Raw genomic sequence first — 44,100 nt, forward strand, 5'->3', positions numbered from 1 at the left:
GCGCCGCAGGACCTTCCGCAGGGGTTGATAGAGCGCTTTATCCGGTCGCGTAGTGATCCTGTCGCCGGGCTGATCAGGTGTCTGCAGGCGCTTTTGGATCCCGTTTAATGGGGGAGGCGCCATCAAGGGGGGACGGGGGGGACGTTGTTTAATTGTTTAATCGATTGTCTCTCTGTTCCTCTTGCGACTCTCCGTTAAAAACCTTAACGCAGAGAAGCTGAGATGGAGTGCCGCAGAGAAAAACCTTTTTTTGACTGCCGCAATCAACATCTATCAAGGTCTGATCAATTCAAACACAGCCGGATATTCAAGCGGCAAAGGTTTTACCCTCAGATTTTCATCGATTTTCATCGCGGCTAAATGCCTTTAAATCAGGTTATTGCCTTTTCCCCAAGCTTTTCTTGGTGCACTTGGTGGCTGAGCCTGAATAACCCTGCAAAATAGATAAAATCTTTTCAACACGGCAAGGTCATCGGCAGAACCTCGTGACGTTGATTTCAGGTGTTGATCCCGCCGCGTGCGGTTTTAAGGTTCTTACCGCGACACAAGCTTGAATTTTTTTCTCTGGTGCATCTGGATTAAAAAAGCTTGTCGCTGCTCCCGTAAACTTGCTTGCGGTGGCCTATGCGCACAACCAGGATGATCAGCTCCTGATCTGGAATATCGCAAATGATACGATAATTACCAACTCGATAGCGCCACAATCCTTTCAGATTGGCTGAGAGGGGTTGGCCGAGGTCGCGGGGGTTGTCTAATTTTGCCACGCGCTGTTCAAGGTAACTGCGGGGTGGGACCTAGGGGACGTTGTTTATTTGTTGAATCAGCATTCCTCTCCTTCTCTTGCGACTAAATCGACACTCGGATAAAATTTAATCCGATCCTGAGACTAACAGACCGAAACCCTACTATCTAATCGATCCCCTAAAGGTGCCTTTAAATAACTTTTATTCTGCCTCTGAAAAATGCTATGCTTTCAACAAAGGAGGTGAAACCATGGCACATTCAATCTACTCAACCGTCACTGCGAGCATCACCGAGTTAAAGCGCAACCCAATGGGAACCGTCGCCGAAGGTGAAGGTTTCCCCGTTGCCATTCTTAACCGTAACGAGCCGGCCTTCTACTGCATTCCCGCTGCAACCTATGAAGCTATTCTTGATCGCCTTGAAGATGCGGAACTTAATGACATTGCAGATCAGCGAAAACATCAGGCTGAAATCAAGGTGACCGTGGATGAACTATGACCTGAGCTTCAAAGAAGAAGCTTTGCGTGAATGGCGAAAACTTGATCCGACGGTTCGCACCCAATTCAAAAAAAAGCTTATTGAACGCCTTGATTGTCCACGCATAGCTTCTTCGCAATTACTTGGCCATACCGACCGATACAAAATCAAACTGCGCAGCGCCGGTTTTCGCCTGGTCTACGAAGTACGTGATACCGAACTACTTGTCGTTGTCATAGCCGTGGGAAAACGTGACAGGAACCTGGTCTACAAAGCCGCAGAAAAGCGTTAATGCCAAGGAGCAGGGGCGGTTCACGAACCACCCCTAGGGTGGCCAAAGAGGGTCATTCTATATTGTTGAATCAACATTGGATTGTCTCTCTGTTCCTCTTGCGACTCTCCGTTAAAAACCTTATAACAGACGCTGAAAAAGAGAGTAGCGGAGCAAAACCTGTTTTTTCCGCATTCAACATCTATCAAGGTCTGGTCAATTCAAACACAACTGGACATTCTAGCGGTAAAGGTTTTTCCCTCAGATTAATATTGATTTCAGCTAATTTCATCGCGACAACAGGCCTTTAAATCAGATTGTTGCCTTTTCTACAAGCTTTTCTTGGTGGCTACGATGAATTTGTTATTTGCTTAATCGGGTGCTATAATTTTAAACAGATAAGTTTTTATAAGGGGATTGACCATGCCAACCATCAGCATGTTTTATGGAATACTAGTGTCTTTGTTTTATGAAGATAACAACCGACACCATACGCCCCATTTTCATGTTCGCTATCAGGGTTCAAAAGCATCTATCGCGATGGAAGACGGGCGAATCCTGGCCGGCACAATCCCAAAGAAGCAACTGAGGTTAATCCAGGCTTGGGTTGAGCTGCATCAAGATGAACTTTTTGCTAACTGGGAGCTGGTAACGAACGGTGAGGAGCCGTTCCGCATTGCCCCTCTGCAATAGGAGTCAGATGATGGATATTCTTCTCGATGTTGTACGTGTTAAGGCCAAACCTGGACATATCCTGGAGCTGGAATTTGAGAATGGCGAGATTCGTCGTTTTGATCTCACTCCCTATCTGGACAGAAAGCCTTTCAATCGGCTCAAAGATTGTTCCTCGTTTTTTGGAGCACATATTGAATATGGTACCGTGGTCTGGCCGGGGGAGATAGATATCGCCCCGGAAACACTATATGACCTTTCCGTTCCGATCAACGGCACGGAACATCTACGTACAACTCACGCAGAAAACGCCTGACCAGTCGGGGTCACCAAAGAGGGTACGTTGTTTAATTGTTGAATAAAAAAGCTTCAACGGAGAGACGTTGAGATGGAGAGGCGGAGAGAGAAACCTGTTGTTGTTTTTTGCCGCGATAAATATCTATCAAGGTCTGATCAATTCAAACACAAACAGAGATTCCAGCGGTAAGGTTTTGACTTCAGATTTTCATAGATTTTCATCGCGGCAAAAAGCTTTTAAATCAGGTTGTTGTCTTTTCCCCAAGCTTTTCTTGGTGCACTTGGTGGCTGAGCCTGAATAACCCTGCAAAATAGTTAAAATCTTTTCAACACGGCAAGGTCATCGGCAGAACCTCGTGAAGTTGATTTCAGGTGTTGATCCCGCCGCGTGCGGTTTTAAGGTTCTTACCGCGACACAAGCTTGAATTTTTTTCTCTGGTGCATCTGGATTAAAAAAGCTTGTCGCTGCTCCCGTAAACTTGCTTGCGGTGGCCTATGCGCACAACCAGGATGATCAGCTCCTGATCTGGAATATCGCAAATGATACGATAATTACCAACTCGATAGCGCCACAATCCTTTCAGATTGGCTGAGAGGGGTTGGCCGAGGTCGCGGGGGTTGTCTAATTTTGCCACGCGCTGTTCAAGGTAACTGCGGATATCACGACGGACTTGTGGATCAAGTTTTTTGACCTGCTTTTTGAGTGATTCAAGGTATTTAATTGTCCAGGCCATGCCAGAACTCGTCACTCTCTAATACGCAATCATTGCCGCTTTTAAGGTTTTCTATCGCCCTCTCACTCAGATAAATATCCTCAAGAGTGTCAAGGTGGACCTCAATAGCCTCACGGGCATAATAACTCTTGGTGCGACCTGTCGCCTTAGCTAAGGCCTCCAGTCGCTGTTCTGTCTCATCGGAAAGACGGATTCCCAACATGATCATGGCTCCCATATCTGATCTGTTTAACATGTTTACTGTGTTTAACATTGTAGAGTGCAAATTGACGTTAGTCAACCAGCAAACCAGGCTCTGGTTTTGTGTGGGGGGGGGGGCTGTTTAATTGTTGAATCAAAAAGCCTCAACGGAGAGACGCTGAGATGGAGAGCCGCTGAGAAAAACCTGTTTTTTGCCGCAATCAACATCTATCAAGGTCTGATCAATTCAAACACAGCCGGATATTCAAGCGGACACAAGGTGGGACATTCTCTTAATTATCTCAGTACAAACCTATCTCTTCTGATTCTCCAACAAATAATCTACAACCTTGTCGATGGCGATAATTTCTGTACGAAGCCGTCAGCATTCATCCAAATCAAGGGCAAAAGCCAAAGCCTGTGACACTTCCTGCATTTTGCTGCTGGTGAGCGCTGTGACCACTGTTCCCAATCGCGATTTCTGAACGGTCTGGAGATGATCACAGTTGACGGCACACCGTTGCGGCATGCCTTCTTCAGGGGTCAAAACAACTTCTGAAGGGATATCTCTGATTCTGGTAGTGACTGGTGCGATCGTGATGTCGCTTAAGTATTGAATTATGGAATCACGCGTTAACACGAGTACCGGCCGTTTTTTGTCAGGCTGATTAAATTTGTACCAGCGAACTTCTCCGCGTTTCATTCATCGCCCCATTGTTGCTCATTTTCCCAGTCCCCGAATTCTTCTCTGGCGACGGGATGGCGCAGATACCCCTCACGTTGTTGCTGCTCGCGTTGCTGGACATAATAACGCTCGACCGCGTCTTTAAGGGCATGACGGGCGAATGCCGATCTGCTGGTGTTCAGCTTGGTTGATACCAGGTCAACCGCTTCGAGCAGATCTTCGTCCAATGTCATCTGAACGGTTTTCATGATGGCCTCCATGTGGATAATTATAGCTATATTAATCCACATTAGACCTGTCAGTCAATTATACGACGGTGACAGTCCCATCCAATTAACCATATTAAGCCACCAAGGCTCCAAGTCCTCCAAGAAAATCCTATAACAAAAGCTTAGCTTCTCTTGGTCTTCTTGGTGCCTTGGTGGCAATGATTATGGCGATTGAAGGGCATTCTGTGCTTACACTACCTGCTCCATCCCCCAGATGCCGCATGGGCAGATACCGGCGCAGATGCCGCAGCCGATGCAGTACTGACTATCCGACACATACTCAAACTTGCCGCTTTCATCTTCGACCCGGCGGATCGCCCCTTCCGGGCACGCCTCCAGGCACATGGTGCAGTCGCGACAACTGCCGCAGGACATACAACGTGAGCGTTCACCGGCGGCGCCGGCTTTAAAACGGCCGCGATTCTGGGGTCGATAGAGCTCTTTGCTCATACACTCGACCGCAATGGCCGGCGCTTTCTTTTTGGCGACCGGCGTCTCGCCACGCAACCAGGTATCGATATAATCAGCCGCATCACGTCCTTGGCCGATAGCGTGGGTCAACAGGCCGGGCTTGACCGTATCACCGATGGCAAACACCCCCGGGGCCTTGACCAGTTGACCACAATCATCAACCAGTGCCATCCCGCGTTCATCGAGCCAGTCCCGCGAGAGATAGCTTAAGTCGGGGCGCTCGCCGATGGCGATGATGACCATATCGGCAGCAATCAGTCTGCCATCCTTGGTGTGCACCCCCTGTTCATCGATTTTTGCAGTGAATACCGGCCACTCGATGGTGCCACCAAGCGTTTCAAAGTGATCGATCTCTTTTTTATAAGCTGCGGGGCGCTGGATATCGATGGCGGTGACTTTTTTCGCGCCCATGGCATAGGCCCCGAGTCCCGTATCCATGCCGGCATTACCGGCACCGATCACCACCACCCGTTCGCCGACCGCCGGGTTTTCACCACGATTGATGGCTTTGAGAAAATCGAGCCCCTTGACCAGCCGCTCATGACCGGGGAAGGGAATAACCACAGGATTGTGAGCACCGCTGGCGATAACGATGGCATCGTGTTCCTGCTGCAACTGCGCAAAGATGGGGGCATCAACACTGCTGCCGGTATGGATGCTGATGCCGAGCTGCTTGATCCTCGCAATTTCGAGATGCAATGAGGTTTCCGGCATGCGTTCTTTGGGGATGACCTGCCGCAGCTTGCCACCGACCTCGTCATCGGCTTCAAAAACCGTTGCTTGGTGACCCTTAAGGCGCAGCTGCCAGGCGGCGGAAAGTCCGCCGGGGCCACCACCGATAATGGCGACTTTCTTACCCGTATCAGGCGCCGGTTCGGGTGATTGGGCCTCAAGGGATAGGCGCCCGAGGTGCGGCATGGCGACGGCATGGTCGATGAGCTGACGGGTGCAGGCATCCATACAGGGGTTGGGACACACCTCGCCGCAGACACTGCCGGGGAAGGGGGAATACTGGAGCACCAGTTCGATCGCCTCCTTGTGGTTACCCTGACGCAGCAGGGCAATGCGATCCTGGGTCGGGATCGACGAGGGGCAGGCCGATTCGCAGGGAGCGCAGAAGGCTTTATTGCGCCAGTGGGGGATCTTCAGACGGTCGTCACCGGCATTAACCAGCCCGGATATCTGATCATAGTCATCGGTCAACAGCCCGCCGAAAATCCCGCCATCGGGCACCCACTTATTAAGCCGGAACTCGCGCATGCTCGGCCGCATGCTGTGGTAACGCTGGCGTTCCTCGTAGGTCTTGGCGGTAATCTTCTGCCACTGGGAAAAATCGGTGAGTCGGTCAAGGTAGTCACTGCGATCAATGGCATTAAGGAAGACCGGCATACCGGCGCGCAAGAATTCCCGGTCTGCGTCATCGAGATCAAGCAGCCAGACTTCATCCGGGAGGTTTGCCACTGGACCACGCACATAGATGGTGCCACCGACCATGCCGACACAGCTGCGATCCCCCAGGACGGAAGGGTCCTCTTCACAGCCGATGCCGCAGATCACCGACGTTCCTCCCCCCATAAACTCAAAGGAAAACGAACCGGTATTCTTGAATACCCAGAATTCCGGAGGCGGAAAGGCCGGGTCATGTTTCATCAAGGAACCGGATCGGGTGCCGACCCGCCCGGCGACATAGATCTTGCCGCTGGCCGCACAGTGGGCGGTGGTGTCACCGCTATCCCCCTTGATAATCAGTTCAGCGCCGGCGTTGAGCCAGCCGGCATCCGCCGGGGTGGAGCCCTCAACGACAATAGTGGTACCGGCGAGACCAAAGGCCCCGACCCGCTGACCGGGGTTTTTAACGGTAAAGCGCAAGGGAGCGCCATCTGCCGACCACAAGGGACCACCGATCACATGATGGCCGGAGGCAAGGACCTCAAATTCGGTTTCACCCTGGCCCAAGGCTGCATAAATCTGCTGCAGCAAGTGCTGGGTGGAAAGACGCTGGTTGTTGTTATCAAAGCCTATGATCTGAGCTGCCATGCTAAACCTCCTTAACATACATGCTGGATTTTCAAGCGTTCGGCCACCGCGCGGTCGGTGGATACCAGCGCATCAGCACGCCCCACCGGCAAGGTGGAGTTACCGATCGGTGCCATCAATTTTTTTAGCTCCTGATCCATCGCCAGGTAATAGTTGACGATGTTCTGGGCTACCCGGTCCGGGTCAAGACGGCGCACCAGTTGCGGTTCCTGAGTGGTAATACCGGCCGGGCACAGCCCGGTGTTACAGGCGTTACAACGCCCCATATCGTTACCGACACAGCCGGCCATCTGCAGAATCAGCTTGCCGGTAAAGACGCCGTTGGCTCCCAGGCAGATCATCTTGAAGGCATCGGCTGCCAGGTCGCCGGTTTTACCGAGACCGCCGGCGGCCCACAGGGGAATCTGCCCCTGCCTTCCTTGCGTGACCGCCGCCAAATAACAGTCGCGCAGCTTGCTGACGATGGGGTGACCGGTGTGGTCGAGGCTGACCTCGTGGGCCGCACCGGTGCCACCATCGATCCCATCAAGGAAGAAACCGCCGACAATATTATAGGGATCACGCACCAGGTTATTGAACACGCTGACGCTGGTCGCCGACGCGGCGACCTTGATCGCCACCGGCACGCGAAACTTGAAAGCGGCATTGAGGGATAGGAACATCTTCTGGACACTTTCCTCAATCGAGTAGAGCCCCTGATGATTAGGTGGGCTCAGCAGATCGGTCTTGGGCACTCCTCGGATCGCCTGGATATGTTCGGCTACTTTACCGGCCTGGAGCAGGCCGCCATCGCCGGGCTTGGCGCCCTGACCGATCTTGATCAGGATACCGGCCGGGTCTTCAATCATATCGGGCATGCTGGTGGCAATCCGGTTCCAGCCGAAATGTCCGGAAGCAATCTGCAGGATCATGTATTTCAGATATTTTGAACGCAGCAACCGACGGGGTACGCCCCCCTCACCGGAACACATGCGTACCGGCAGGCCACATTCCTCGTTGAGATAGGCGGTCGCCATGGCAACCGCCTCCCACATCCGCCACGACAAGGCCCCAATCGACATATCACCGATAATCACCGGATAGACCCAATTGACCGGCGGCGTCAGTTCGCCCAGATTCATGCCCTGATCGGTCCCGGCTATAAATGGCAGGCGCCCCGGCGGCAGAATCCGCCCGAAGGGAGCGAGCAGATCGAAGCTGTGACGCTGAGCATCCAGACTCGGATCGGTCATCTGGGAGATCCGGCCAACCCGCAAGCGATCGAGGGTACGAACCGCCCCCTCGAGATTTTTGCGTCCCCCGCGCTTGATCGAATCACCACCTAAGCAGCGGGTCACAATCGGATGGCGGGTATCGATATTGCGCTCGGGACGAATAGCATCGTTGGGACAGACCTTTTCACACATGGCGCAACCGCGACAATAATCACGGATCGAAGTCCCCTGACGGATCACCGGCACCGCGGAAAAGCGCGCCTTGGGTTCGGGCAGATCACCTTCGGAGAAGACCATGCGGCGGCGCTCGACCTTAGGTCTAATCGCCCGGAAGGAGCAGGTCGCGACACAGGAGCCACACAGGGTACAGCGACCGGCATCGTAACGGATCTTCCACGGCAGATCGTTGGCCGTGAGATGATTGACTTTCATTGTTTCCACCGCTGCACCTCCAGTTCATCGTTGATAACGACAATTTCCCGTTCGTTGGGGTAGATGTCGTTTTCCCAGTTGCGGTCGGGGAGCACCTCGTTGATGCCACACACCTCTGATGAAATGACCACGGTTTCATCATCGTAACCAACCACCACCGGCCGCAACTTCTTAGCATCACAGCAGGTAAACAGGGTGTTGTCGGGGAGCATGCCGATAATGGTGTTGGGTCCGTTGATCTCCAGATGAGCCAGAGACTGGCGGATCGCCAGCAATTGCTTACGCTCCTGGCGCGCGTCAATCTCATCAAATGGCAGGGGAGTGACGACATGCTTGTAATATGACAGGGGCCAGCCGAGTTCGCGGTGAACATAATGGAGGGTATAGAGAAAACACTGGGAATCTGACTCAAAACCAATATAGCCGCGGTGCAACTGCTGCTGAAATTCCTTGTTCTTCAGGTAGAAGGTGTTTTCACCGTTGGCCAGGGCGGTATAGCCCTGCAGATGAAAAGGATGGGCGGCATAACGGACAATGTCGTAGTTGGTATTCTGCCGGCATTGGGCGGTAATCACCTTGGCAGTAAAGGTGGTGTTGGCCTGCCACAGATTGAAATAGGTGCCGATATCACGCGGGTCACCGATCTCTTTGAGGGTCAGCAAGTCAGGCCAGAACGAATAAACGAAGCCCTCTTGATCTTTTTCCAGCGCCTTGCGTAGACGCAGGCGGGTATCCAGGAGCAGTTCTTCCTTCTCTTTTTGCGTCGATTTTTTGTAACTGCGCGGATAATTGAACGTCTCGAACACATAGTGAGGCATGGCGTTGATATCAAGGCCCGGCTTGTCGTTGACCTCAGGTGACCACTGCATGACCCGGTAAAAGCCGATCTCATGGAGGATATCCTCAGCCATCTTGATCCCCTCGGCGGTACAGGCCATGGACAGGGTCGGCAGGGTCTTATAAGGCTCAAAGATCCCGCCGAGATCCTGCATGACCATGGCAAAACCGGAGTTGTCATGCCCTTTCTGTTGCGACTGCATCAACTGCAGCGCCATACTGGGGTGTACATAGTTCAAACTTTTAATCGCGCCGATTCGACACATGGGAAAACTCCTTACAAGGTTCAAACCCGGGAACAGCATCAGGGTGTAGCTACGCAACGCGCGCCCTCAAAACCTTGGCAGGATCTATGCCAATCGCTAAAACAGGAGCCTTAAAAAGATTTTTCTTTTTTAAATTATATAGTTAAGTGCAAAACATCAAAATAATTATACACCGCGAGAAACACAGACACCTCCCCCGATCAGCTATGTGAGTAAATAAAGACTTGATTTAAGTAGCTAGTGCTTCACAAGACAATGGCGAATCATATTGACTTGCCCGACTTTTTTGTTACTAATTCTAGTGCTGGGGCACAGCCCAAATTTTTCTCAATCACCCTGTTTATTCCCAGAAAGATCGGCTTCATGGCACCGTCTACACCAAAATCCGATCGTCCTACCGCTATCATTGTCACCCTGGTGTTTCTCGTTGTCAGCACCTTCTGGAATATGCTTTCGGATCATCTCTTTGCGATCCTGCTCAATCGCCCTGAAATGAACCAACATTCGACCAATATCGGACACTGGTTCTTCATCATATTTTCTGCGATCATGCTCTACTGGTTGTTACGCTTCTGGGAAGCTTCCGTTGCGGAAACCCAGGAATCCCTGAAGAAAGTCAATCGCTCCCTGCGCAGTGTCAGTGAATGCTCACGAGCGATCACCCGGCTGGAGAATGAAGAAACCCTGATGCAGGAGATCTGCCGCATCTGTGTCGAGGTCGGCGGACACCGCATGGCGTGGGTCGCCTTTAAGCAAGATGACGCCCAAAAAAGTCTCAAACCGGCAGCCCACTGGGGAGCCGATAATATCTACCTGGAAAATCTCAAGGCCAGCTGGTCAGCTGACAGCGACATAGGGCAGGGCCCGGCCGGAATCTGCATTCGTACCGGTGAAATGGTGATTTTTCAAAACCTCCTCGCTGATTTCCGTTTTAACCCCTGGCTCAAGGAGGCGCGCAAGTACGGTTACGCATCCTGCATTGCCCTGCCGCTCATCGACAATGGACGAACCTTTGGCGCGCTGGTCATCTTTAACGGGATAAAGAATGCGTTCGCCCCGGACAAAACAGAACTGCTGGCGGAGATGGCAGAAGATTTATCCTACGGCATCAAGACGCTGCGCATGCAGAAGATACATCAGGAAGAAGTTCAAGAGCGCCTGATGCTGGCGGCCGCCATGGATCAGACATCGGACGGCATCATCACCTTCGACACCAACGCCACCATTCAATACGTCAACTTCAGTTTTCTCCACCTGTGCGGGGTGCCGGAGAATCGCTGCGTCGGGACCTCGCTTCACAACTTTGAGTGCTCACAACGTAATCCCGAATTTTATCGCGCTATCCTCAAGGTGTTTGCAACCAACCAGCCCTTTTCGGGACATTTTATCAACAAGCGGAGCGATGGGAGCCCCTACGATATTGACGCCTGGATCGCGCCGGTCTTCGACGCCGACGGCAGTGTCATCCGCTATGTTGCCACCGTCCGGGACATCAGTCAGGAAATTGTTCTACAACGCCAGTTGCGCCAGGCCCAAAAAATGGAAGCACTGGCCACCCTTTCAGGCGGAATTGCCCATGATTTCAATAATATTCTGGCCATCATCATCACCAACACCGAGATGTGCCTGGAAGACGCCGACGAACACGATCCTCAGCGTCCGTTTCTCGACCTGATCCTCAAGGCCGGACTGCGTGGCAAGAACCTGGTCCGGCAGTTTCTGACCATCAGTCGCAAACCCGAACAACCGCAAAAACCGAGCAACCTGACCCATGTGGTTGAGGAGTGTGTGAGCATGTTGCGCGCGACCCTGCCCACCACTATCGAGCTACAGCAACAAATCCCGGCTCAGCTGAGCCCAGTCTTCGCCGATCCAACCCAGATCCATCAAGTGATCATGAATCTGTGTACCAATGCTGCCGATGCAATAGCTGGACAAAATGGAGTTCTTAATATCAGTCTTGATGAAATCACACTGTCAGTCGACAGCCGAACAAATTATCCAGAACTCCCTGGTGGCAACTACGTCCGCTTGATGGTCACTGACAACGGTCACGGCATGAGTCGGGAGGTGCTCGATCGCATTTTTGACCCCTTTTTCACCACCAAGGAACAGGGCAAGGGAACCGGACTCGGTCTCTCCATCGCCCACGGTATCGTCAAATCCCACAAAGGCCATATTTCTGCCGTGAGCATCCTTGAGGGCGGCACCACTTTTACCGTTCTACTGCCGGCAACCACAGAAATGGTTAGCGGCGGTGACGACAGCAGCAGAGCGCAATACACTTTCGGCAAGGAACATATTTTGTTCGTGGATGACGAAGCCGACTATGCCACCAGCATCAACATCGTACTCGAGCGTTGCGGCTACCAGGTAACAGCCCGCACTGACAGCCGGGAAGCACTTGACCTGCTGCGTCAGGATTCTTTTTCCTGCGATCTGCTGATCAGTGACCAGACCATGCCCCACCTGACCGGTACCCAGCTTGCGGCAGAAGCGCTGAAACTGCGGCCGGGATTACCGATTGTTCTCTGTAGCGGCTCCTCACCTGAAACCGATCCGGCCGTCAGCAATGCCAACGTAGCGGCCCTGGGAATCAGCAAATTATTGCTGAAGCCGGTCAGTCGCACTGAACTGCTGACAACGGTGGAGCAGCTATTAACAGCACCCGGAGCGGGGATCGCAAATGAGTAGCATCCTGATTATTGATGATGATGAAATGATGTGTGCGACCCTGTCGGCACTGGTTCAGCGCAAAGGCCATTCACCAAGCTGCGCGACGACCCTACAACAGGGGAAAACCCTGCTTGAAACGAATGATTTCGACATCGCGTTTCTCGATGTCAGGATGCCGGACGGCAACGGGCTGGAGCTGCTGGCACAGATCAATGCAACGCCGTCAGCGCCGGAAGTGATCATTATTACCGGCTTTGGTGACCCTGATGGGGCGGAGCTGGCGATCAAAAGTGGTGCCTGGGACTATATCGAGAAGGGATTTTCTATCAAGGAAATCACCCTGTCACTGGAACGCGCCCTGCAATATCGCAAAGAGAAACAGGAGGTGTTGCGCGGCAGAAAACCGATTCCTCTGCAGCGGCCCAACATCATCGGCAACAGCCCGGCCCTGAGTGCCTGCCTTGATCTGGTCGCGCAATCTGCCGGCAGCGACGCCCACGTTTTTATCAGCGGCGAAACCGGCACCGGCAAAGAGCTATTCGCCCGGGCAGTGCATGAGAATAGTGCTCGCCGGAGTGAAAGTTTCGTTGTCGTTGACTGTACTGCCCTGCCGGAAACCCTGGTGGAAAGCCTGCTCTTCGGTCACGAAAAGGGGGCTTTTACCGGTGCAGAACGTAGCCGCGAAGGGCTGGTGAAACAGGCCCATAAGGGCACCCTGTTCCTCGACGAGGTCGGGGAACTGCCGATGAGTCTGCAAAAATCTTTTCTGCGGGTACTGCAGGAACATCGCTTCCGCCCTCTAGGGGCGACGCGCGAGATAGAAAGTGATTTCCGCCTGATCGCCGCTACCAATCGCGACCTCGATGCGATGGCTGAGGAAGGCTCTTTCCGGAGCGACCTGCTCTTTCGCCTGCGCTCGTTTGTGATTGAACTGCCTCCTCTGCGTAAACGCAAAGAAGACATCAAGCCTCTGACCCGCCACTATGTTGATCGCTTCTGCGAACAGCACTGCAGCGGGCCCAAAGGGCTGGATACGGAATTCCTCAACATGCTGATGCTCTACCCCTGGCCCGGCAACGTCCGGGAACTGGTCAACACCCTGGAAAGAACCCTCACCGCCGCACAATTTGATCCGACCCTTTTTCCCCAGCATCTGCCGAACCATATCCGCGTTCATGTACGCCGCGCCGCCATGGAAAAAAATAACAGCGAAACGGAACCGTCAGTTCCAGCCATAAGTTCGGAGAGCCTTCCCAAGCTGCAGGATTATCGTGAAGAGGTATTAAACCACGCCGAGCAGCACTACCTGACCACCCTGATGGCAAAGACCCTTACGGATATTGGGCTGGCCTGTGAGATCTCGGGGCTGTCGCAGTCACGCCTTTACGCGCTGCTGAAAAAATACGACATCAGTCGCAAGGGCTAAGCCTAAGCCCCCCCCACATCCATCTGTAGCAATGTTTGGCGCAGCTTATGCATAACTATCTGCCGGAAGCTAAATCACGGGCCCTTTACCAACAAGGTGGACAGACCATGACCCAGCAGTGCGCACCCACCATCCCTGAGCTTAAATCGCTGATAGAGCAACTCTGCTTGAGTCGTGCACATCTGGAACAACTGCTTGACCAATTGTCCGGCCTCACCACCAGGGCAGACTTGGCAAACTTAAGTCCTGCGTCACAGGAAAGAACTGATACCCAGCAGGAAAAGACCCTGCAACCCGGAGATCAGGACCCAGCAACTTCGCCCCCCCCGCAAACAAACGTTATCGCAGCGGATGCCCGGATGCAGATCGCCGCCGGCTTGGCGCGCGCGATGGCGCAGACAGATGCGGCGGTGCTGATTCAGGGTGCTACCGGAACCGGCAAAAACTTTTTTGCCAAACTGATTCACCACCACTCTCAACGCGCCCAGTATCCTCTGATCACCATCCCCAGCCGTCAGTTCAACCAGCCTGACCCTCTGTCGCACATCGAAACCTTCCTGGATGAAGCAGGCAAAGGGAGCCTGATTCTGGAAGATATCGACGAACTGCAACCAGCGGCGCAGGAACACCTGGCGAAGATGTTAAACCAACCTCTTGCCTGCCGCTTGATCAGTCTGAGCTGCAATGACCCCGATGAATTGGTACGCCACGGCTATTTTTCTGCCCTCCTGCTTGAGCAGTTGCGGGAATGTTATATTGCCTTGCCGCTTCTGGCGGGTCGCGGTGCCGATATCGAGCAGCTAGCACGCTACTACTGTCAACAGTTTTGTGCCGCTGCCGGCGTTGCAGAAAAACAGTTGTCCCCTGAGTACCTTAATCTGCTGACGCTCTATGCCTGGCCCGGCAACGTTCGCGAACTGATCAACACCCTGGAGCAGTCGCTGCTCTGCGCCGGTGAACAAAAAAACCTCTATGCCAAGGATTTGCCTGCCCATATCCGCATTCAGACCCTGCACCTGTCCTCTGCCCGCAAAAAAGGGCTGTAACAGCCTAACGACTCAGCTCCTTTTTCTTGCCGCCGGGCCGCTGCTGAACAGATGCCTGACATCACCCTGAAGCCAACGATGCCGGCAGCCGGCGGATTCCTGAATAAAAGGAATTTTCCTGCCGAGCAGGAAATCTTGAGCTTCGGTCCACCTTCACCCTCTCCCGCTGATCGCTCCTAAAATTCTAAGCTGCTGTTTTATCTTGTTTTTTGAAATTGTACGACGGATTTTAAGTTGTGGCACTTAACTTGCTTAACAACCAGATACGATATTTAATCCCTTTCCATACCGGAGATTAGCATGAACAGAATTCATAACCTTTGTCTGGCCCTTGTACTCGCGCCACTGCTCATCGGCGGAATTATTCTGTTGGAGGTGATGGGCTTTGAAACGAGCCTGCTGACCAAGCTCTTTATCGTGTTCGCAGGCACCATCGTCGGCTTTCAATGCGCACCCGCTGTTTTGCTGTTTTCCGGACTGATCAAGGAAACCTGCGAGGGACGTAACGCGCTGGGCGACAAATCAACCCGCTGAACCAACCCAGGGAGGCCACCATGTATGCACGTAAGGTGATGATTGTTGATCGCGATACTTCTGCCCAGAAAAAAATGGCGGGTTTTTTTGAAAAATCTAACTATGAAGTCACCACAACCGCTTCTGCGGCCTATGCCATCGCCCAGATTGTGAAAAAAAATCAGCCGATTGTCATCCTTGGTGACAGCTTTGAAGAAAAAATTTCTGCAGTTGATGTCATCGCCCTGATGCGCCGCTGCAACAAAGACCTGCGGATTATTCTGGTTTCCGATGACAGTTCATTAGAAACCCTGCGGCGAATCCGCGAAGACGGCATCTTTTACCATGCCCTGAAACCGGTCAACCAGGAAGACAATGAGGAACTGATTTCTGTTGTTGAATATGCACTAGGTGGATCTCCGTTGATTGTCAACTGACCCTTTAATTCACCATATTTATTCTCTTAAAAAGGAGTATGTCATGAAAAAAATCAAACAAGTCATTCTGTCGCTGATCCTTACCCTTGGTGCCGTCGCTCCTGCTTTCGCCCAGGCCGGTGCACGTGAAGACAACAGCATGGTGCTGACCTATCTGTTCCTGGGAACCTGCGCGCTGATCATCCTGCTTCAGTTTGCTCCTCTGATGGCCATGGTCTTCGGCATTGTCAAAGGGATCTTCGGTAAAAAAACGCAGACAGAAGCAAAGACTGTTCCGGTGAAAACCAGATGAAAGCACTCTTTCTATGGTCTTTGCGACCGGATTGCCGCACGTTATGCTGTGCACGGGGAGGAATCAGGATGAACTGTTTTTATATAGACAAGCTGTTGCCTATGATCTTGGGGTTGATGTTGTTCTTCATGCCATGTTCCCTGCTTGCCATGGACGCGGATTACTGCCTCATGTGCCATGGTGATACTGACATGGTCAGTGGGTCGCTCCTGATTGAGGCGACAACCTTTGACACTACCGCCCACGCCATACTTGGCTGCACTACCTGCCATGAGTCGATCGACGACGAACACCCCAATGGTGACAGCAAACTGAGCAGAGCGACCTGTCTCGACTGTCACGATCATCTGGGGCAGGAATATATGATGACCGATCATGCCAACTATGCCACCTGCGGTGATTGTCATAATCCCCATGAGGTCCGCGCCATGGACGCGATGGCCGGCTATGACATGAACGACAAGTGCTTTAAGTGTCATGAAGTGCCGGCCATGGTCGACCTGCACAAGCAGTGGCTACCACAGGCCAACCTGCATATTGCTAAACTTCCCTGCATCACCTGCCATACCGGCTCCGAAGGGTACGAGATTGTGCTCAATATTGTTGCCAAGCAGGATGACCGCTTTTTGAGTCGTTATGAACTGCCCGACTATCAGACATTACAGGAAATCAGCGGTGAGGCGGGAATCCTGAGCCTGATCGATAACGACGGTGACAGCTTCATTACCCTAAGGGAGCTAAAAGCGTTCAACCGCAACCCGAAGTACCGTGACCTGCGCCTGGCTGGAACCATGGTACCGAGTGACGTGTCGCATGATTTGTCGACCCTTGACAATCGCTACGACTGCACCTTCTGTCACGTATCCGGGCCCCAAAGTATGCAAACCAGTTTTCTTGCCATCCCGAATCGCGACGGCGGCTACCAACGAATCCAGGTAGAGCAAGGCGCCGTCCTTGACGCTCTCTACGGCACACCCGACTTTTACATGGTTGGTACAACCAGAAGCGCGTCGATGAATATTATCGGGCTGATTATTATTTGCGGTGGTCTGGTGATGCCGGTCGGTCATGGCTTGCTGCGCTTTTTAACCCGCAAAAACCGCCAACACTAAGGGGATTTGGTCATGAGTGAAAATAAAAAAGTTTATCTGCAACCGACACCTGTACGGATCTGGCATTGGCTGAATGCTTTCGGCATCATCACCCTGACCGTTTCCGGGGCGCAGATCCGATTTCCCGAATATATTACCCTGCTTGGCAACTATAAATCGGTCATCTACCTTCACAATACCGCCGGCTTTGTCGTCGCCATATCCTTTACCTTCTGGTTTTTTTACTATGTTTTCATCGCACGGTCGATGGCAAACCTTTATGTTCCTAAAGTTGAAGAGCTGAAAACCGGGCTGTTGCGCCAGATCAAGTTCTACTTTTTAACCTACTTTCTGGGCTGGGAGAATCCGCACCACCCGACCCCCAAGAATAAATTCAATCCGATGCAGAAATCAGCCTACCTCGCCATTATGTTTGTATTGATGCCGCTGGTCAGCCTGACCGGCATCTTCATGACCAATGTTGAGCCGCTGCGGGGTGTGATCGTCATGTTGGGCGGTTTGAAGATTCTGATGAATTTTCATTTCCTTCTCGCCTGCTGCCTGATCGCCTTTCTGCCAACCCACATGTACCTGACCACCCTTGGTCACACCCCACTTGAACACATAAAAACCATGTGGACCGGCTGGGAAGAAGGCGAAGAAGAGGTTTCGGGGAGCGAACATATCGGTACAGTGTCAACCCGCTGATCAGCTGTCACAATCTAATTACTTTATCAAGGGCGACACCTGCAGGTGTCGCCCTGCTGCATTTAAGCCCAACGGAACAAAAACGTTCTTTATTCTCCGGTCCTTTACGCAGAGCAATTCCTATCGATGAGGAAATTTCCCGCCGGGCAGGAAATTTGTTCATGCCCCCGGGAACAACCTTCTTAAAACACCCCCTTAAAACGGCCCACCCTCCCTTTTTTTAAGGGAAAAAAGCCAAACAAGTTGGCACGACTACTGCTTTAAATAAGTAGCAAGATCCGTAGCAACCAAGTCACGATGGAGGCCAACATGACAAAGAATGATCAATCCAAGGGTGGCACTGCTACCCACACCAGCCGGCGGCAGAAGATCCGTGACAATGGTCATCATCTGGCACGTCACAACCTGTGGGAACTGTTTCTTTTCCTCCTGGTAAGCATCTGCGCTTACAATGTACGCGAGTTGAACCTGTTCACCATGGCCTCCGAACCTCTGCGCCAACTTCTCGGCTACCCACCACCGGCCTATATGATCAGCATCGCCCTGGCCGTCTATTTTGGTTCCTCCGTGGTTCTGGGGCTGAAGGCCCTGGCGTATCGAACCAAACCGACAAGCACCTGGAACCATCTCGGCTACCGCAGTGCGTTCTATTTCTTTTATAGCTTCACCGGCAGTATCGCGGAACATTTTTTACCCGTACTGCTGCTTGGGCTGTTGCTCTATGGACTGGATCAGTGTCATCTGCGCCTTTACAACCAGGGCACAATGCATGGTTTTGATGGTGTCTCAGAAAATCTATGAGCAGGGAAGGGCAATGACGAGCAGGAGAAATACGCCAGATGCGCCAGGGGCGCATCTGGTCAAAAAAGAGAATGGCTACAATAATGTGACCCAGTTGTGAGAATCCGCTTCCTTGCCATACTGGATAGCGGTCAGCTTATGATAAAGCTCCATCGTCAATTTACCGGGCTGACCGTCGCCCAACCGGACACAGGAGTCTTTGTAGCAGAATGAACCAACCGGCGAGATAACAACCGCCGTGCCGGTGCCAAAAGCTTCAGTCAAGCGACCATTTGTCGCCCCTTCCATCACCTCATCCACGGTCAGGGCACGCTCTTCAATCTGATAGCCCATGTCACCAAGCAGCGTCAGGGCACTGCGCCGGGTGATGCCGTCAAGAACCGTCCCACGCAGGGGTGAGGTGACAATCTTGCCGTCATAAAGAAACAGCATATTCATGCTGCCGACCTCTTCAACAAAGCGCTTTTCTTTGGCATCAAGCCACAACACCTGATCGTAACCGTCCTCGGCTGCCTGCTTGGCGGCATAGAGACTGGCAGCGTAATTACCGCCGGTTTTGGCCTCCCCAGTGCCCCCTTCGGTAGCGCGCACATAAAAATCGGAGATCCAGATTTTCACCGGTGCGACGCCACCCTTGTAGTAGGCACCCACCGGCGACAGGATGATGTAGCACAGATATTTGTTGGATGGACGAACCCCGAGCATCGGCTCTGTGGCAATCATGGTCGGGCGGATGTATAGACTGGTGCCTTGATTATGGGGAACCCAGTCAGCTTCGAGACGAATCAGCTCAAGCAGAGCATCGAGAACGAAGCGCTCGTCAACTTCCGGCATGCACATGCGCCGAGCGCTGCGATTAAACCGCGCGAAGTTGTCAGCGGGGCGAAACAGGGCGATAGTGCCATCGGCACGACGAAAGGCTTTCAGCCCTTCAAAAATTTCCTGGGCGTAGTGAAAAACCATAGCGGCCGGATCCAGGACAAAGGGGGCGTAGGGCTGAATCCGGGCGGAATGCCAGCCCTTACCGCTATCGTATTCCATGACAAACATACGATCGGTGAACTGCTTGCCGAACACCAGGTTGTTTTCGTCGCTGATGCGTGGTTTGGGGTGGTCAATCGGAAGAATTTGCAGATCCATGGCACCTGTCTCCTGCGGTTGATGTCAGTTGATGGCGTCGCAAAAACTCACCAACGGCTGCATTGCTGCCATTGCATTTGGCGCTTTTTTCTTCACCATCCAACCTGATACTTTTTTGCAAAGGCATCTCAGTTATTCCGGATGAAATACTTAGCACAGCCGCCCGCTCACCTGCAACACTATCCTGATCCTTACAGCAGGGGAAAAAGTCAACAGGAACGGTTGTTTGACTCTTGTCTGAGGGACTTGTGATACAGTAAGGTGATCATTGGCCTTTTTACAAGGAGAATATCCATGGATCTGCAATTGCAAGGACAGGCGGCACTGGTCATGGCCTCGAGTCGAGGGCTGGGCAAGGCGGTGGCAACCCAATTGGCCCTTGAGGGATGTCATGTCATGATCACCGGTCGCGATGCGACGGTTCTGAAACAAGCCCGCAGCGAGATCGCCGCCCAGACTTCCAGCAAAGTAGCTGCCTGCGTAGCCGACATGAGCAACCCAGAGGATATCAGCAAACTGGTCGCAGACACCTGTGAACAACTGGGCGGCATCAATATCCTGATCAACAATTCCGGTGGCCCACCGGGGGGAGACTTCGATCAACTCGATGATAGCCACTGGCAATCGGCCTTTGAATTAACCCTGCTGGCCTACGTGCGTACGATCCGCGCCAGCCTGCCCGCCCTGAAAAAAAATGGCGGGCGCATTATCAATATTACCTCCTCGTCGGTGAAACAACCGATTCCCGGCCTGCTGCTTTCCAACGCCTTTCGCATGGGGATGCTGGGCCTGGGCAAGAGCCTGGCCAACGAACTGGCAAAGGACAAGGTCCTGGTCCACACGGTTGCACCGGGACGGGTAGCCACCGATCGCACGGTCTACCTCGATCAACTCAAGGCCGATCAGCGCGGCGTTGCGATAGAGCAGATTCGCGCAGAGAATCAGCAGCTGATTCCTTTGGGGCGCTATGGCAAGACTGACGAATTTGCCCGAGTTGTCACCTTTCTCGCCTCACCGGTATGTTCTTACATGACCGGCGATATTATCCAGGTTGATGGCGGCATGATCAAAGGGTATTAATCAGTGACCGATATTGTTTTAAAATACGGCTCCACCAGCGTCCCCTGTCGTCTGCCCGGCGGCCAACTGCTGCAGATGAAGCAGATCACGGCGTTGCAGCCGGCCCACCAGCTGGTCAATGAGGCACTGCAGCATCCGATCGGCACGCCGCCATTGCCGGGGATGGTCAACGCGGGGGACAAGGTGGTCATTGTCACCTCTGATATTACCCGGTATTCGGCCAGCGAGGTCTATCTGCCTCTGGTAGTTGATGAACTCAATCGCTGCAGCATAGCAGATGAGAACATCAGCATCCTCATCGCCCTGGGAATCCATCGTGGACAAACAGCAGAGGAACACCGCAAGATCCTTGGCCCTCTCTATGGCCGCATTGCTGTTTATGATCATGATTGTGACGATCCTGAACAGCTGGTCGACCTGGGGATAACCGATGGCGGGATTCCGGTGCAGATCAATCGCCGGGTGATGGCCGCAGATCGGGTGATTGTCACCGGGACCATCGGCTTTCACTATTTTGCCGGCTTCGGTGGTGGTCGCAAGGGGCTGGTGCCGGGGGTTGCGAGCCGCGAAACCTGTATGGCCAGTCATTTTGCCGTGTTTAATCCGCCGGAAATCGGCGGCAAACACCCCTCTGCCGTGACCGGGGTGCTCGCCGGCAACCCGGTCCATCGCAATCTGTTGCAAGCCGCGCAGCGGGTCGAACCTGACTTTCTCCTTAATACCGTGCTGGGGCCGAACAAGGAAATCGTTGCCGTCTTTTGTGGTGAACTGGAACAGGCGCATCTCGCCGGTTGCGAGCTGGTACGCTCCCTTTATAGCGTGCCGGTCACCGCTGCCGCTGATCTGGCAATTATCTCCTGCGGCGGCGAACCTAAAGACATCAACTTTATCCAGGCGCAAAAAGCCCTTGATTACGGTTGCCGGGCGGTCAAGCCAGGGGGTACGATTATCTTTCTTGCTGCCTGTCGCGACGGGTTCGGTTATCCGACCTTTTTCGACTGGTTCCGTTATCAGGATCTTGACCAGTTCGAAGCGGCCCTGCGCGCAAACTACCAGATTAACGGACAGACCGCTCACGCCGTGCTGGCCCGCGCCCGACGCTTCCGCATCCTGCTGATCAGTGAGTTCAACAGTGAGCAAACTGCCGCTATGGGGATGGAAAAATCAGCCGATCTGCAGACCGCTCTTGCGCAGGTATTACCCACCCTGCCCAGCAATTTTTCCAGCGTGATTATCCCCGACGGTGGGACGATACTACCGGTCGTTACGCCCCCGACGACAACCTGAAGACGACAGGAATAACAAGACATGGCAACCCGACAAGAGGTTTTAAAAAAAGTCATTGATTCGGGGTCCCTGCCGACCCTTTCAACGGTCGCGTCGACCCTGATCAACATTACCGGCAAGGAAGAAACCACCACCTATGACATCAGTAAGCTGATTGCCCAGGATGTTTCCTTGTCAACCAAGATCCTCAAGGTGGTCAACTCCTCCTTTTATAATTTTCCCAACGAGGTCGGCACCATTCAACAGGCGGTCGCTATCCTCGGCACCAATGCGGTGCGCAGTCTGGTGCTGTCCTTTTCCTTTTTGAATCTTGAACGGCCCCGCCATGGCAGCGGCTTCAACTACGAGCAGTTCTGGGAACAGTCGTTGGCAGCGGCGGTCACCGCCAAACTGATTATGGCCAAGGTCTCTTCAGAGCGTGATCAGGAAGACATCTTTACCGTCAGCCTGCTGCAGAAACTCGGCAAACTGATTTTTGCCAGCGCCTATCGTGACCTTTACGACGAACTGCTGCAAGAGGCGGACGGTGATGAGGGGCGGTTGCTGCAACTGGAAGAAGAGCGGATCGGCGCTAACCATGCCTTTATTGGCGGCGAGGCGGCGCGCCACTGGAACTTTCCCGACAGTCTGGCCATCCCGATTGCTCACCATCACGACCCGGCAGGCTACACCGGCAAGAATGCCGGGCTGCTCACCGATATCCGCGTTGCTCATCTGGCCTCGCTGGTCGCCAACATCATGTACTCCGGCAACCCGATTGGCTATCACACGCCGTTTCGTGACGGCGCGCGCAAGATGTTCAAGCTCGACACCGACGCCATTGATCAGATTCTTACCCGGGTCAACACTGAAGTAGAGGCGGCCGCCAAGTACTTCGGCCTGAAGATTGAAGGTACGGCTTCTATTCCGGAATTGCTGCAACAGGCCAACATTGAACTGAGCCTGCTCAACATGAGCTACGAACAAATCAATCGCGAACTGGTACAGGCCAAGATGCAACTGGAAAAACTGACTAAAGAACTGGAAACGAAAAACAGCTACCTTGAGGGAATCGTTAATCTGGACGGCTTGACCGGCATCTATAATCATCGCTACTTCCAGGAATTTCTCGATAAAGAACTCAGTCGCAGCAATCGCCTTGGCAACAAGCTCTGCCTGGTTCTGGCGGATATCGATAACTTCAAGAAATTTAATGACTTTTACGGTCATCAAGCGGGCGACTATGTTCTCAAGGAATTTGCCGGACGCTGTAACAGCATGATTCGCGAATATGATTTAAGCGCCCGCTATGGCGGCGAGGAGTTTGTTTTTGTCCTGCCGGAAACCACCATAGAAGATGCCCTGATCGTCGCGGAAAAAATTCGCGCTGAAATCGAACAGCATAAATTTGAGTATGATGGTGACGACTACCGGGTGACCTCCAGTTTTGGAGTAGCCCAGTTTGACGGTAATGACAATGGTCGCCGCATCACCAAAACGGTACTGATTGAACGGGCCGACCAGGCCCTCTACAGTGCCAAGAAAAAAGGGCGCAATCGGGTCGAAGCCTACGCGGAAAAGACCGGCTGGTTCGGTAAAGCCAAGTAGAATTAGTGTAACTATTCACCACTGTCCTTGCGCAGGGTCGGGGTTTCTGTGGCAAGGGTGTTTGTCGCCATGGATGGCGACAACAAGCGGTCAGGGATGACGAAAATGCGTCCCTTGACAGAGGAACCCCGATCCGGTGCTGAACAGATACGAATTATTTTAGTAGGTCATTTGACAATGCTTTAGAGAAAAGTGATCGAAAGGTATCCCATGCTTGACAAGACCATTATCAGCAACCTTGAACAGATCGTCGGCAAAAAGCACGTCCTCACCGATAAGGCCTCACTGATCTGCTATTCCTATGACGCCACCCAGCGCAAGTTTCTGCCGGCGGCAGTGGTGCACCCCGGCAGCACCGAGGAAATCAGCCGGATCATGGCCCTGGCCAACCAACACCGGATCCCGGTTTATCCACGCGGCGCCGGTAGTGGTTTTACCGGCGGCAGCCTGCCGACCAGCACTGACGGTATTGTCCTGGGCCTGACCCGCCTTGATCGGATCCTTGAAATTGACGAGGAAAATCTGGTGGCGACGGTGGAGCCGGGGGTGGTCACCGAAGCGTTCCAGAAGGCAGTGGAAAAAGTCGGCCTGTTCTACCCGCCTGACCCGGCTTCGTTAAAGATGTCGACCCTCGGCGGTAACGTGGCCGAGTGCGCCGGTGGTCCGCGCTGTGTCAAATATGGCGTCACCAAGGACTATATCATCGGCCTTGAGATCGTCACCCCGACCGGTGACATCATTACCACCGGCGGCCCCACCATGAAAGGGGTGGTCGGTTACGACCTGACCAAGTTGATCTGCGGCAGCGAAGGCACCCTGGCGGTCATCACCAAGGTCATTATCAAACTGCTGCCCCTGCCGGAAGCCAAAAAAACCATGCTGGTGCTGTTTGACTCCATCGACGGCGCCGCCCAGGCGGTCTCCAGCATTATCCGCAACAAGATCATCCCGGCGACCCTGGAATTCATGGACGGCCGCACCCTCGACTGTGTGCGCGATGCCACCAGCCTGGAAGTACCGGATAGCGCCCGCGCGGTGCTGATTATTGAGGTCGACGGTGACCGCGAATTTCTTGACAAGCAGGCCCATAAAATCGCTGAAATCATCAAGCCTCTGGGCGTAGTAGAAACACGGATTGCCGAGACCCCGGCAGAAAGCGACGCCCTGTGGCAGATCCGCCGTTCCGTCTCGGCCTCGCTGCGCCGCGTCAACCCGGACAAATTCAACGAGGATATCTGTGTACCACGCTCCAAGGTGCCGGAGATGATCCGCAAGATCGACACGATCTCCGATAAGTTCGGCGTCCCCATCGTCAATTTCGGTCACGCCGGTGACGGCAACATCCATGTCAATATCATGATCGACAGCAAGATCCCCGGCGAGCAGGAAAAAGCTGACCAGGCGATCGCTGCTGTCTTTGCCGGGGCGCTGGAACTCGGCGGGACCATGAGCGGTGAACACGGGGTCGGGATCATGAAGGCGCCCTTTGTCGGCATGGAACTGGGCAATGCCGCCATCGACTACATGAAAACCATCAAAAAAGCCCTCGATCCCAACAACATCCTCAACCCGGGAAAAATCTTCCCGAGTGATGTTTAAAACCTGTTAGCCACCAAGGCACCAAGAACGCCAAGAAAAGCTAAGTTTTTTTGTTTTTCTTGGTGAACGTGGAGTCTTGGTGGCAGAGATTTAAGCTAATGGCCAAACTTAAAACCCTTGAAGATTATCGTGACGAGATCAAGCATTGCGTTAAATGCGGTGGCTGTCGTGCCCATTGCCCGGCGTTTGGTGCTGAGCATCATGAAGGGCGGGTCGCGCGGGGGAAAATCGCCCTGGCGGATGCCTTGCTTGACGGCGAGGTTGACCTCGAAGAACAGTTCTTGCTCGACATGTCCCAGTGCCTGCTGTGTGGCAGCTGTTACGCCCAGTGTCCCAACAAGGTCCATACCGAAGAGATCGTCGCCGCGACCCGGCGCGAAATCGCCCGGCGCAAAGGGCTATCGACCTTTGGTTTCGGCGTCGCGACGGTGCTTAAGCACCCGAAGCTGATGAACCTGCTGGCCAAAAGTGGCGGCACATTGTCGAGCCTGTTATTCAAAAAAATTCCTGAGAGCAGTGGTCTGCGTCTGCGCTTCCCTGCCCCCTTCATCAGTGCCGACCGAACCCTGCCACCGGTCACCGCCAAGCCCTTTCGCGAGCGCTTTCCTGAAGTGATCCCCGGCAAAGAGGGTGCCCCGACCGTTTTGTTTTTCACCGGTTGCGGCATCAATTACATGTATCCGAAAAGCGGCGAAGCCCTGATCAAGGCGCTGAAGTTTCTCGGAGTAACCATCCTGATTCCGCAGGAACAGGCATGCTGTGGTCTGCCGGCGGTATCAGCCGGTGCCGGCGAAACGGTGGAACGACTGGCAGCCATTAACCTGGAAATGTTCGGCAAGCACAAGTATGACACCATCGTGACGGCCTGCGCCTCCTGCCATTCCGGCCTGGGACAGATTTATCCGGGGATGATTGATGGCGAAGGGGATTATCAGAAGAAGATCCGTGACATCTTCGTCTACCTGGTGGAACAGGGACTGCCGGAAAAGCTCGAACAACTACCCAGGGCCGAAAAACGGATCAAGGTGACCTATCACGATCCCTGCCATCTGCGCAATCACGGTATCACCAAGGAGCCACGGGCGATCCTCAAAGCGTTGCCCCAAGTCGATTTTATCGAATTGCCGGGGCCGGGAAGCTGCTGCGGGTTGGGGGGAACCTACTCGGTCTATCACTACGATACCAGCAAGAAGATCGGTGCAAAAAAAGCCACCCTGATCGAGGAAACCGGCGCTGAGCTGGTCGCCACCGACTGCCCGGGGTGCATCATGCAACTGCAGGACAGCATCAACCACGCCGGCGGCAACCAACGCGCAGTCCATATCCTCGACCTGCTGGCGGAAGCGCTCCCTTAAAAATTTAGCCACTAAGGCTTAAGGTTCGCCAAGAACACCTTAGGGCTGAATTGTGGAAAGCAAAATATCCGCCGCCATGATCTCAGATTATATCGGTTCAGCGCCGGATCGGTGGCCCTGTGGCAAGGGTTGTTGTCGCCATGGACGGCGACAACAAGTGGTCATGGATGACGAAAAACGTCCCTTAGCCCAACGTTAGGCATAGCCAAACGTGGGCAACATCACTACAAAAAAGGAAACTATGACAAACGAAGCTACACCCTTGCCTGACACCACAGCGACATGTGCATTCTGTGATGCATGCTGTTGTCGCCAAGAAGCAATGCTCTTTAACGATACTGAAGTACCTGATCAATTTATTGAGCTAGGTACGCGGGGGGAGATGAGCATGGCGAGGTTAGAAGATGGTTGGTGTGCCGCCCTGGACCGAAATACCATGAGTTGTACGATCTACGAGATACGTCCATGGATATGCCGTGAATTTGAAATGGGAGGGTACGAGTGTCTTGCCGCACGAGCCGCTAATCTTTAGATAGCGTCGGCCGCTGCGCTGCCCATTCACCAAGGGTCAGGCCCTCGGCAGCTTCCCCGCCACGGACAACGATTTCGTTACCCTCACCGGCAGCCACTTCCACAGCCCCGGGATACGCCCGCTCGTTTCTTTTGTCACACTACCGAAGAGGAAAACATCTCCAACGAAAGAATCCCACCAAGAGTGTCGAGTAAACAGATGAAAAGGCCGCGTTACCTCGATCATCCGTCTTGACAATATGGTAGCAGCAGGAGCAAGATCGGCCCACGCAGCCTGGACCTGGTGCCGACAAACAGGTGCGGGGGAACCATTTTTTGGGGCGAACGTTCCAACCATCTTTTTGCCGTGAGAAAACAGGACGCTTTCAAGTCCGAGCCGGTCAGCTAACCTCGTCGGCATTTGAAAGGGCAGGCCGCAATGCCGGCCAACACCGATGTTCTCCCGGTGTTTTGCCCTGAAGAATGACATCTTGTGCCTCCTCGCAAATGATCGAAGGCTGGGTTCGGGATTAAATTTCAGGAGGCTTGCGTGAAAATTCTCATTGTTGGCAGTGGCCAAGTCGGTTATTTTTTGTGTGAACGTTTCTCGCGGGAAGGACATGAGGTCACCCTCGTCGATCATGATCAGGAAGCGGTTGATCAGGCGCAGGATCGTCTCAATGTGCTGGGTGTAGTCGGCAACGGAGCCAGTGCGGAAGTCCTCGAACAAGCGGGGATCAAAAACGCCGATATTTTTATTGCGGTCACCAATACCGATGAAGTTAATATCCTTGCTTGTCTACTGGCGCGGGAATATCAGGCCAAGACTCTCATCGCCAGAACCAGAAACATCGAATTTACTCACCACAAAGCTATTCTCTCAAAAGAAAAGCTCGGCATTGATCTGCTCATCAATCCGGAAAATGCTGTAGCCGAGGAGTTGTCAAAGCTTGCCTGTAACTCCAAGGCCTTCGACGTCGTCGAATTTGCCGATGGTGCCATTCTCTTTCAAGGTTACCGGATCGATGACAACAGCCCTTTATGTAACCTCACCATGGCCGAACTGGGTGATTTGCGCGGCATGTATCGCTTTGTTATTGCCGCCATTACTCGCGGAGACATCACCATCATCCCCCACGGTGAGGACAGTATCCAGGCCGGTGACCGCATCTATATCTTTGCTCTGACAAAAGAGCTGCCGGCGTTGAACTATCTGCTGCAGTCTGCCTCAGACCAGCATAAAACCTCGCGGCGCGCTTTTGTTTTAGGTGGTGGGCGGGTTGGACTGCAGGTAACAAAAAACCTCGAACGGGAACACTTTTACACCAAACTGATTGAACGTGATGAGGTGCGCTGCAATAAACTAGCTGAGCAGCTTGATAAAGCGGTTGTCATTCATGCTGAGGGGCTGGATGTCCAGACCCTGCTTGATGAAGGACTGGAGGATGCCGGGGTGTTTATCGCTGTTACCGATAACGATCAAACCAATATCCTCACCTGTCTGCTGGCACGCCAGCATCGGGTACAGCGTACCCTGGCTCTGGTGAGTCAACCCGAACTGATCGCCCTGGCGTCCGACCTTGGCATTGACGCCTGCATATCACCGCGCCTGGCTGCTGCCGGTGCAATCCTCAAATTTGTGCGCCGCGGCGATATTCTTTCCATGGTTGCCCTCGAAGGCAACAATGCTGAGGTTCTTGAGATTGACATCAGCCACAGCAGTGGCCTGTTTGAAAAACCCTTGACCGAATTGCATTTCCCCCGCGGGGCGATCATCGGCATGATTATTCGCGGCGGGCATTACGAAATACCCGCCGGCACCAGCGTCCTCAAAAAGGGGGACCGGGTGATTGTCTTTGCCTTGCCGGAGGCGGTAAGCAAGGTGGAAAGGTTTTTCAGCTGAGATGAATCTGATCCTGACCTTTCGCCTGCTCGGCGGCCTGCTGTTGTTTCTTGCCGTTGCCCTGCTACTGCCCCTGCCGTTCTCCTACTATTACGCTGATGGTGCCTGGTCGGCCTTTGTTTTTGCGGCATTCGTCTGTGGCGGTGTCGGTGCTGCTCTATTTTACAGCTGCCGCAGCAGTAAAGAGATGTCTCTGCGCGAAGGGTTTGCCATTGTTACCCTGGGGTGGAGCACCTTTGCCCTGTTCGGTGCTTTGCCTTATCTGTTCTCCGGGGCCATCAGCGCCCCTCTTGATGCTGTTTTTGAAACCATGAGCGGCTTTACCACCACCGGCGCCACCATCCTGACCGACATCGAAATCGTACCCGAAAGCCTGCTGTTCTGGCGTGCTCTGACCCAGTGGCTCGGTGGTATGGGGTTCATTGTGCTGTCCCTGGCCATTCTGCCGCTGATGGGGGTTGGCGGCATGCAGCTGTTCAAGGCTGAGATGCCGGGGCCGACAGCGGATCGGCTCAAACCGCGCATCCAGGATACCGCCAAACTGCTGTGGGGGATCTATGTGATGTTGACGGGGGTGCTGATCATCCTGTTGATGTTCGGCGGCATGAATTTCTTTGATGCCCTCTGTCATGCCTTCGCCACCCTGGCGACCGGTGGTTTTTCACCACGCAATACCTCGGTCGGAGCCTACAATAGTGCCTATATCGATTGGGTGATTTCCCTGTTTATGTTTCTGGCGGCGATCAACTTCTCCCTCTATTACCTGGCATTGCGCGGACGTTTGCGCGATTTTTACCGCAACGAAGAGCTGCGGATTTATCTGGCGTTGGTGGTTGGTCTTATCCTGTTGGTGATGTGGTCCAATCATGGCGCGGTCTACACCTCTATCGTTGACAACTTACGTTTTAGTGTTTTTCAGGTGACTTCCATCATCAGCACCACCGGCTTTGGTACCGCTGACTATGGCCAGTGGCCGGCGGCCTCCCAGCTGCTGCTCTTTTTTGCCATGGTGGTCGGTGGTTGTGCCGGCTCAACGGCCGGTGGTATCAAGGTTGCCCGCCTGCTGCTGCTCTTCAAGCATGCCCAGGTCCAGATTTACCGCCTGATCCACCCGCGTGCGATACGCCTGGTCAAGCTCGGGACCAAGCCGGTTGATCGTGATGTCATGCACTCGATCCTCGGATTTTTTGCCGTCTGGATGGGGGTTTTCTTTATCGCTACCCTCTTAATGGCGGCAGCAGGGCTCGATATGCTTTCAGCGGCAGGCTCGGTCGTCGCCACCCTGGGAGTCGTTGGCCCCGGCTTCGGCAGTGTTGGACCGGTGGAGAATTATGCCTACATCGTACCTTTTGGCAAAACGGTACTCATCCTCTGTATGCTGCTGGGACGTCTGGAGCTGTTTACTGTCCTGGTGCTTTTCGTGCCGTCCCTCTGGCATAAATAAAATATCTGTGTGTAAAAAACCCATCTGAAAATTTTATACAGTTATTATCCCTCGCTATATCAGTATCTTAGACTCTATAACCGACGTTGGTAGCGGAGCTTAAGCGTCCCACCTGTATAATTTTCCTATCTATCTCCGGTCTTCTCCCTGCTGTTGATATCGTCGATGTGAAAGTTATTTGCTCAATATTATTAGGGTGTTATGGACTATAGCCGGCTTTTTTGTGATGTTGGCACGCTCTTCGCTATATAGCATGTCAACACATACACCTGCTGATCATCAGCATCGTCATAGGAGGACGCCATGAAAACCACATTACGTAATACCCTGATCGCCCTGTTGACCTTTTCTTCTTCTGCTTTTGCCACCAGTGGCACCGGTGCCGGCGAGGGAAGTCTGCTGGTCGCCTTGTTCTTCGGTTTCTTTGCTGTGATCATCGTGTTCCAGCTGGTTCCTGCGACCCTGATGCTGGTCGGTATCCTCAGGGGCCTGTTTGGTCGTGATCGCGAAGCCGTTAAGGTGAAAAACTAATTGTATTACAGCCAGAGGACAACGACCATGCGTGGATTACTGATCGCCAACAAAGATACTCAGGCCCGCAATCGCCTGGCGGAACTGTTCAGCGCCGACCACTACCAGGTCGCGACAACAGATTCAGTTGCCAATGCCCTTGAGGCGATTATCAACAAAGAGATCCAGGTGGTGGTGCTGGATGGACAGATCGACCAGCACAACATGGTCCGCCTGGTGCCGTTACTGAAAAAGTGTAATCGTCATCTGTCGATTATCCTGATCAGTGATGAGTTGCCTCTGGAGTTGATGCGCCGGATTCGTCAGGAAGGGATTTTTTATCATGCACTGAAAACCAGCGGGGTCGAGGATAGTGAAGAAATCCTTACCGTGGTTCAACGTGCCTTTGCCAAATATGAGGAAGTGACCGCGATCGGTGCTTCCCGACCAAAGGAGAAAATCATGTTCAACGCAAAATCACTTATTTCAACTGTCGCCGTGATGTTTCTACTCGCTTCCCCTGCGTTTGCGGTTGATACCGCAGTGACTTACAGCAGCGGTTTGCTGGTGCTGTTATTCGTCGGCTTCTGTGCCCTGATTATTGTCGCACAATTGGTACCGGCGGTGTTGGTGCTGTTCGGTATGACCAAAGCTGCCGCTCAAAGCTCGCGTAAAACGGCTGCTGCTAAAAACTAATTCACTTCTATAGCTTTTCAAACAGCACCGGGGAGACCGCTACATAGCAGTCTCCCCGGTGCTGTTTGAATTGAATGTAATTATCAGCCTGAGAAAAGATGAAATGGCACAGCAAACACTAGTGTTTCAAATGGGCGGCAATCTGTTCAACTGAGAGCAGTTTGCCCTGGGAAATAACCTTGCCGTCGATAACCAGACCGGGGGTAGTCATAACGCCGAAGGCCATGATGTCATTCAGTTGAGTGACCTTTTCCAATTCTACGTCGACACCGACAGCTTGTGCTGCGGCCTGTGCATTTGCTGTGAGATCGTTACATTTTTTGCAGCCGGTTCCGAGGATCTGGATTTTTTTCATTACGTTACTCCTTGTTCGCTGTGGTTAGTTGGGCGCCTTTCAGGGGAAGAGGTGTCCGTAGATCAAGCCGCTGATGGTTGCCATGATGACCACCAGGGTGACAAAGGTGGCGGTTTTTTTAATCCCCATAACACTGTTGATAACCAGCATGTTGGGCAAGCTCAAAGCCGGACCGGCCAGCAGCAGTGCCAAAGCCGGGCCGTTACCCATACCCGAACCGATCAGCCCTTGCAGGATGGGAACTTCCGTCAGCGTGGCAAAATACATAAAGGCGCCGACAACCGAGGCGAACAGGTTGGCCCACAGGGAGTTCCCGCCCACCAATCCGGCAATCCAGGAGGAAGGAATCAGCCCCTCATTGCCCGGGCGTCCCAGAAGGGCGCCGGCAATAAGGACACCGAAAAACAGCAGGGGCATGATTTTTTTGGCAAAATCCCAGCTGTTGGCCGACCAGTCGCGTAGTTCATCGGTTTCACTGCGATCCAGGGTGGTCAACAGTGACAGGCCGATCACCCCGACCACAAAGGGAACCAGCGGATCTTCAGGCCAGATCAGTGCCGCAATCATAACAGCCGCTGCGGCTATCAGCATTTTGAGCTTGTCGACCCCAAACCACAGGACCAGAATGACCGCCAGCATAATTGAGAAGAAACTGGTCAGATACCACTTAGATGAATATATTGTTGCCCAAATCCCATTGCTTTCACCGGAACTGCCCCAGTTAGCGAAGACCAGAATACCGACCATGCTGCTGAAGTACAGGGCGTTTTGCCACAAGGGACGACTGACTTCAGCGTCCGGCATGGCAGCGGCATCAATCCGCTGCTCATCGTCCTTGCGGAAGATAAACTGCATCAACAGGCCGATAACCACAGCAAAAACGATGGCACCGATAGCACGAGCGATCCCCATTTGTGGACCCAGAACCGCACCGGTTAACACAATCGCCAGGATGTTCACCGCCGGTCCGGAATACAAAAAAGCACAGGCTGGACCCAGGCCCGCGCCCATACGGTAAATACCGGCGAAGAGGGGAAGAATCGTACAGGAACAGACGGCCAGCAGGGTCCCGGAGACCGAGGCGACCCCATAGGCCGTGACTTTATTGGACTTTGGTCCAAGGTATTTCATCACCGCGGCCTGGCTGATAAACACCGCGACGGCACCGGCGATGAAAAAAGCCGGGATCAGACACAGGATGACGTGCTCCTGAGCATACCAGCGCACCAGATAGAGAGCTTCCCAGAGGGCTGCTTCTACCCGACCGCTGCTTTTCAGCCATTCGACCGGCAGGTAAACGCAGAGGATAAAAACCCCGATAATAATCGCCAGGATTTTCAGTTCAGCAACAGGTTTCACCTAGACGCTCCATTTTTGCTATTTGGCAAAAAAGCCAAATAGCAACGAAAAAAAATACTCTTACTTATTGACGTAACGCCTCATCGCGCTGCGAATCCAGAACCGACTCGACGCACCCGAAAAAATTGAGGATACAGTGAACCTTCAAACGGTAGAACACCTGGTTGCGGCGCTTGTCGTCTACCACAATTCCAGCCTCGCGCAGCACTGTAAGATGTTTGGATACGGTGGAAACATCTGCGCCGATCATTGCGGTCAGGTCACAGACACAGCGCTCCCCTTTTTCCAGTTCCTCAACAATGAACAACCGGGTTGGGTGAGCTAATGCTTTGATCACCCTGGTGCGAGCCAGCAGTTGAGGTTTTTGTTGTTGGTATTTAGCTGACGTTGTTTGCATGTTTGGCAATATAGCCAAACAGATGATGAGGTCAAGATCTTTTTTAAAGGCAGAGCCCCTGCTTGACATATATCCGCATGAGCGGATATATTAAGCCCATGAAAAACGTTGCCTCCATTTTCAAAGCCCTCTCGGATGAAACCCGTTTGCGAATTCTGGCGTTACTAAGCAACGGCGAACTTTGCGTCTGTGATCTGATGGCAGCGCTGGAAGTGCCGCAGTCGACGGTATCGCGACATCTGGCCTATCTGCGCAATGCTGGTCTGGTGGATGATGAACGGCGCGGGGTTTGGATGTTTTATCGCCTCAAGCAAGCAAACGCACTGGGCGATGAACTGCTGCGCTTGTTGCTTGCAAAGCTGAATGAATCACATCAGGTTCACGCGGATCAGAGAGCGCTCAATCGTTTGTCCAGGTCTTCCGAAAAAAAATGCAGCTGAGTTTTTATGAAATACATTCGCTTATGCGGATAGAAAAAGGACTGTTTCCGAATGAAAAGGGTTCTATTTTTATGTACCGGCAACTCCTGTCGCAGCCAGATGGCCGATGGTCTGATCAATGATGATTTTGCCGGCCAGCTTGAAGCCTGCTCAGCCGGCACCGAACCACATGGTCTTAACCCCAAGGCGGTCGAGGTGATGGCAGAAATCGGGATCGATATCTCTGCCAACAGTTCGGATCATATCAGTAAATATGAAGGGCAGAACTTTGACTATGTCATTACCCTGTGTGGTGATGCCAATGACAAGTGTCCGCTGTTTTTTGGCGGCGTTAAAAGGAACCATATCGGTTTTGACGATCCGCCCAAGGCGACCGGCAGTGAAGAAGAAGTGATGAATGTCTACCGCCGGGTCCGGGACGAGATACGCATCCAACTGGGTGATTATTTTCGTAACCAACTGGCAGGGAGTTAAAGCATGACAAAACAAAGGCTGGAAGGGATCAGTTTTTTCGAGAAGAACCTGACGCTCTGGGTGGTCCTGTGCATGGTTGTCGGGGTCCTGATCGGTAAATTTCTTCCCGAGGTTCCGGAAACATTGAGCAGGTTTGAATATGCAAAGGTTTCCATTCCGATTGCCGTACTGATCTGGCTGATGATCTACCCGATGATGATGAAGGTTGATTTTGCCAGCGTGAAAGATGTCGGTCGAAACCCCACCGGACTCTATGTCACCTGGATTGCCAACTGGCTGATCAAGCCGTTTTCCATGTTCGGGATTGCCGCTTTCTTTTTCTATGTCGTGTTCAGTGCCTTTATTCCACCGGATCTGGCGAAGCAATATCTGGCCGGCGCGGTGATCCTCGGAGCTGCACCCTGCACTGCCATGGTCTTTGTCTGGAGTCATTTGACCCGCGGCAATCCCGCCTATACAGTGGTTCAGGTCGCCACCAACGACCTGATCATCCTGATCGCTTTCACTCCCATCGTCGCTTTGCTCCTCGGGATCGGCGGCATCAGCATTCCCTGGGATACCCTGTTTCTCTCAGTGGTGCTGTTTGTTGTAATTCCTCTGGCTGGCGGTTCCGCCACCCGCCATTATGTGATCAAGCACAAGGGGAAGGATTATTTTATCAACACCTTTTTACCTAAATTCAGCAATATTACCATCGGTGGATTGTTGCTGACCCTGGTGCTGATTTTTTCGTTTCAGGGAGAGGTGATTCTCAGTAATCCCTTTCATATTGTGCTGATCGCTATTCCGTTGATCCTCCAGACGATCTTTATCTTTTTTCTGGCTTATTTTGGCTGTTTGAAGTGCCGGTTGAGCCATGATATTGCCGCCCCGGCCGGGATGATCGGTGCCTCCAATTTTTTTGAACTGGCGGTTGCCGTCGCCATTACCCTGTTCGGTGCCGCCTCACCGGTGGTGCTGGTGACCATTGTCGGGGTGCTGGTGGAGGTGCCGTTGATGCTGGCATTGGTGAAATATGCCAATCGGACCCGCCACTGGTTTCCGGCGGATAATTGATCAGGGAGGCAGGCTGTCGGGTACGAAGATCAAGATAAGAGGTTTAAGTGCAAACGTTGCTGGTCGGCCAAGCCTTGACGGCCTGGCCGACCCCCGCCTCCCCGTTTGGAACAATTTATATCAAGCTCAGCGAATGCTGTAGTCAACTACCAGCCAGGCATCATCCTGGTGGCGCAGTAAAATGACTTCAGCAGCTTTGCTTTTGTACAAGGTACGCGCTTCAAACTGGACAATCAGATAATCACCATCAGGCAAACGCGGATAAATGCCGATCGAACGCAGGGCGGTCAACTGCCGTTGCTGAACCGGCCCCAACAACAGGTGGGTCTGCTCGATAGCGGCCACAAACTCCTGTTCACTCTGGGTCAGCCGCAGCAAGGGTGAGGCCTGGCTGTAGGCAGCACTGCTGTGGCCACTGTCGATCATCCGGGCAAAGCGTTTAGCCGCAGTAACGGCATCTGTCGAGAGCAGATCGCTGGAATGACCGATGGCAACGAAGACCAGGAGATAAATGCTGATGAGGATAACAATCGTCCGTTTTTTCATAACCCCTCCGTCTCCCGCTGGAAACATGTCGTTTAACTATTTCTGAGCTATTGTCCGGCATCCAGCCATTGGTAGATTTCGTCCACAGAGGCCGGTTTTTGGAAAATTTTACAGCCCAGTTGTTGGGCCTGATCGTACTCTTCGCTTGACCAACTTCCGGAAATGACAGCCCTGCGGTGTTTTGGCAGTTTGCAGCCGCTATCGGTAATCCACTGAATGAGCTCAAGCCCGCTCATGCCGGGCATCTGGTTATCAGTAATCAGGGCATCGGCGCAGACATTGCCGCCGCAGTGATCGCAGCGGTTTTCAGAGGCCACGTAGCGGACCGGATCGGCAAAAGCGGTCACCTGAAAATCCTGTTCCGTCAGGATTTCTGTCATCAGCTCACGGTACAGGCGGTTGTCCTCAAACAACAATACGACTTTTGGCGGCATTACAGACTCCTTTGATGACAGCAGGACAGTGTATGGGCCCTATTGTAACCACGATTTCTGAAAAATATCTGACTGGGAGGAAACCAGGCCTATTTATTCTCAGGGCTCTTCGTTACTTTGAGTGGGTAATGGTATAGTGAGTCACTAATTCCATTACCCGGAGGTTTACTGATTCATGCAACCTGAAACTCTTTTTGGTATGGCCCTTGGCATTGTTCCCCCTTGGACGTTACGAAGGGTACCTCGTCCAATATGAAGCGTATCTTCATGCCCCGTAACATGAGTTCAATGGCCTACCTCATTGCGGGTAAGCTCAAGCTCAACAGGCTCTATCCTCTACCCACTTGAAACGACGAAGAGTCACTTATGGCACACCAATTGACGTCAACATCCACAGATCCGCAAAGAGATGAACGCCTTCATCTTGAATATGTACAGAATCGTCTTGACGAAGCCATTAGCCGGATCGACACACGTCTTAAGCAATATCGACAGAACATTGAGGATCAGAAAAACTACCTGTGGGAAAGCAGGGCGGACATGGATCATGTGGAAAAAGTTACCACCCGCCAATCCATCGAGCAGATGGTGATGACCGGCGAAACGATTCTGGCCCAAAAACAGCAACTGCAGAAGTTGGCCCGTTCCCCCTATTTTGGGCGCTTTGATTTCATTGCCACCGCAGAGTCCCAGCCGGCTGGCTTTTATATTGGGGTCAACCATTTCTACAATGAAAGCACCAAGGAACACCTGATTTACGACTGGCGAGCACCGGTTGCCACGCTTTTTTATGACTTTGAAATCGGTCCGGCGGCGTACCAGTCCCCTTCCGGCAGAATTGAAGGCAATATCAGCTTAAAACGTCAATTTCGGATACGTGATGGCGCCATGGAGATGATGCTGGAAACGGATCTTCACATTGTCGATGATGTGCTGCAAAAAGAATTGGCCGGATCAGCTGATGCGGGCATGAAAAATATTGTGGCCACCATCCAGCGTGACCAGAATGCGATCATTCGCAACGAAGATGCCCCAACGCTGATTATTCAGGGTGTCGCTGGATCCGGCAAAACCTCCATAGCTCTGCATCGTATCGCATTTTTACTGTATCGTTTTAAAGAGTCGCTCAAATCTACCGACATTTTAATTATTTCGCCCAACAAGGTGTTTGCTGATTATATCGCCAATGTACTGCCCGAACTCGGGGAAGAATCTATAGCCGAAATCGGCATGGACGATTTAGCGCACAGCTTGCTCGACAACAAGGTTCCGTTCCAGACCTTTTTTGAGCAGACTTCCGTTCTTCTTGAAACCAATGACGAAAAGATAAAAGAACGTATCCAACATAAATCATCTGCTCAGTTTCTGAACAAACTTGGTGAATACGCTGACTATATTGAGAAAAGCCGCTTTTCTGCAGAGGATATTGTCGTTGTCGGACGTCCAGTGCCGGCCTGGTTTATTGAAAAACACTTCAGCCGCTATCGAGGTCTGCCGCCTGCTCAGCGGATTACCGAGGTTGTTAAGGCGGTCGAAGTCAATATGGGGATCTACTACAATGTTGACTTGAGCGCCGAAGACAGGCGTTTGGTACGGACAGCAATCAACAAAATGTGCCGGAAAAAAAGCCTCAACATTCTTTATAAGGAGTTTTTTGACTGGCTTGGCAGACCTGATCTTTTTGTTCAGGCGAAAGGGCGCAAACTCGAATATGCTGATGTTTTCCCGCTGATTTACCTGAAAATGCGCCTTGAGAACGTTGACAACCCGTACCGTGCCATCAAACACCTGGTCATTGACGAGATGCAGGATTATACGCCGGTGCAATTTGCCGTGCTCGCCCGCCTTTTCAATTGCCGCAAGACGATCCTTGGCGATGTAGCACAAGCGGTCAACCCTTACAGTGCCTCACAGCTTAAGGATATCGAGGGCGCATTCACCAATGCGACCTTGATGACCCTGACCAAAAGTTATCGCTCGACTTTGCAGATTATGGAATTTGCTCAGCAGATTTGCTTTAACCCGCAACTTATACCGATGAAACGCCATGGTGATGTACCGACAGTGCACCGGCTGGGGTCAGCAAAAGAAGAAATCACATGGCTGAAAACCTATGTGGCTGATTTTATCGCTTCTGAGCACAGCAGCCTGGGGGTTATCTGCAAAACCCAGAAACAGGCGCAACAAATTACCAATGCCTTAACAAAGAATGACATCGATGCGCGCTTACTTGACCCATCCAGCCAGGTCTTTTCAACCGGAATTATCGTCTGCACCGCCCACATGGCCAAAGGTTTGGAATTTGACCACGTTGTTATTCCCAGCGCCAACGCAACGATCTATCACACGGAAATGGATCGTAACATGCTTTATGTTGCCTGCACTCGTGCCATGCATCGGCTGATTTTGACCTATACCGGAGAGCCGTCGATATTTTTGACGTTGAGCGAGGAGTAAAGAGCGCACTCTTTACGAGATGCGGATCATGTATTTTTCTTTAGTAAATCTCTGATCTGATCCGGCAACGACAGGTCAGCATTGTAGCAGCCGATATCTTTCAACAATTCAACAATCTGTTGTCTTTCCGTTGTGAGAAGAGCAACTTCTGAGCGCTGACAGGATGCCGCATGGGCGTCACCGACATGACCGCATTCAGGGCAAACGTTTTGAGCAGAGAGCGGGGAAGGTGACATAGCGATCACATTGAAAAGCTCCTGTTCACTGTGGCAGCGATGACATCTCCCTTTGGTTTTAAAGCCGATATTGATACTGGCAGCCAGCATCCCGGCGCATTCGGCGCATACATCTTTCCCGATCCAGTTTTTCATTCTTCATACTCTTAAGTCAGTCGCCCAAAAGGCCATGACGTTGACAATGTTGATTTACGCAGCACAAACCGACTAGCTCGGAGAGTCCACAAAAACGTGACTATTCTATCTGGTGTTAGTAAAAGAGCTTACTTTCCATTCAAGGCTTAGATGTACCCTATGAGTCAGACCTTCAGTGACCCCGGTAGAGTTCGGCAATCTCCCTGTCAAAACGTGCTTCAATCTGTTGTCGCCGCAACTTCAACGTGGCCGATAACAGACCATCCGCAACCTCCCACGGTTGCTGACACACCAACACCCGACGCACCTGTGCATAGCCGGGGAAGGTACTCAGCCGTGCTGCGATGCGCTGCAACAACTCCTGTTCACACTGCGGACTCAAGCCCTCGTCCTGAGTCACAACCAGAGAGTGAGCACTGGCAAGCTGGTGCCAAATAGGTTGATTCAAAACGACCAGAGCGGTTAAAAATGGCCGCCCTTCGCCAATCACCATCACCTGTTCGAACAGGTGATCACCGGCGATTGCCTGCTCCATGTCGGACGGAGGAATCTTTTCGCCGTTGGACAACACGATGATTTCCTTACTGCGGCCGGTAATACTAATATGCCCACCGGACTCCAGCCTGGCAAGATCGCCCGTATGGAACCAGCCCTGGTGATCAATGACCTTGGCTGTTGCTTCAGCATTCTGCCAGTAGCCACCCATCAGGCTCGGACCACGAACCAATAATTCGTCCTGGGCAGAAATCTTCACCTCCACGCCCGGCAAGGGTTGACCGACCGTCTGTGGCAGGTTGTCTTCCAGCCGGTTGACCGCAACGACGGGGCTGGTTTCGGTCAAGCCGTAGCCTTGCAGAAGCGGAACACCAACGGCGAGAAAGACGCGGGCAATCTCCCGGCTCAAAGGTGCGCCACCGCTGATTGCCAACCGAAGACGGCCACCGAGGGCGGCGCGAACAGGACGTGCCACCAGTTGGTCGAGCACCGGCCAGAGCAGCAGATCGAGAGACCAGTCGCGACGTCCCTGCTGCATTTCGAACTTTCGCCAACCAATGGTGACGGTCAGATTGAACAGCTTGCGTTTCCAGACGGGCCCCTCAGCGAGCCGCGCATTGATACGTTGATGGAAGCGCTCGTAAATACGCGGCACCGAGACCAGCAGCGTAGGCCTGACCTCGCGCAGATCGTCGGCCAACCTTTCCAAAGAACGGACATGGGCAACGATGGCCCCGGCCATGATCGGCAGATAGTAGCCGACGGTACGTTCCAGCGTATGCGACAGGGGGAGAAAAGAGAGGAATAGATCGTCCGGGTAGACCGGCACGGCAAGCGCTCCGGCCCAAGTGTTAGCCAGAATGTTGGTGTGGGTCAGCATAACACCCTTTGGATTCCCTGTGGTCCCGGACGTGTAGACAATCGATGCCAGAGCCCCTCCACCCCTGCCTGGAAGCACATAATCGGTGGCCGTTTCCGGCAGCCAGTGATCAAGATCCACCAGGCGCAGATCACACTCATCCCCTTCACAGGCTGGAGTCAAAGAGACGATTCGTTGCAGGCTGCCGAGCCGATGATGCACCTCGGTAATCCCCTGCCAATGATCAACCCCTTCGATCAGCAGCAGCCGGGCTTGTGTCTGCTCGATAATGTAAGCAAAATTGTCCGGCCGGTCATTGACGTAGAGCGGCACCGTGACCAGCTCGAGACCGAGGGCGGCGAGATCAAAACCGATCCAGTCGAGACCGTTGCGCACCATAATCGCCACCCGGTCCCCGGGGGCCAATCCCTCGCCACGCAGGGCTTGTTGCCAGCGGCCAACCATGGTGTAGGCCTCCTGCCAGGAGATGTCGGTACAACAACGATCATCCAGGTCAAAACGCCGATAGGCGCAAGCCGATGGGGTGCGCCGCACTCGCTCGACAAAAAGACCAGGCAGGGTAACGGCTTGCTCGGGAGAGATGATGTCAATCGCCGCTGTCATGCTGTTTTTTCTCCTCTTGTGCAAGAGCGAACCAGCCATTATCGGGCGTGAAACGATCACCGTGCCGTTCGGTCAAGGCTTTGAGCCGCTCCAACAATGGGTTCACCCCCACGCTCTGGATATGCTGCATGGGCCCGCCACGGAACGGCGCGAAACCGGTGCCATAGATGACCCCGGCGTCGAGCAGGTCGGCATTCTCGACCACCTGTTCCCGCCGGCAGGCCACGGCCTCGTTAAGCAGGCGCAACACCAGTCGTTCACCAATCTCCGGCGGCACGCTTTGCGGTCCGCGCACCTTTCTTGCTTTGCCGCGATAAACGTAGAATCCCTGCCCGCTCTTGCGCCCGAGCTGACCGGCCGCGACCATTCTTTGCAACCGCTCCGGGACGTCGACCGGATAGTGGTTGGCGAGAATCCGTGCCACCGACAGACAGATATCGAGCCCGACCGTGTCGGCCAGGCGGATCGGTCCCATCGGCATACCGAAGTCGGTGGCGGCCTGATCGATAGTCTCGGGTGTGACCCCCTCTTCGACCAGTCGCACCGCTTCGAGCAGATAAGGCATAAGGATGCGGTTAACCAGAAAACCGGGAGAACTTTTCACCGGCAGCGGCAGGCGCTTGATTCCACGCACGAAGGCAGCGCCACGCGCCAGAGCTTCGGGATCGGATTGGGCCGCGCTGACCACTTCAACCAGTTGCATCTTGGCGACCGGGTTGAAAAAATGCAGTCCGATCAAACGTCCCGGGCGATCGAGGGCGGTTGCCAGTTCTTCCAGGGGGATACTGGAGGTATTGCTGGCGAGGATCGCCTCCGGTTTAAGCAGCGGTTCGATCTGCCGATAGAGTTCGCGTTTAGCGTCAGCATCTTCAAAGATCGCTTCAATCACCAGGTCGGCACGGCTTACGCCATGACCATCCGGGTCCGGCAGCAACCGGTCAACAGCGGCTTCAATTGCCCGACGGTCTTTGAGCTTTTTGGTAAACAGGGCCCGACCGCGCTGCACCACCTGGCCCAGCCGCTGCGGATCGACATCCTGAACAGTGACCAGCAGCCCCTGTAATGCACACCAGATGGCAATATCGCCTCCCATGATACCACCACCGACCACATGCACCCGCTGAAGGGGCGTGGTATCTTGCCGACCAGTCGCCTTGAGCTGTTCTTGCAACAGGAAAACCCGCACCAGGTTGCGCGCGCTGTCACTGACGATCAGCTCGGCGACCGAAGCGGCCTCGGCCGCGTAGTTGGCCGTTTCACTAGCCGAAAACCCCTGCCACAGATCGAGCAGGGCATAGGGGGCCGGGTAGTGGCGACGATCAGCCTTGCGCTCCAACGTGCGGCGCATCAGCTTCACCACCAGGTCGCGGACCAGCGGCAGTTCAGCCAGTCGTTCGCGCCAGGGTTTTCGGAAGGCCTTGGGCGGCTGTAGAGCAAGGGTGCGCGCGGCGCGCTCCAGGTGTCGTCCGGCGGTGACGGCGTTGACCAGGCCCAGCTTACGCGCCGCTTTGGCATTCACTGTGCGACCGGTCAACATCAACTCCAGGCCACTCAAGGGTCCGATCAGGCGCGTCAAACGCACCGTGCCGCCAAAGCCGGGGTGGATGCCGAGCTGCACCTCGGGCAGACCCAGGCGGGTCGCCGGGTCATCAGTAGCGATACGGTAGCGGCAGGCAAGCGCCAGTTCCAGGCCACCACCAAGGCAGAAACCATCAATCAGGGCCAGGGTCGGCAGCGGCAGCCTCTCGATACGACCAAGAATTGCCTGCCCTCGCTGGATCAACGCCAGAGCCTGATCCCGATCGGTAATCCGGGTAAATTCCCGCACATCGGCCCCGGCGATAAAACCATTGCCTTTGCCGGAACGAATCACCAGGGCTTTGGGCAATTTTTCCGCAAGAGCGCTCAGAACAGCATCCAGCTCCTCCACAACCTCCCCGGAGAGACTGTTGGTGCCGCTGTCGGCGCGATCCAGGGTCAACCAGGCGATGTCATCCTGGTCACGCTCCATGCGCCAATGGCGCCAGGGGGTCTCAGTACTCATCACGCACCTCCTCACAACGTTCCACCAACATCGCCCCACCCTGACCACCACCGATACAGATGGCCGCTATGCCGCGCCGAGCGTCTCTGGCATCGAGGATCTTGAGCAAATTCAGGACAATACGGGCACCACTGGCCATAAGCAACCAGGCACCCAACAGCCCCACTGTAGCCGGCGGCGGAAAAGGTCCCTGGCCCGCTTCTGGCCTTGATAAAGGGTGTGCGCAGACCGTCGACCAGGTACACCGCACGACCGGTCGCATAGGCTCCTTGTTGACTCATTGGTCACCTCCCTGCCGCAAGGTAGCGGAGGGGAAATCATCGACGCGTATCACTTCAGCACGGGCGGCATTGGCCTGCTCAACTTCTTGTGCCTCCTTGATAAAGGGTGTGCGCAGACCGTCGACCAGGTACACCGCACGACCGGTCGCATAGGCTCCTTGTTGACTCATTGGTCACCTCCCTGCCGCAAGGTAGCGGAGGGGAAATCATCGACGCGTATC

At 53.4% G+C, this 44,100-nt stretch carries 45 protein-coding genes, 1 pseudogene and 1 riboswitch; of the genes and pseudogenes, 27 read left to right on the forward strand and 19 right to left on the reverse strand.

Annotated features, from left to right (window positions below):
* Positions 1-578: 578 nt before the first annotated feature.
* Positions 579-767: pseudogene (locus tag ICT70_RS13710) on the reverse strand (type II toxin-antitoxin system RelE family toxin); the annotation flags it as partial.
* A gap of 226 nt (positions 768-993) precedes the next feature.
* Here ICT70_RS13710 and ICT70_RS13715 point away from each other — a divergent pair.
* The 4 genes from ICT70_RS13715 (at position 994) to ICT70_RS13730 (ending at position 2,480) form a co-directional block, all read left to right on the forward strand.
* Positions 994-1,242 (forward strand): type II toxin-antitoxin system Phd/YefM family antitoxin, encoded by a 249-nt coding sequence (locus tag ICT70_RS13715; protein WP_191157601.1) that lies wholly within the window; start codon positions 994-996, stop codon positions 1,240-1,242.
* Entirely contained in the window at positions 1,232-1,513 is a 282-nt protein-coding gene (locus ICT70_RS13720; protein WP_191157603.1) for a type II toxin-antitoxin system RelE family toxin, read from the forward strand. Before ICT70_RS13715 ends, ICT70_RS13720 begins: the two co-directional genes overlap by 11 nt.
* Before the next feature lie 402 nt (positions 1,514-1,915).
* Positions 1,916-2,185, forward strand: a complete 270-nt coding sequence (locus ICT70_RS13725) for a DUF4160 domain-containing protein (RefSeq protein ID WP_191157605.1) — start codon at positions 1,916-1,918, stop codon at positions 2,183-2,185.
* A gap of 7 nt (positions 2,186-2,192) precedes the next feature.
* A complete protein-coding gene (locus ICT70_RS13730; RefSeq protein WP_224747070.1) occupies positions 2,193-2,480 on the forward strand; it encodes a DUF2442 domain-containing protein in 288 nt (95 codons plus the stop codon).
* 430 nt (positions 2,481-2,910) lie between these two features.
* Here ICT70_RS13730 and ICT70_RS13735 read toward each other — a convergent pair whose 3' ends face one another.
* From ICT70_RS13735 to ICT70_RS13765, 7 genes are all read right to left on the reverse strand, one after another.
* Positions 2,911-3,195, reverse strand: a complete 285-nt coding sequence (locus ICT70_RS13735; RefSeq protein ID WP_191157607.1) for a type II toxin-antitoxin system RelE family toxin — start codon at positions 3,193-3,195, stop codon at positions 2,911-2,913.
* On the reverse strand, positions 3,179-3,397 hold the full coding sequence (gene relB, locus ICT70_RS13740) for a type II toxin-antitoxin system RelB family antitoxin (protein WP_191157683.1): 219 nt from the start codon (positions 3,395-3,397) through the stop codon (positions 3,179-3,181). Before relB ends, ICT70_RS13735 begins: the two co-directional genes overlap by 17 nt.
* 360 nt (positions 3,398-3,757) lie before the next feature.
* Positions 3,758-4,078, reverse strand: a complete 321-nt coding sequence (locus tag ICT70_RS13745; RefSeq protein ID WP_191157609.1) for a type II toxin-antitoxin system PemK/MazF family toxin — start codon at positions 4,076-4,078, stop codon at positions 3,758-3,760.
* A complete protein-coding gene (locus tag ICT70_RS13750) occupies positions 4,075-4,308 on the reverse strand; it encodes a ribbon-helix-helix domain-containing protein (RefSeq protein ID WP_191157611.1) in 234 nt (77 codons plus the stop codon). The genes ICT70_RS13745 and ICT70_RS13750 overlap by 4 nt, the downstream gene beginning before the upstream one ends.
* Positions 4,309-4,518: 210 nt before the next feature.
* The gene (locus ICT70_RS13755) at positions 4,519-6,837 is read right to left on the reverse strand and encodes an FAD-dependent oxidoreductase (RefSeq protein WP_191157613.1); all 2,319 of its coding nucleotides are present in this window, start codon (positions 6,835-6,837) and stop codon (positions 4,519-4,521) included.
* A gap of 11 nt (positions 6,838-6,848) precedes the next feature.
* Positions 6,849-8,483 carry a glutamate synthase-related protein gene (locus ICT70_RS13760; protein ID WP_224747072.1) on the reverse strand — a complete coding sequence of 545 codons (1,635 nt, stop codon included), beginning with the start codon at positions 8,481-8,483 and terminating at the stop codon, positions 6,849-6,851.
* Positions 8,480-9,586, reverse strand: coding sequence for a class II glutamine amidotransferase (locus ICT70_RS13765; protein ID WP_191157617.1), 1,107 nt, complete (start codon positions 9,584-9,586; stop codon positions 8,480-8,482). Before ICT70_RS13765 ends, ICT70_RS13760 begins: the two co-directional genes overlap by 4 nt.
* Positions 9,587-9,949: 363 nt before the next feature.
* Here ICT70_RS13765 and ICT70_RS13770 point away from each other — a divergent pair, with 363 nt between their 5' ends.
* The 9 genes from ICT70_RS13770 (at position 9,950) to ICT70_RS13810 (ending at position 18,576) form a co-directional block, all read left to right on the forward strand.
* On the forward strand, positions 9,950-12,280 hold the full coding sequence (locus ICT70_RS13770) for a hybrid sensor histidine kinase/response regulator (RefSeq protein ID WP_191157619.1): 2,331 nt from the start codon (positions 9,950-9,952) through the stop codon (positions 12,278-12,280).
* Positions 12,273-13,688, forward strand: coding sequence for a sigma-54-dependent transcriptional regulator (locus ICT70_RS13775; RefSeq protein WP_191157621.1), 1,416 nt, complete (start codon positions 12,273-12,275; stop codon positions 13,686-13,688). Before ICT70_RS13770 ends, ICT70_RS13775 begins: the two co-directional genes overlap by 8 nt.
* A gap of 47 nt (positions 13,689-13,735) precedes the next feature.
* A complete protein-coding gene (locus ICT70_RS13780; protein ID WP_191157623.1) occupies positions 13,736-14,734 on the forward strand; it encodes an AAA-type ATPase lid domain-containing protein in 999 nt (332 codons plus the stop codon).
* Between the two features lie 300 nt (positions 14,735-15,034).
* Positions 15,035-15,268 carry a hypothetical protein gene (locus ICT70_RS13785; RefSeq protein WP_191157625.1) on the forward strand — a complete coding sequence of 78 codons (234 nt, stop codon included), beginning with the start codon at positions 15,035-15,037 and terminating at the stop codon, positions 15,266-15,268.
* A 20-nt stretch (positions 15,269-15,288) separates the two neighbouring features.
* Positions 15,289-15,684 carry a response regulator gene (locus ICT70_RS13790; protein WP_191157627.1) on the forward strand — a complete coding sequence of 132 codons (396 nt, stop codon included), beginning with the start codon at positions 15,289-15,291 and terminating at the stop codon, positions 15,682-15,684.
* A gap of 43 nt (positions 15,685-15,727) precedes the next feature.
* On the forward strand, positions 15,728-15,976 hold the full coding sequence (locus ICT70_RS13795; protein ID WP_191157629.1) for a hypothetical protein: 249 nt from the start codon (positions 15,728-15,730) through the stop codon (positions 15,974-15,976).
* Between the two features lie 68 nt (positions 15,977-16,044).
* Positions 16,045-17,088, forward strand: a complete 1,044-nt coding sequence (locus tag ICT70_RS13800; protein WP_191157631.1) for a cytochrome c3 family protein — start codon at positions 16,045-16,047, stop codon at positions 17,086-17,088.
* A gap of 12 nt (positions 17,089-17,100) precedes the next feature.
* Positions 17,101-17,775: a cytochrome b/b6 domain-containing protein gene (locus tag ICT70_RS13805; RefSeq protein WP_191157633.1), complete on the forward strand. Its 675-nt coding sequence runs from the start codon at positions 17,101-17,103 to the stop codon at positions 17,773-17,775.
* Positions 17,776-18,084: 309 nt separating this feature from the next.
* The gene (locus ICT70_RS13810; RefSeq protein ID WP_191157635.1) at positions 18,085-18,576 is read left to right on the forward strand and encodes a hypothetical protein; all 492 of its coding nucleotides are present in this window, start codon (positions 18,085-18,087) and stop codon (positions 18,574-18,576) included.
* 75 nt (positions 18,577-18,651) lie between these two features.
* On the opposite strand, the gene ICT70_RS13815 is transcribed toward ICT70_RS13810, so the two are convergent.
* Positions 18,652-19,716 carry a branched-chain amino acid aminotransferase gene (locus ICT70_RS13815; RefSeq protein WP_191157637.1) on the reverse strand — a complete coding sequence of 355 codons (1,065 nt, stop codon included), beginning with the start codon at positions 19,714-19,716 and terminating at the stop codon, positions 18,652-18,654.
* A gap of 294 nt (positions 19,717-20,010) precedes the next feature.
* Between ICT70_RS13815 and ICT70_RS13820 the strand changes: the two genes are divergently transcribed.
* The 10 genes from ICT70_RS13820 to ICT70_RS14990 all read left to right on the forward strand — a co-directional run bounded on the left by ICT70_RS13820 (position 20,011) and on the right by ICT70_RS14990 (position 31,687).
* Positions 20,011-20,796 (forward strand): SDR family oxidoreductase, encoded by a 786-nt coding sequence (locus ICT70_RS13820; protein ID WP_191157639.1) that lies wholly within the window; start codon positions 20,011-20,013, stop codon positions 20,794-20,796.
* A gap of 3 nt (positions 20,797-20,799) precedes the next feature.
* Positions 20,800-22,083 (forward strand): nickel-dependent lactate racemase family protein, encoded by a 1,284-nt coding sequence (locus tag ICT70_RS13825; RefSeq protein WP_337906867.1) that lies wholly within the window; start codon positions 20,800-20,802, stop codon positions 22,081-22,083.
* A 21-nt stretch (positions 22,084-22,104) separates the two neighbouring features.
* Positions 22,105-23,670 (forward strand): sensor domain-containing diguanylate cyclase, encoded by a 1,566-nt coding sequence (locus ICT70_RS13830; RefSeq protein WP_191157641.1) that lies wholly within the window; start codon positions 22,105-22,107, stop codon positions 23,668-23,670.
* Between the two features lie 210 nt (positions 23,671-23,880).
* Complete coding sequence (locus ICT70_RS13835) at positions 23,881-25,269, forward strand: FAD-binding oxidoreductase (RefSeq protein ID WP_191157643.1); 1,389 nt, start codon at positions 23,881-23,883, stop codon at positions 25,267-25,269.
* A 98-nt stretch (positions 25,270-25,367) separates the two neighbouring features.
* Positions 25,368-26,624, forward strand: a complete 1,257-nt coding sequence (locus ICT70_RS13840) for a (Fe-S)-binding protein (RefSeq protein ID WP_191157645.1) — start codon at positions 25,368-25,370, stop codon at positions 26,622-26,624.
* A gap of 241 nt (positions 26,625-26,865) precedes the next feature.
* Entirely contained in the window at positions 26,866-27,156 is a 291-nt protein-coding gene (locus tag ICT70_RS13845) for a YkgJ family cysteine cluster protein (protein ID WP_191157647.1), read from the forward strand.
* A gap of 273 nt (positions 27,157-27,429) precedes the next feature.
* A riboswitch (cyclic di-AMP (ydaO/yuaA leader) is annotated at positions 27,430-27,569 on the forward strand.
* Between the two features lie 115 nt (positions 27,570-27,684).
* Positions 27,685-29,037: a Trk system potassium transporter TrkA gene (trkA, locus tag ICT70_RS13850; RefSeq protein WP_191157649.1), complete on the forward strand. Its 1,353-nt coding sequence runs from the start codon at positions 27,685-27,687 to the stop codon at positions 29,035-29,037.
* 1 nt (position 29,038) lies between these two features.
* Complete coding sequence (locus ICT70_RS13855) at positions 29,039-30,481, forward strand: TrkH family potassium uptake protein (protein ID WP_191157651.1); 1,443 nt, start codon at positions 29,039-29,041, stop codon at positions 30,479-30,481.
* Positions 30,482-30,784: 303 nt separating this feature from the next.
* Positions 30,785-31,012 carry a hypothetical protein gene (locus ICT70_RS13860; protein WP_191157653.1) on the forward strand — a complete coding sequence of 76 codons (228 nt, stop codon included), beginning with the start codon at positions 30,785-30,787 and terminating at the stop codon, positions 31,010-31,012.
* 27 nt (positions 31,013-31,039) lie between these two features.
* Positions 31,040-31,687: a response regulator gene (locus ICT70_RS14990; protein ID WP_224747071.1), complete on the forward strand. Its 648-nt coding sequence runs from the start codon at positions 31,040-31,042 to the stop codon at positions 31,685-31,687.
* Positions 31,688-31,805: 118 nt separating this feature from the next.
* Here ICT70_RS14990 and ICT70_RS13875 read toward each other — a convergent pair whose 3' ends face one another.
* The 3 genes from ICT70_RS13875 to ICT70_RS13885 all read right to left on the reverse strand — a co-directional run bounded on the left by ICT70_RS13875 (position 31,806) and on the right by ICT70_RS13885 (position 33,798).
* Positions 31,806-32,042, reverse strand: coding sequence for a thioredoxin family protein (locus ICT70_RS13875; RefSeq protein WP_191157655.1), 237 nt, complete (start codon positions 32,040-32,042; stop codon positions 31,806-31,808).
* A 39-nt stretch (positions 32,043-32,081) separates the two neighbouring features.
* On the reverse strand, positions 32,082-33,401 hold the full coding sequence (locus ICT70_RS13880) for a permease (protein WP_191157657.1): 1,320 nt from the start codon (positions 33,399-33,401) through the stop codon (positions 32,082-32,084).
* A 64-nt stretch (positions 33,402-33,465) separates the two neighbouring features.
* The gene (locus tag ICT70_RS13885; protein ID WP_191157659.1) at positions 33,466-33,798 is read right to left on the reverse strand and encodes an ArsR/SmtB family transcription factor; all 333 of its coding nucleotides are present in this window, start codon (positions 33,796-33,798) and stop codon (positions 33,466-33,468) included.
* 98 nt (positions 33,799-33,896) lie between these two features.
* On the opposite strand from ICT70_RS13885, the gene ICT70_RS13890 reads away from it, so the two are divergent.
* The 3 genes from ICT70_RS13890 to arsB are packed head-to-tail and all read left to right on the forward strand — an operon-like array spanning position 33,897 to position 35,768.
* Entirely contained in the window at positions 33,897-34,238 is a 342-nt protein-coding gene (locus ICT70_RS13890) for an ArsR/SmtB family transcription factor (protein WP_191157661.1), read from the forward strand.
* A 51-nt stretch (positions 34,239-34,289) separates the two neighbouring features.
* A complete protein-coding gene (locus ICT70_RS13895) occupies positions 34,290-34,712 on the forward strand; it encodes an arsenate reductase ArsC (RefSeq protein WP_191157662.1) in 423 nt (140 codons plus the stop codon).
* Positions 34,713-34,715: 3 nt separating this feature from the next.
* Positions 34,716-35,768 carry an ACR3 family arsenite efflux transporter gene (gene arsB / locus ICT70_RS13900; protein WP_191157664.1) on the forward strand — a complete coding sequence of 351 codons (1,053 nt, stop codon included), beginning with the start codon at positions 34,716-34,718 and terminating at the stop codon, positions 35,766-35,768.
* Between the two features lie 126 nt (positions 35,769-35,894).
* On the opposite strand, the gene ICT70_RS13905 is transcribed toward arsB, so the two are convergent.
* Positions 35,895-36,314, reverse strand: coding sequence for a DUF4019 domain-containing protein (locus ICT70_RS13905; protein WP_191157666.1), 420 nt, complete (start codon positions 36,312-36,314; stop codon positions 35,895-35,897).
* A gap of 47 nt (positions 36,315-36,361) precedes the next feature.
* On the reverse strand, positions 36,362-36,748 hold the full coding sequence (locus tag ICT70_RS13910) for a response regulator (RefSeq protein ID WP_191157668.1): 387 nt from the start codon (positions 36,746-36,748) through the stop codon (positions 36,362-36,364).
* Positions 36,749-37,114: 366 nt separating this feature from the next.
* Here ICT70_RS13910 and ICT70_RS13915 point away from each other — a divergent pair, with 366 nt between their 5' ends.
* Entirely contained in the window at positions 37,115-39,205 is a 2,091-nt protein-coding gene (locus ICT70_RS13915; protein ID WP_191157670.1) for a HelD family protein, read from the forward strand.
* 26 nt (positions 39,206-39,231) lie between these two features.
* Here ICT70_RS13915 and ICT70_RS13920 read toward each other — a convergent pair whose 3' ends face one another.
* The 5 genes from ICT70_RS13920 to ICT70_RS13940 form a co-directional block, all read right to left on the reverse strand.
* A complete protein-coding gene (locus ICT70_RS13920; protein WP_191157672.1) occupies positions 39,232-39,576 on the reverse strand; it encodes a hypothetical protein in 345 nt (114 codons plus the stop codon).
* Positions 39,577-39,748: 172 nt separating this feature from the next.
* Positions 39,749-41,554, reverse strand: a complete 1,806-nt coding sequence (locus ICT70_RS13925; RefSeq protein WP_191157674.1) for an AMP-dependent synthetase/ligase — start codon at positions 41,552-41,554, stop codon at positions 39,749-39,751.
* Positions 41,538-43,598 carry a 3-hydroxyacyl-CoA dehydrogenase NAD-binding domain-containing protein gene (locus ICT70_RS13930; RefSeq protein WP_191157676.1) on the reverse strand — a complete coding sequence of 687 codons (2,061 nt, stop codon included), beginning with the start codon at positions 43,596-43,598 and terminating at the stop codon, positions 41,538-41,540. Before ICT70_RS13930 ends, ICT70_RS13925 begins: the two co-directional genes overlap by 17 nt.
* Positions 43,588-43,737 (reverse strand): hypothetical protein, encoded by a 150-nt coding sequence (locus ICT70_RS13935; protein WP_272977246.1) that lies wholly within the window; start codon positions 43,735-43,737, stop codon positions 43,588-43,590. The genes ICT70_RS13930 and ICT70_RS13935 overlap by 11 nt, the downstream gene beginning before the upstream one ends.
* A gap of 138 nt (positions 43,738-43,875) precedes the next feature.
* A complete protein-coding gene (locus tag ICT70_RS13940; RefSeq protein ID WP_191157678.1) occupies positions 43,876-44,049 on the reverse strand; it encodes a hypothetical protein in 174 nt (57 codons plus the stop codon).
* Positions 44,050-44,100 lie beyond the last annotated feature (51 nt).

Origin of the sequence: Pelovirga terrestris (assembly GCF_014773365.1) — a bacterium.
Taxonomy (GTDB): domain Bacteria; phylum Desulfobacterota; class Desulfuromonadia; order Desulfuromonadales; family Geopsychrobacteraceae; genus Pelovirga; species Pelovirga terrestris.

Excerpts from the sequence above, each read along its gene's own strand:
- ICT70_RS13715 (WP_191157601.1), top strand. The coding sequence starts at position 994 with ATGGCACATTCAATCTACTCAACCGTCACTGCGAGCATCACCGAGTTA.
- ICT70_RS13720 (WP_191157603.1), top strand. The coding sequence starts at position 1,232 with ATGAACTATGACCTGAGCTTCAAAGAAGAAGCTTTGCGTGAATGGCGA.
- ICT70_RS13725 (WP_191157605.1), top strand. The coding sequence starts at position 1,916 with ATGCCAACCATCAGCATGTTTTATGGAATACTAGTGTCTTTGTTTTAT.
- ICT70_RS13730 (WP_224747070.1), top strand. The coding sequence starts at position 2,193 with ATGATGGATATTCTTCTCGATGTTGTACGTGTTAAGGCCAAACCTGGA.
- ICT70_RS13735 (WP_191157607.1), bottom strand. The coding sequence starts at position 3,195 with ATGGCCTGGACAATTAAATACCTTGAATCACTCAAAAAGCAGGTCAAA.
- relB (WP_191157683.1), bottom strand. The coding sequence starts at position 3,397 with ATGTTGGGAATCCGTCTTTCCGATGAGACAGAACAGCGACTGGAGGCC.
- ICT70_RS13745 (WP_191157609.1), bottom strand. The coding sequence starts at position 4,078 with ATGAAACGCGGAGAAGTTCGCTGGTACAAATTTAATCAGCCTGACAAA.
- ICT70_RS13750 (WP_191157611.1), bottom strand. The coding sequence starts at position 4,308 with ATGAAAACCGTTCAGATGACATTGGACGAAGATCTGCTCGAAGCGGTT.
- ICT70_RS13755 (WP_191157613.1), bottom strand. The coding sequence starts at position 6,837 with ATGGCAGCTCAGATCATAGGCTTTGATAACAACAACCAGCGTCTTTCC.
- ICT70_RS13760 (WP_224747072.1), bottom strand. The coding sequence starts at position 8,483 with ATGAAAGTCAATCATCTCACGGCCAACGATCTGCCGTGGAAGATCCGT.
- ICT70_RS13765 (WP_191157617.1), bottom strand. The coding sequence starts at position 9,586 with ATGTGTCGAATCGGCGCGATTAAAAGTTTGAACTATGTACACCCCAGT.
- ICT70_RS13770 (WP_191157619.1), top strand. The coding sequence starts at position 9,950 with ATGGCACCGTCTACACCAAAATCCGATCGTCCTACCGCTATCATTGTC.
- ICT70_RS13775 (WP_191157621.1), top strand. The coding sequence starts at position 12,273 with ATGAGTAGCATCCTGATTATTGATGATGATGAAATGATGTGTGCGACC.
- ICT70_RS13780 (WP_191157623.1), top strand. The coding sequence starts at position 13,736 with ATGCATAACTATCTGCCGGAAGCTAAATCACGGGCCCTTTACCAACAA.
- ICT70_RS13785 (WP_191157625.1), top strand. The coding sequence starts at position 15,035 with ATGAACAGAATTCATAACCTTTGTCTGGCCCTTGTACTCGCGCCACTG.
- ICT70_RS13790 (WP_191157627.1), top strand. The coding sequence starts at position 15,289 with ATGTATGCACGTAAGGTGATGATTGTTGATCGCGATACTTCTGCCCAG.
- ICT70_RS13795 (WP_191157629.1), top strand. The coding sequence starts at position 15,728 with ATGAAAAAAATCAAACAAGTCATTCTGTCGCTGATCCTTACCCTTGGT.
- ICT70_RS13800 (WP_191157631.1), top strand. The coding sequence starts at position 16,045 with ATGAACTGTTTTTATATAGACAAGCTGTTGCCTATGATCTTGGGGTTG.
- ICT70_RS13805 (WP_191157633.1), top strand. The coding sequence starts at position 17,101 with ATGAGTGAAAATAAAAAAGTTTATCTGCAACCGACACCTGTACGGATC.
- ICT70_RS13810 (WP_191157635.1), top strand. The coding sequence starts at position 18,085 with ATGACAAAGAATGATCAATCCAAGGGTGGCACTGCTACCCACACCAGC.
- ICT70_RS13815 (WP_191157637.1), bottom strand. The coding sequence starts at position 19,716 with ATGGATCTGCAAATTCTTCCGATTGACCACCCCAAACCACGCATCAGC.
- ICT70_RS13820 (WP_191157639.1), top strand. The coding sequence starts at position 20,011 with ATGGATCTGCAATTGCAAGGACAGGCGGCACTGGTCATGGCCTCGAGT.
- ICT70_RS13830 (WP_191157641.1), top strand. The coding sequence starts at position 22,105 with ATGGCAACCCGACAAGAGGTTTTAAAAAAAGTCATTGATTCGGGGTCC.
- ICT70_RS13835 (WP_191157643.1), top strand. The coding sequence starts at position 23,881 with ATGCTTGACAAGACCATTATCAGCAACCTTGAACAGATCGTCGGCAAA.
- ICT70_RS13840 (WP_191157645.1), top strand. The coding sequence starts at position 25,368 with ATGGCCAAACTTAAAACCCTTGAAGATTATCGTGACGAGATCAAGCAT.
- ICT70_RS13845 (WP_191157647.1), top strand. The coding sequence starts at position 26,866 with ATGACAAACGAAGCTACACCCTTGCCTGACACCACAGCGACATGTGCA.
- ICT70_RS13855 (WP_191157651.1), top strand. The coding sequence starts at position 29,039 with ATGAATCTGATCCTGACCTTTCGCCTGCTCGGCGGCCTGCTGTTGTTT.
- ICT70_RS13860 (WP_191157653.1), top strand. The coding sequence starts at position 30,785 with ATGAAAACCACATTACGTAATACCCTGATCGCCCTGTTGACCTTTTCT.
- ICT70_RS14990 (WP_224747071.1), top strand. The coding sequence starts at position 31,040 with ATGCGTGGATTACTGATCGCCAACAAAGATACTCAGGCCCGCAATCGC.
- ICT70_RS13875 (WP_191157655.1), bottom strand. The coding sequence starts at position 32,042 with ATGAAAAAAATCCAGATCCTCGGAACCGGCTGCAAAAAATGTAACGAT.
- ICT70_RS13885 (WP_191157659.1), bottom strand. The coding sequence starts at position 33,798 with ATGCAAACAACGTCAGCTAAATACCAACAACAAAAACCTCAACTGCTG.
- ICT70_RS13890 (WP_191157661.1), top strand. The coding sequence starts at position 33,897 with ATGAAAAACGTTGCCTCCATTTTCAAAGCCCTCTCGGATGAAACCCGT.
- ICT70_RS13895 (WP_191157662.1), top strand. The coding sequence starts at position 34,290 with ATGAAAAGGGTTCTATTTTTATGTACCGGCAACTCCTGTCGCAGCCAG.
- arsB (WP_191157664.1), top strand. The coding sequence starts at position 34,716 with ATGACAAAACAAAGGCTGGAAGGGATCAGTTTTTTCGAGAAGAACCTG.
- ICT70_RS13905 (WP_191157666.1), bottom strand. The coding sequence starts at position 36,314 with ATGAAAAAACGGACGATTGTTATCCTCATCAGCATTTATCTCCTGGTC.
- ICT70_RS13910 (WP_191157668.1), bottom strand. The coding sequence starts at position 36,748 with ATGCCGCCAAAAGTCGTATTGTTGTTTGAGGACAACCGCCTGTACCGT.
- ICT70_RS13915 (WP_191157670.1), top strand. The coding sequence starts at position 37,115 with ATGGCACACCAATTGACGTCAACATCCACAGATCCGCAAAGAGATGAA.
- ICT70_RS13920 (WP_191157672.1), bottom strand. The coding sequence starts at position 39,576 with ATGAAAAACTGGATCGGGAAAGATGTATGCGCCGAATGCGCCGGGATG.
- ICT70_RS13925 (WP_191157674.1), bottom strand. The coding sequence starts at position 41,554 with ATGACAGCGGCGATTGACATCATCTCTCCCGAGCAAGCCGTTACCCTG.
- ICT70_RS13930 (WP_191157676.1), bottom strand. The coding sequence starts at position 43,598 with ATGAGTACTGAGACCCCCTGGCGCCATTGGCGCATGGAGCGTGACCAG.
- ICT70_RS13935 (WP_272977246.1), bottom strand. The coding sequence starts at position 43,737 with ATGGCCAGTGGTGCCCGTATTGTCCTGAATTTGCTCAAGATCCTCGAT.
- ICT70_RS13940 (WP_191157678.1), bottom strand. The coding sequence starts at position 44,049 with ATGAGTCAACAAGGAGCCTATGCGACCGGTCGTGCGGTGTACCTGGTC.